A 57,023-nucleotide genomic window follows, 5' to 3' on the forward strand; every position below is an offset into this window, starting at 1 on the left:
ATCCTATAAAACGATTCTACTCTTGTAGACCGTGGTCACGCATCTCGGCGGCTCCTACCGCAGCCGCTTCTCCAGGATCGCGAACTCCAGATCGTCGCGTTTGGGGATCCCGAAGCGCTCGTCCCCGTAGGGAAACGGCTCAATCTCACCGGTATTGGCGTAGCCGCGGCGCTCGTAGTAGGCGATGAGCTCGGTGCGCTGTCGGATGACGCTCATCCGGATCCGGGCGGCATCCCAGTTCTCCTTGACCCACGCCTCGGCCCAGGCCATGAGCTTCGAACCGGTGCCGGTGCCCTGCGCGGCCGGAGCGACGGCGAACATGCCGAGGTAGGCACACGCGTCATCCCGCTCAACGAGCTGCACGGTCGCCAGCGGCGTCCCATCAGGTGAGCGCACGAGGAACACGACAGTGCGGGGTTCGGCCAGCGTCTCGGCAGCCAGCTGCGGATCGAGGCGCTGCCCGTCGAGCAGATCGGCCTCGGTCGTCCAGCCCGCCCGCGAGGCGTTCCCGCGGTAGGCGGATTCGATGAGGGCGACCCAGTCGGGAATGTCAGCCTCACCCACCTGCGCGGGTGCGAAGGCCTCCCCTGCCGGTGTCGTCACCGTTCGAGCGCCTCGTACACGGCTGAGGCGATCGCCAGATCCTCCCACGACATGCCGGAGGTCTTGAACACCACCGGCTTGTCCGGGTCGAGAATCTCGGTGCCCTTGCACACGACGTCGCGGAAGGTCACGACGTCGTCGATCGTCAGCTCGTTCTCCGCGATCGCCAGCACGAGGTCGCCGCATTCGGCCTCGGCGGTGTGCTTCGCTTCGACGATGACGGTGCCGCGGCCGAGCAGCTCAGCCGGCAGCTCACGGCAGTCCGGGGAATGGGAGCCGATCGCCACGACGATCGCGTCCTTGCGGATGCTCGCGGCATTGAACAGCGGCTCGGAGGCCGAGGTCGCGGTGATGATGAGATCGCAGTCGTGCAGCGCCTGCTCGGCGCCTTCGCTGCCGGAGAGGATCGGCGAGCCGCTCAGCCCGCGGTCCTCAAGCCCGGCGAGCACCTCATCGGCACGCTCGAGGCTTTTGACGCCGACCTTGACGTCGTGGATCTTCGTCACCGCCGCAGTCGCATCAATGTGCGGTAGGGCCTGCGGACCTACGCCGTAGAGGGCCAGGCGCACCCCGTCGGGGAACCGCCGTTCGATGACGTCCTTGACGCCGGCCAGCGAGACGGCCGGGGTGCGGATGTTCGTGATCGCGATCCCGTCGAGGTAGGCCAGCGTCGTGTGGTTGTAGGAGTCGAGCAGCAGGTAGCTGCCCTGGATGCGCGGATGCCCGTCATCAGGGTTGTCCGGGGTGACGGTCAGGGCCTTGAACCCGCAGTAGCGGCCGAGCTCGGCGGGCATGAAGAGGAACTCACCGCGGCTGAGCTCAGCGGAGACACGAGCGGAGTCATCAGCAGGGTCGAAGTCACCGGTGAGCGCATTGCGCAGCGCCTCGATCGCCTTTCCGTAATCCATGTGGGCAAGAATCGTGTCACCGTCGATGATCTTCATGGGTCCTCCCGGGTTGGGCCTGCGGCGGTTTCCCACCAGCCTAGCGGGCGGATCGCCGCGCGTCCGGGCCGCTCGCATGACGGGAGTAGAGTCGGTCGTGAGGACGCTGCCGTTCCCGAGGTGGTCGAGACTCCCAGCCGGCCGCCGGCAGGTCGATGAAAGGACGCACATGGACATCACCGTCGACTCCCAGACCTTCTCCTTGGCCCACGACGCCGAGGCCAGCCGCTACACCATCAGCCATGACGGCGAGCAGATCGGGTTCGCCGACTACCACCAGTCCGGCGAGGCCGGTGCCGGTGGCATCCGCGACTTCGACCACACCGTCGTCTCCCCTGAATGGGGCGGCCGCGGGCTGGCCGGCGCGCTCGTCGACTATGCGCTGACCGACACCGTCGATGCCGGCTTCCGGATCAGCCCGACCTGCTCCTACGTCGAGCACTACGTCGGCAAGCACCCGCAGTGGCAGGACCACCTCGCCTGATTCCCCGCCCCAGCTGACCGGCTTCTGTGCTGGTCAGCACTGCGGAGTCTCATGTGCGCTCGGCTCGGCTTCACAATGTGCGGCCGCGGTCTAGACTGGCAGCGGAACCCCGCAGTTTCAGACGAACTCTCGTTTCTCAAGGAGGCGAACATGGACATCCAGCCCATTCTGGACAAGGTCAACACCGGTCTCTTCATCAACGGCGAATGGCGCGAGGCCGAAGGCGGCAAGACCATCGACGTGGAGAACCCGGCCACCGGTGAGGTCATCGCGACTGTCGCCGACGGTTCGGCAGCCGATGCCGAGGAGGCGATCCGCGTCGCCGGTGAGAAGCAGGCCGAATGGGCTGCCGTGCCCCCGCGTGAGCGCGGCGAGATCCTGCGCAGGGCCTATGAGCTGCTCATCGAGCGCCAGGAGGACATCGCCACGGTGATGACCGCCGAGATGGGCAAGGGCATCGCCGAGTCCCGCGGCGAGGTCGCCTACGGTGCTGAGTTCTTCCGCTGGTTCGCCGAGGAGGCCGTGCGCGTCTCCGGCAACTTCATGCAGTCCACTGATGGCAAGAACCGCATTATGGTCTCCCGTGAGCCGGTCGGCCCGTCGGTGCTCGTGACCCCGTGGAACTTCCCGCTGGCGATGGGCACCCGCAAGATCGGCCCGGCGATCGCGGCCGGCTGCACGATGGTGTTCAAGCCTGCGAAGCTCACCCCGCTGACCTCGCTCATGCTCGTCGACGTGCTCAATGACGCCGGCCTGCCCGCCGGTGTGCTCAATGTCGTCACCTCGAACTCCGCTCGCCGGGTTGTGACCCCGTGGATGGAGTCGAACATCGCCCGCAAGGTCACCTTCACCGGTTCGACCGAGGTCGGTGTCGGACTGCTGGAGCAGGCCGCGCAGAACGTCATGAAGTCCTCGATGGAGCTCGGCGGCAACGCCCCGTTCGTCGTGTGCGAGGACGCTGACCTCGACAAGGCCGTCGAAGGTGCGCTGCTGGCCAAGATGCGCAACATCGGCGAGGCCTGCACGGCTGCCAACCGCTTCTTCGTCCACTCCTCGCTGGCCGATGAGTTCGCGCAGCGCATGGCCGATGAGATGGGCAAGATGACCGTCGGCAACGGCCTGGATGAGAACAACAAGATCGGCCCGCTCGTCGAGGAGAAGGCTCGCGACAAGGTCGCCAGCCTCGTCGACGACGCTGTCGAGAAGGGCGCGAAGGTCCTCACCGGCGGCAAGAAGGTCGACGGACCTGGCTACTTCTACGAGCCGACCGTGCTGACGAACGTCTCGGAGGACTCCGAGATCCGCAAGGAGGAGATCTTCGGGCCCGTCGCTGCGATCTTCACCTTCGACACCGATGAAGAGGCCGTCGAGATGGCCAACGAGACCGACTTCGGTCTCTCCGGCTACCTCTTCACCGAGAACCTCGCTCGCGGCATGAAGCTCTCCGAGCAGCTCGAATGCGGCATGATCGGCCTCAACACCGGTCTCGTGTCGAACCCGGGCGCGCCGTTCGGCGGAGTCAAGCACTCCGGTCTCGGCCGTGAGGGCGGACAGGTCGGCATCGACGAGTTCCTCGAGGTCAAGTACGTCACGACCCCGCGCAGCTGATGTGAACTCCGGCTGAGCTCAGCCGGCACATCGCCGCGAAGGCCCCGAACCGATCGGTTCGGGGCCTTCAGCGTTGGCGGGTGGTTCAGGCGCGGCGGCGGGCGAGCACGTCGTCGATGCTCGCGACCCCGGCGCCGGAATCTGTGCCGGTGGCCTTGAAGCGGATCGCGGTGCGGCCGTGGGACAGTGGGCCGGACTCGGCGTCCTCGTCACGTGCTGCGTCCTGAAGCTCGGGGCGGTAGCCGAGCTCGGCGGCGAACATCTCGGCCAGCGATTCCTTCGACTGCGGTTCGAGGGTGAACGAGGTGGCATCGGCGACGACCGGCTCAGGCTGATCGCGTTCGACGACTGGGGCGTCGACGTAGGTCGGCTTCGGCAGCGGGCTGGGCTTCCAGCCGGTGGCCTGCAGACGCTGAGCGAAGGGATCCGTGCCCACGGTCTCTGCCCGCTCGTCCTTGTCCTCAGCATCAGCCTCGGTCTCCGCATCAGCCTCGGCGGTCTCTGCAGTGTCCTTCGCTGGCTTCGGGCCGAAGCTCAGCGACAGGGCGGCCTCAGTGGTGCGGGAGACGATGACGGTCGTGTCGTTCTCCGCGTTCGAGTCCGCATCGTCCTCAGCAGCGTCAGTGACCTGGTCCTCGACCGACTCGTCAGCCGGGGACTCGGCGTCGGCGGCCTCGACCTGTGCCGGTGTTGGAGCCGGCTCTGCGGGCGCCTCGGCGGCGGTGTCGTCTGCGGTCGTCTTCTCGGCAGCCGGGGTCTCGTCGATGTCGAGGATGTGGCGCGGGAAGCGGCGGGCCTGCGAGCTGGCCGGCACCTCAGCCGGCTGGCGGGGTTCAGAGCTGTCGAGCACCTCGGCGGCATGGGCGCGGCGGGCGGAGACGACCTCAGCGGTGCGGCGCTGCTGGGCAGGATGCTCAGCCGGGCGCTGCTGACCGCGTGCAGGTTCGTAGCTGCGTGCCGTGCGTGCGGCCGGTGCGGTCGCCTCGCGGCGCAGGGTGCGCACGCGCTTGTTGAGTGAGCCGACGAGGACGACGGAGCCGGCGGCGATGACTGCCGTCAGCAGGGGCACCGCCCAGGGCACGACGCTGAAGGCGGCGAGCACGGCGGTGACGAGGGTGGCCGCGAGCATGCCGAGGAACACGACGGAGACCATCGGGATGATCGAGCGGATGCCAGCGATCTTCTCTGCGGTCTGCCCGTCGATCTCCGGAGCCGGCCGGCGGGCCGAGTGGGCGCTGCCTGCTTGCGGTGCACCGCCTCGGGCGCGGTGGCTGCCGGTTCCCGCGCCGGGGGCAGCGGGACGGCGGGGGCCGGTCGCTGCCTGCGTGCGGGCAGTGTCGAGGTGACGACGCAGGTGAGCCGGCATGGCAGCCGGGCGGCTGCGGTGCGTCGGGGAAGGTCCGGCATCGGGTGTGTTCGTCATCATCGCATCCAGGTGGTTGTCGGGGCGGCGGTCGCGCAGCGTCGCCGTCTGCGCGGCGGTGTGCAGCTGGGTCAGAGTGTGGGTCTCACCGGCGGCCAGCGGCAGCTCGATGTACTCGGCCTCCGCAGTGTCGGCTTCGGCTTCTGCGGCGGTGTCCTCGGCTCCGCCGTCGATGACGGACAGGGCCGGGGCGGGGCGGCGCAGGCTCAGCTGCGCAGGTTCGGTCACGACCTCGACACCGGGTGGCGGGGCGTAGCGGGAGGCGGGGGTGGAGGCGGCGAAGAGCTCCGGGCGGGCAGGCTCCTCAGCACACGGCTCGGCAGCCGCCGGGCGCTGGCAGATCTCCGCGGTTTCGGGCACCTCGCTGAGCTCGCGCTGTGCCACTGCGCGGTCCGTTCGCCGCAGGATTGCCGGCAACGTGAACGCGAAGAGCACGACGAGTGCGATGAGAACCGTGATGCTTGCCTCCACACCACAACTGTATGGCCGCAGCGACTGTCACGATCGGATCACGGAGGGTGTGTCGAGAAACTGCTCTTCAGGTGCCCGGCTGGTGGTCGGAGCGGTTGCGCTGCCAGTAGTCGAGCAGGCCGAAGGGGACGTCCTCGCGCAGCAGCGCGAAGCTCAGATGGTCAGCCCAGGCGCCGTCGATGTGCATATAGCGTTCGCGGCGTCCTTCATAGCGGAAGCCGAGCTTTTCGACCACGCGCAGGCTGGCGGTGTTCTCCGGGCGGATGTTGATCTCCATCCGGTGCAGCCCAAGCGCGGTGAAGCAGTAATCGGTGGCCAGCGCCACGGCGGTCGGGGTGTGGCCGCGGCCTGCGAGCTGCTCGTCGATCCAGTAGCCGAGCTGGGCGGTCATGAGCGAGCTCCACTGGAACCCGGAGACGGTGAGCTGGCCGTGCAGCCGGCCGCCGATGTCGATGACGAAGGGCAGCAACCGGCCGGTCTTCGCCTGCCGATTCAGCAGCCGGCGCAGGTGGTGGAAGTCGGCAGGTTCGCCGCCGCGCGGGTCGGTGGCCTCCCATGGGGTCAGCCAGGCGCGGTTGCGGGCGCGCACCTCGGCGTAGTCCTTGGCATCGCGGCGAGTGAGGGGGCGCAGCAGCACCTCGCCCTCGCGCAGTTCAACCGGCCAGTAGGAGCTCACGGACGCTGCGGATCGCTGTCAGGGGTGCGGTTGAGCGGGACGACCTTCGGGCGCAGGTCATGGACGACGGCTCCGGTGCCGGTGTCATCGCCGCCTGCTTCCTCGTCGTCGTCGCTCAGTTCGTCGAGCACATCGAGGATGATCGCCCCGACCTCCTGGATGGCCGCCTGCACGCCGGTGACGTCATCGGGCAGGGTGAGCACGAGGGTGTCGCCGATCCAGCCGCAGGCCGGGGACTCGAAAACCGACCGGGAGTACCCGGCATCGAGCTGGGCGCGGCGGATCGACTGGGCCAGTCCCGGCACCGAGTGGTCGAGCGCCTCACCGACATCGGTGGCGAGGTCCTCACCGAGGCCGACACCGAGCCGGCCGACGATGACGACGAGCCGGGCCCGGGCATCAGGACCGCCGAGGCCGGCGAGCCGCTCGTGCAGCGCCTCGCCCACCTCGGCGGCGCTGGTCTTGACGTCGAAACCGTACTCATCGAGCATCGTCTCCGCCGCCTCGGCAGCGGCTGTCACCTTCCGGCCCGCCAAGGGGCGGGACCGGCCGGCAGCGATGACGAGCGCGCCGTAGGTCTCGGCGGCCTGGGACCCGCCGGCAGCGCTGCCGAACAGTCCGGTCATCAGATCGCTCAGCTGTCGAGGCCGGCGACGTATTCGCGCAGCCAGCCGTTGAGTTCGTCTCCGAGGTCGTCGCGGCGCCCGGCGAGCGTGATGACGGCCTTGAGGTAGCTGATCTTGTCGCCGGTGTCGTAGCGGTCGCCGGAGAACACGACGCCGTAGACGCCGTTGGAGTCCGGGTCGGCGGCCAGGGTCTGCAGCGCGTCGGTCAGCTGGATCTCGTTGCCGCGTCCCGGCGGGGTGTTGCGCAGGACGGGGAAGATCTCCGGGGCCAGCACGTAGCGGCCGATGATCGCCAGGTTGCTCGGCGCCTCGGACGGGTCGGGCTTCTCGACCAGGCCGGTGATGCGCACCGCGCCGTCGATGTCGACCTCCTCGACGGCCGCGCAGCCGTAGAGGCCGACGTCTTCGTGCGGGACCTCCATGAGAGCGACGACGCTGCCGCCGGTGGCCTGCTGGACCGCGATCATCGATTCGAGGATCGGGTTCGATTCGTCGATGAGGTCATCGCCGAGGAGCACGGCGAAGGGCTCGTTGCCGACGTGCAGTTCGCTCTTGAGCACCGCGTGGCCGAGGCCGAGCGGATCGCCCTGGCGGACGTAGTGGATGTCGGCCAGTTCCGAGGAGTGCTGGACGGCGGCGAGCTTCTTTGTATCGCCCTTCTTCTCCAGGGCGCGCTCGAGTCCGTCGACGCGGTCGAAGTGATCCTCCAGCGGGCGCTTGTTGCGCCCGGTGATCATGAGAATGTCGTTGAGGCCGGCATGCACGGCCTCCTCGACGACGTACTGGATGGCCGGCTTGTCGACAACCGGCAGCATCTCCTTCGGGGTGGCCTTCGTCGCCGGCAGGAAGCGGGTGCCCAGCCCGGCCACGGGGATGACGGCCTTGGTCACAGCGGCGTTGCTATTCTCAGTCATATCCTCAGTGTACGCATAGGAGTGAGGGCAGTGACCGAGACCTCGAACGCGGCCGCCAAAGCCGAGCTGCGCAGCCGCATCCGCGCTGGTCGCCGCACCCGTGACGGGGCCGCTGCTGCCTTCGCCGAGGTGCTCGCCGGCTGCGTGCCGGATGAGGGTGCAGTCCTTGCCTATGCGGCCCTGCCGGGGGAGCCGAACCTCGATCTGCTCCTCGACGACCTGCATGCCCGTGGCCGGACGGTCTATCTGCCGGTCACCACCCCGGGTGAGCCGCTGCGCTTCGGCCGGCTGGAGACCGCGATGGAAAGCCTGCCCCGGGTCGGCACGTGGCAGATCCGCGAACCCCAACCGGTGCTCACCGCGCCCGAGGCGGTGGCCGGCACCGCTGATCACCCGCCGGTGGGTGTGGTGTTCGTGCCGGGTTTGGCCTACGGCCCCGCTGGTGCCCGGCTGGGCAACGGGGCCGGGTTCTACGATCGGACCTTCGGCCCGCAGGGACAGGCGCCCACTACCTCGGCGACGGTCGACTTCATCGGCGTCTGCTACTCCGACGAAGTGCTGGGTGAAATCGGCCGCGAGGAGTGGGATCTTGCGGTCACGGCAATGGCGACCGAGACCGGTCTGCAGGCGGTGTCCGGAGGCGCCGGCGCGGGCGCATGCGAGTAGGGCTATACTTCTTGACGGATTTCCGCCCGCAAGAGAGGTCTGCTGTGCCCACCTACGCCTACCGCTGCACCGAGTGCTCCAACGCCTTCGACATCCATCAGGCGTTCACCGATGATGCGCTCACCGAATGCCCGCAGTGCCACGGACGGCTGCGGAAGGTCTTCGGCTCGATCGGGGTGAGCTTCAAGGGCTCGGGCTTCTACCGCAACGACCACGGCGCGACTGCCGGCAGCGGGTCGGCCAGCAACGGCTCCGCCAACGGATCTGCGAGCGCGTCGGGTGGCGATTCCGGATCTTCATCGGCCTCGTCTTCTGACGCCTCAGCCTCCTCGTCGAGCAACTCGGACAGTGCCTCCTCTGCCAGCTCGTCGAGCAGCACTACCTCGTCGAAGACGGCAGCGACCTCCGCGTCATGACAGAAGGCCGGCGCACCGGTCCCGCTGGCATCTGGACTGGTCAGCCCCGCTGACACCCCCTGCTGCGGTTGTGGATGACAGGCACAACGCTGTCCACAGCTTCCGCTGAGCTACCCGTCTGAATGTGCCTGCCCGTCAGACTCAGCCCATGGTCCTCTCGCTTCTCACACGTCCCACCCGACAGCCAGCCGGCACCCGCGAACCGCAGGCGAGCACCGCCTCGGCAGCGGTGCACACCCGCACGGCTCTGAGGCGCCGCCGGATCCTCGGGGCGGCCGCACTCGCGGTGGCGACGATGCTGGCGGTGTGGCTGCTCATCCCGCGCACCGGCGGGACGCACGTGCTCGTGGCCAGCAGCCAGATCAGCGCCGGCAGCGAACTCTCGGCAGCCGATGTGTCCCTCGTGCGCTTCCCACCGAACCTCGTGCCCGCCGGTGCGCTGACCGAGACCGCCGCCGTCGTCGGGGCGACGGCGACATCTGAGGTGGCGGCCGGAGCTGTGCTGACCGAGCACGCACTCCTGACTCCGCGCGCTGAACCACTGCCCGAGGGCATGGTCGCCCTGCCGGTGGAGGTCGGCGACGGCGCAGCGGCGCAGGTGCTGCGCCCCGGGCACCATGTGCGCGTCTTCGCTGCCGGCATCGGCAGCGACCCAGCCGGGGACGACGAGGACCCGCTGACCGGGCTGCAGCGCGGCCCAGCGGTCGTCGAGGACGCGGTCGTCGAGTCGATCCAGCAGGCAGACGCCGGCAGCTCCCCGCTTGACCGTTCAACCGTCGTGGTGCTGCGGGTGCACTCTGATGAGGCGGCCGCGCTGGCCGATATCGCCGGCAGCTCACTGAGCTTCGCTGTGCTCAACTGACCCGACCGTGCTCACTTGGCCCGGCCGTGCTCACCCGACCCGCTGGTCACGACTCTGCTCTGATGACGGGCCTGCAACCCGCAGCTCATATGAGCTCACCGGCTATGATCGGAACGTACACAGGGCAGCCGGTGATCGCGTGCGTGCGCGCAGGCTGCCAGGTCTGGAAAGGACATGACTATGCTCAAAGGCTTCAGAGACTTCATTCTGCGCGGAAACGTCATCGAACTGGCGACCGCAGTCATCATCGGCGGTGCCTTCACTGCCATCGTCACCGCGATCTCCGACAAGATCATCAACCCGCTCATCGCCGCCATCGGTTCGCCGGAGTCCCCGGCCCTGTCGTTCTACCTGCGTGACGGCGTGGAGGCGACGAAGGTCGACATCGGAGCGGTCATCACCGCCTGCATCAACTTCCTCATCGTCGCTGCTGTGGTGTACTTCGTCATCATCATGCCGATGAACAAGATCAACGAGCTGCGCAAGCGCGGCGCCCCGGAAGACGAAGTTCCGCCGTCGAGCGAGGAGCTGCTCGCCGAGATCCGCGACCTCATCGCCCAGGGACGGCAGAACGCCGTGCCGGACCAGCGCTTCGCCGAAGGCGCCTCCGGCACCCCCGGCGTGCCCGGCGGAGCCCAGGACATGCCGAACTCCGCAGGCGACGGAAACCCGCGCCACTGACATGCCACTGAGCACACGCCTCGGCGTGTGACCGACCGAAGGGCCGGGAGGATCACCGCAATCCTCCCGGCCCTTTCGCATGTCGCCACCAGCCGCTGCCATGCTCGGCTGTCATCGTCGGGTGCGCCCGACTACTCTTGACGCCATGACCGACGAGCAGCACCGGCTCCCCCACCACCGCCGTGCACCCGAGACCGAGGCACCGGCTGCGGACCCGCAGAACCGCGCTGAGGCACCCCCAGCCCAGCCGCAGTCATTCAAGGACCTCGCCCCGTGGGAAGGCGAGGCCACGATCGTCGACAAGCTCCTGCTCGTTGCCGTGTTCGGTGTGCCGCTGTTCTACCTCGCACTGCTGCCCTTCCGCCCGCAGCTCATCGCCAACCACCCGGTGCTGCTGGAATTCCTCACCGGCGCGAAATCCGCGATCGTCGGCGCCGGCGCCTACGCCGGGATCGGCGAGTTGTCCCTGACCCTCGTGTTCATTGCCGGCCTGATCGGCATGGCCAAGTTCGACTGGATGTTCTGGCTGGCCGGCCGCCGCTGGGGTGACGGCGCGGTTAACCTCTTCGCCCAGTCCGAACGCCAGCGCAAGCGGTTCAGCAAGCTGAAGAACCTGCCGGCCTGGCTGCTGTTCATCTTCGTCTTCATCTCCCGGGTGCCCGGCATCCCCGGCACCATCGTGTGGCTGGTCGCTGGGTACTCCCGGATGTCGCTGCCGCTGTTCCTCACCGCCCAGATCTCCGGCGCAGCAGCCATGACCGCGGTCTGGACTGCCCTGGGCTACAACCTCGGGCAGGCCGCCGTCGACATCATCCAGGTCATCGACCGCTACGCGATGTGGATCTCGCTGGCGATCATCGTCGGCATCGTCGTGTGGTCGACAGCCAAGAGCGTGCACACCGAATCCAAGCGCGCCAAAGCAGCCGGTGACACGGAGGACTCCACAGCTGAGAATCAGCGCTGAGTCCGGCCGATCTCCTTTCGCCGGTGAGCCCCCGGCAGTAACCTGAACGGGCGTGGCGGGCCACGCCCGGTTCGGCCAGGTGCTCGCCGGCCGGATGGACGCCCCCGTCGGCCGGCCGCCACTAGACTGGCCGGCATGTCGATCGTTCCCACGCGTGACGAGATCACCGCCGCGCATTCGCTCATCAGCAGCCATATCCGCCGCACCCCGCTGCTCGACATCACCCTGCCCGACGGCACGCCGGTGACGCTCAAGCTCGAGCTCTTCCAGCACACCGGCAGCTTCAAACCCCGCGGCGCCTTCACCGGTGCGCTCACCGCCGCCGAGGCGCCGAAGAGCCTCGTAGCCGCCTCCGGTGGCAATCACGGCCTGGCCGTCGCACATGTCGCCTCCGTACTCGGCATCCCGGCCCGCATCTTCGTCCCCTCAACCGCCCCAGAGGCGAAGGTCTCCCGACTTCGAGCAATGGGTGCTGAGGTCACCGTCACCGGTGAGGTCTATGCCGATGCGTTCGCCGCCAGCCAGGAGGCCGCCGCCCAGCCCGGCGCGCGGGCCCTGCACGCCTACGACTCCCCTGCCACCGTCACCGGCCAGGGCACCCTCGGGCTGGAACTCGACGCACAGCTGCGCAGCCGCACCAAGGACCAGACAGGCACCGCAGAACGGACCGGCCCCGGCGCCGAGGCGGAGGTCCCGACGGTCCTTGTGGCCACCGGCGGTGGTGGCCTCGTCGGCGGGATCGCCGCCTGGTTCGGATCCGATGCCAACGTCGTGCCGGTCGAACCGGAGACGTGTGCGGCCCTGCACACCGCGCTGGAGAACGGCGAGCGCACACCGATCAGCCCCAGCGGCGTGGCAGCCGATTCGCTTGGGGCCAGCACGATCGGCGAGATCTGCTTCGCTGTCGCCTGCCAGAACGCATTGGCACCGGTGCTCGTCACCGACGCAGCGATCGGGGAGGCGCGCACGTGGCTGTGGCGCCAGACCCGCATCGCCGCCGAACCCGGCGGGGCGACAGCTCTGGCTGCGCTGCTCTCGGGTGCCTACCGGCCGACCCCCGGCGAGCAGGTCACCGTGGTCGTCTGCGGCGCGAACGCTGACCCGTCTGATCTGCCCCTAGACTGAGGCAGTGGCTCTCAAGGATCTACTGGCCGATACCCGGCCGCTGCGCACGCCGACGTTCCGGCGGCTGTGGTCGGCGAACATCGTCACCGTCATCGGTGCACAGGTCACGATCGTCGCCATCCCCGCCCAGCTGTATGCCCTGACCGGGCAGTCGAGCTATGTCGGCTTGGCTGGACTGTTCGGGCTCGTCCCGCTGGTGATCTTCGGTCTCTACGGCGGTGCGCTGGCTGATGTCATGGACCGGCGCATCCTCATGCTCGGCTCCGGCTGCGGCCTCGTCGCAGCCAGCTTCGGGCTCTTCCTGCTCTCGGCTCTCGGGTCGACGAATGTGTGGCTGCTGCTGAGCGTCTATGCGATCCAGCAGATGTTCTTCGCACTCAACCAGCCGGCCCGCAGCGCGATCCTGCCGGCGATCCTGCCCGGTGGCCAGCTGCCGGCAGCCAATGCGCTGAATATGACGCTCATGACCTTCGGCGCAGTCGTCGGCCCGCTGGTCGGCGGGATGCTCATCCCGGTCATCGGCTTCTCCTTCCTCTACCTCTTCGACGCACTGGCGCTGCTCGTGTCCGTGTGGGCGATCTGGCGGCTGCCGTCCCTGCCGCCGCAGCGCGCAGGCGAGGCGGCAGGCCCGGGCAGGCGCCGTGCGGGCGTGCGCAGCGTCGTCGACGGCTTCGCCTATCTCATCACCGCCCCGGTGCTGCTCATGAGCTTTGTCGTCGACATCATCGCGATGGTCTTCGGCATGCCCCGGGCGCTGTTCCCGCAGATCGCTCACGAGACGTTCGGCGGCCCCGGCTCCGGCGGGTTCGTCTTCGCTCTGCTCTCCGCCGCGATCCCCTTCGGTGCGCTGCTCGGCGGGATCTTCTCCGGTTGGGTCTCACGGGTCAACCGGCAGGGCCGGGCGGTCGTCATCTGCATCCTCGTATGGGGTGCGGCGATGACCGGGCTCGGATTGGTCCTGCCAGCGGCCGGAAACTGGTGGATGTTCGCCCTCATCGGCGCCGTCTTATTCCTGGCCATCGGCGGCGTCGCCGATGTCGTCTCAGCCGCCTTCCGCATGACGATCCTCCAGCAGGCCGCCGACGATGCGGTCCGCGGACGACTGCAAGGCGTCTTCATCGTCGTGGTCGCCGGTGGCCCGCGCATCGCTGATGTGCTGCACGGCTATGTCGCCACCGGTATCGGCACCACCTGGGCGACTGCTGGTGGTGGTGTGCTCGTCATCATTGGTGTGCTCATCGCTGCGGCAGCCGCCCCGAGCTTCATGCGCTACCGCGTCCGCTAGGCCTGCTGGGCGGCGGCGAAGGGCAGCACGGCAGCTGCGCCTGCCTGCAGCAGTTGGCGGGCGAGGACCGTCATCGTCCAGCGGGAGACGATGAGCGCATCGACGAGCAGCACCGTCTTCCCGTTCACGGCAGCGGCCTGCTCGTCTGTCAGCCGGAACGCACCGGCGAGGTTCCTGACCCGGAACGCAGAGTTGACGTCAGGGGAGCCGGGATCGCGCAGCAGCTCGAACTCACCGATGTCCTGCATCTGCCCGACCGAAGCGAGGCCGGCTGCCAGTGACCGGGTGAAGACCGGCCGCAGCGTGTTCGGCACCGAGATCACCACCTCGGGCCGGGACTGCCAGTCCCAGTCGGCGAGCACCTTCACGGCAGCCTGACCGATCGCCTCGGGCACCGGAGCGTCTGTCTGCCCGGTGCTGAAGGTCTCGGCCAGGCGCTGGCCGATTCCCAAATCGGTGAGCCGGGCGATGACCCGGCCCTCGGCGCACCTCTCAGCCGAGGCGATCTTGCCGCGCAACTCGATACCGAGGCGGTCGAGACCGGTCGGCCATTGGGCGCGCGGGGCGACCGGCAGTCCGACGCCTGCCAGCTGGCTACCGGCAGTCTGCAGACCGGAGTCGCTGACCTCGGTGGAGAACCACGGGCCGACGCAGTTGTCGCACCGGCCGCAGTCACCGGTCGTGTCGTCATCGAGCTGGCCGGTGAGATAGCGCATCCGGCACATCTGCGTGCGCTCGTACTCCCGCATCGCATCGGCCTCACGGGCTCGTGTGGCCGCGACCGCGGCGTAGCGCTGGGCGTCGTAGGTCCAGCCGGCCCCGGTGGTGACGAATCCGCCGCGCACCCGATCGACGGCCCCATCGACCTGCAGGATCTTGAGCAGCAGCTCGAGCCTCGCCCGCTTCTCCCCCACGACGGTCTCGAGCGCCGGAATCGACATCGGCTCCTCGGCGCTGAGGCTGGCCAGCACCGCGGCGGCGGTCTCCTCATCGGGCATCGATGCGGTGGCGAAGTACTCCCAGATCCGCTCGTCCTCCGGCCCGGGCATGAGCAGCACATCAGCTGACTCGGTTGCGCGCCCGGCACGGCCGACCTGCTGGTAGTACGCCACTGGTGAGGACGGGGCGCCGAAGTGGATGACGAATCCCAGATCCGGTTTGTCGAAGCCCATCCCGAGTGCCGAGGTCGCCACGAGCGCCTTGACCTCATTGGCCTTGAGCGCAGCCTCCATCGCCGCCCGCTCATCAGCATCCGAAGCACCGGTGTAGGCGGCGACATTCCACCCAGCCTGCGTGAGCGCCCGCGCAGCATCCTGGGCGGCGGCGACGGTGAGGGTGTAGATGATGCCCGAGCCAGTGAAGTCGCCGAGGTGCTCGCACAGCCAGGCGAGCCGGCGGGCCGGTTCGGACTTGGCCATCACACCTAGGCGCAGGGAGTCGCGGGCGAGCTGCCCGCGGATGACGAGCGCATCGTGGCCGAGCTGCTCGGCGACATCGTCGACGACCCGGGAGTTGGCCGTCGCGGTCGTCGCCAGCACCGGGATCGATCCGGGCAGCTCTGCCAGGATCGAGCCGATGCGCCTGTAGTCGGGCCGGAAGTCGTGGCCCCAGTCGGAGATGCAGTGGGCCTCGTCGATGACGATCATCCCGAGATCGGCCATGAGCCCAGGCAGCACCTCGGAGCGGAAGGACGGGTTGGCCAGCCGTTCGGGCGAGATGAGCAGCACGTCGACGGCACCGGCGGCCAGGTCGGCACGCACCTGGTCCCATGCCTCGGCGTTGGACGAATTCATCGTCACCGCGCGCACGCCGGCGCGTTCGGCGGCTGCGACCTGGTCGCGCATGAGCGCCAGCAGCGGGGAGATGATGAGTGAGGGCCCGCAGCCGGCCCGGCGCAGCAGGGTCGCTGCGACGAAGTAGACAGCTGATTTGCCCCAGCCGGTGCGCTGGACGACGAGTGCACGCCGGTGCTGGGCGACCAGCGCTGCGATCGCCTCGAACTGGCCGGGATGGAACTGCGCGTCAGCTCGGCCGGTGAGCTCGCGCAGCACCTCCAGGGCGGCCGCGTGCAGCTGCGGGTCGGAGGCCGCCGCCGAGGCGGTGGCTGGCTGGGGTGCAGATGCGTCGGTGCTCATGTGGCCGAGTCTAGGCACACCCACGGACGTCGCCATTACCTCACCGTGTGACCAGGAACGATGTCCCGCCTCTCGGCCGGGAGGGGCGGTGTCCGTACCACTCCGTATGATGGTCTGCGATACCGATCCCGTCCCCTGCCAGGAGGCTGTCGTGGCTGCGCATCCGCATGGTCATCCCGGTGCCTCAAGCGCACCGGAGGCTCCGCTGCATGAGCGGCTGCGCCAGGCTGTGCCCGGCTGGGTGCTGGCCGTCTCGACCGCTGCTGCGTGGGCGCAGGCTGCGGCGACGGCGTTCCTGTTCTTCAGCCTCGGATCGGCTCTCGATGTGCTCAGCTTCGGTAAGCGCCTGCTGCCAACGGAGATCCTCACGCTCATCCTCATCGCCGCCGCAGCTGCGATCTGGGCCGCTGCCGGTGCCGGGTTCTCCGCCTGGGCTGCCTCGGATGCCGAGAAGCAGCTGCGCGCGGCCGCGCTTGGCAGCCTCTACCGCCTCGGTGCTGTCGATGTGCAGTCGCGGGCCGGTTCCCTGCTGTCGCTGCTCACCGATGGGGTGCAGCGGACCGCGAACTACCGGGCGGCGTTCATCGGCCCGATGATCGGTGCGCTGACCACCCCGCTGCTCGTGCTGGCGATCATGGCGCTGACCGTGAGCGGGCGGATCGCCGGGTTCCTCGCCCTGCTGCTGCTCATCGTCCCGGTCGTCATCGCCGGGTTCCGGCGGGCGGTGCGCCCGATCGGCCGGTCGTACCGGATGACACAGGGCCGTCTGACCGCTGCCTTCCTCGAGGCGATCCAGGCGCTTGACACCCTCGTCTACGCGCGCGCTGCCGGGCGCACCGCTGCTGAGCTGGCCCGACGCGGGGAGGAGCACCGGTCGAGCATCATGCGGATGCTGGCCGGCAACCAGCTGCTCATCTTCGTCGTCGACGCCGCCTTCTCCCTCACCGTCGTCGTCGCCGCCACCGCCCTGGCGCTGCAGGGCCTGGCCGCCGGCACGCTGAGCCTCGGCGGGGCGCTGGCGGTCCTGCTCATGACCACGCTTGTCATCGGTCCGGTCGACATCATCGGCCGGTTCTTCTACATCGGCATCAGCGGCCGGGCAGCCCAGCGCAGTCTCAGTGAGCACCTGCATTCCGGCACCGCGCCCGAGGTGGCAGCCGGCGCGGGTGCTGTACGTCCCCGCGGGGACGTCGAGACCGCCGGGGCTGCGCTCAGCCTCAGCGAGGTCACCGCGGGCTGGCCGGGTGGGCCACCGGTGTTCACCAGGCTCAGCCTCGACATCGCACCCGGTGAGCATGTCGCGCTCATCGGTCCTTCGGGTGCCGGGAAGTCGACGATCGCCGCCCTCCTGCAGGCCCACCTGCTGCCGCGTTCCGGCGAGGTGAGCGTCGCCGGGCTCGACACCGGGGAAGCGGATCGTGCAGCGGTGCGCGAGCAGCTGGCCGTCGTTGAGCAGCAGACGTTCCTGTTCCTCGGCACGATCGAGGACAACCTGCGCATCGCCGCTCCCGAGGCCGATGACGACCAGCTGTGGGAGGCACTGGAGACTGCCGGGCTGGCTGCCGATGTGCGGAATATGCCGGCAGGTCTGGCGACACCGGTCGGTGAGCACGGTCGGCTGCTCTCCGGCGGGCAGGCGCAGCGGCTGGCGATCGCCCGGGCTGCGCTGCGTGATGCCCCGATCCTCATCCTCGACGAGCCGACCAGCCAGGTCGATCTGGCCGGTGAGGCGGCGATCCTTGAGGCCCTGCGCCGGCTGGCTGCCGGCCGCACGGTGCTCACGATCGCCCACCGTCCGTTGGCGGTGCTCTCGGCTGACCGGGTCATCGACCTGCGTCAGCTGATGGCGGAGGCGCCGTCATGACGCATGCGACTGCCCGCCGCCGGGAGCTCACCGGCTGGCTCATCAGTCAGACCCGCGGGCTTCTCGCCCCGCTCGGCCTGGCGGTCATCGCCCGGGTGCTCGGCCAGCTGCTCGGGGTCGCACTCTTCGTCGTCGCCGCGTCGCTGCTCATCCGTGCTGCGGGCCCGCAGCTGTCAGGCCAGTCCGTCGGCACCGGGGTTGCTGTCGCCGTGCTGGCCGGCCTGGCGATCGTCAAGGCGCTGCTGCGCTACGCCGAACACTATGCCGGTCACTATGTCGCCTTCACCTCGCTGCAGCGGCTGCGCGATGCCTTCTTCGCCCGGCTGATCCCCCAGGCGCCTGCTGCGACGCAGGGCCGTGCGGGAGCCGAGCTGGCGAGCCGGGCCACCTCGGACATCGACCGGATCGAGGTGTTCTTCGCCCACACCCTGCCGCCGGCTGTCTCCGCAGTCGCCGTCCCGGTGATCGCACTCCTCTGGCTCGGCATCGCTGTGGATCCGTGGCTGGCGCTGATACTGGCGATTGCCGTCCTGGCGCTGCTGGCCCTGCCACTGCTGACCCGGCGCGGGGCCGTCGACTCCGCCAACGCGGTGGCACGCGTGCGCGGCCAGATCGCCGAGCGCCTCGGCGACGATGTGCAGGGCATGCGCGAGATCCTCGGATTCGGTATCACCGACCAGCGACTCGACGGCCTCGAACGCGTTGACGACGAACGCACGACAGCTGCCGCGCAGGTCGGGACGAGTCAGGCGATCCGGGCGGGCCTGTCGGTGCTGCTGCAGGGCGGGGGTCTCATCGCCGTCCTCCTCGTCGGTGCCGGCACCGGAGCCTCACCGGCTGCGATCATGACAGCGCTGGCCGTCGGCATCGGGCTCATCGGCCCTGCCCGCGGGTTCGAGGACTACATCACCGGTCTCGACAACGCCTTCGCCGCCACCTCCCGCATCCGCGAGATCATGGACGCTGTTCCTGCCGTCAGCGACTCCGCCAGCCGCACAGCCCCCGCAGCTTTCGCTGCCACCGGTGACGCACGCGAATCTGAGGCTGGCTCCGGTCCGGCAGCGACCGCCTCACGCAGTGGTGCGGCTGCGAGTGTCGAATTCGACGACGTCACCTTCAGCTATGACCCGAACGCCGGGCCGCAAGCACTTGAGTGCGTGACACTGCACGCTGAGGCGGGGACGTGGACGCATATCGTCGGGGTCTCCGGCAGCGGCAAATCCACGCTGGCTGGGCTGCTGCTGCGCGGCTGGGACCCCGAATCCGGTGTAGTGCGCCTGGCCGGCACCGATGTGCGCGAGCTGCCGCTTGCCGAGCTGCGTTCACGCATCTCACTGGCCCCGCAGCGACCGACAACACTGCGCGGAACCCTGCGGGAGAACGTCACGCTGGCCGCCCCTGATGCCACCGATGAGCAGATCGCTGAGGCACTGACGCTCGCCGGCCTGCCCGACTGGACTGAGCGGCTGGCAGAGCCGGTCGGCGCGCGCGGTCAGAGCCTCTCCGGTGGGCAGCTGCAGCGGCTGTCCCTGGCCCGCGCACTGCTGCCGAACCCGCAGGTGCTCATCATCGATGAGGGCCTCAGCCAACTCGATGCCGACACCGCAGCCGAGGTCCGGCAGCGTCTGCAGTCGATCGAGAACCTCACGATCATCGAGATCACCCACCGGGCCGACCTCATCGACGATACGGCTGCTGTGTGGGTGCTCGACCTCGGCACGGTCGTCGAATGGGGCACCGCTGGCCAGCTGCGTTCACGCAACGGCCCGTTCCAGCGGCTTGAGGCGCGCATGGCCTACGATGCCTGAGTGATTCTCCACCTGCTCACCGGCGCGCTGACGGGCTGGTCGCTCATCATCGCCGTCGGCCCACAGAACGCTCTGGTGCTCCGGCAGGGCATCCGCCGCGAACACCTCGGCGTCGTGCTGGCCATCTGCATCATCGCCGATGTTGCGCTCATCGGCCTGGGCACCATCGGCATCGGCGGTCTCATTCTGCTGGTGCCCTGGTTGCTGACAGCCCTCAAGTGGCTGGGTGCTGCCTATCTTGTGTGGTTCGCTCTCATCACGCTGCGCTCCGCCTGGCACACCACCGGTCTGAGCGCCGATGCACAGCCGCGCACCCGCAGGCAGATCGTGCGCACGACTCTGGCGCTGACCTTCCTCAACCCCGGCGTCTACCTCGACACCGTCGTCATGGTCGGCAATCTGGCCAATCAGCAGGGTGCAGACGGGCGGTGGTGGTTCATGCTCGGGGCGATGGCCGCCTCGGTCAGCTGGTTCCTTGTCATCGGCTTCGGTTCCCGAGCGCTGGCGCCCGTCCTGGCCAAACCGCGCCTCTGGCAGGCAATCGACGTCGCGATCGCCGTTGTCATCGTCGTTTTAGCGGTCCGTCTCGTGCTCTCCTGAGCCGGTATCAGCGGACGCCTCGCCTACGTCACCGGCAGTTGCTTCACTGCCGGTCTCAGGCACATCTTCGGCTGGGCGTGTGGCGGAGTCGACTCGGCGTGGATTCGGCCGTGATGCCCATGCCGGGACCGGGTGGGATCTCGTCGCCCAATGCGGTGGCCGGTCTGCCAGCAGCCGCTCGTCGCCGTTGGCCTCCGAAGCCGGAGTGGACCCCCCGGATTCGTTGCGCAGAGTGCGCCGATAGGCCTCGATCGCAGCCTGCACCCGCGGATCCTTCGTCACGGTCTCAGCACTTCCGGTTGTCAGCCCCGGCAGCATTTCCGGCGGGCTCGTCGGCATCCGCTGCTGCTGGGGATGCGGCGTCCTCCACAGTGGAGGCATCGGCGGACTTCCGTTCGGCTCCCGTGCTGCCGCTGGATGAGTCGGCTGCCTCAGCCTCGTCCTCATCTGCCGTGGTGCTCGCAGTCGGTGTGGGGTTCTTACCTGCCGTGGTAGTCGCTCGTACAAAGCTCTCGCCTGCAGCAGTGCTCTCGCCTGCAGCAGTGCTGTTGTCCTTGCTGTCATCCGGCGCCGCGGAGCTGTCCGCTTCGTCACTGTCGACCAGCCCGGCGTCAAGCAGCTCCTGTTCGCGCAGCTTGCCGGTGTCGTACTGCGGCATGACAGCGGTCTGGTCCGGTCTGGCATCAGCGGCCGGGACGAAGACGTCTTCTTCTCGCTGACTCGTGCCCGCATGGGTGGACTTGCGTTCGTTGGCGCGGCGGCGGAATCGCTGCACGGCTTCAGTGAGCACACTGTCGACGCGGTGGGCGCGGCTCTTGACAGCCAGCGCGGAGCGCAGCTGGTCCTTCAGCCCGGCGTCGGTGCGCGAAACACCATCAGATTGGATCCAGTTGAGCATCGCATCGAAGTCCTCAGCCGAGTAGGTGTAGACCGGCAGGCCCGGGGTCACGCGCGGGCGGTTGCCCTGCCGGCCAACGACGACGGCTGCCGCGCGGGCGGCGTTGAGCACTGCCTGCGGGGAGAGCTCCTCGACGGTGTCCTTCCAGACGTCGAAGATCCGCTCGGCCTCGCGCTGCGGATCGACGAACGCATCGGTCGTCCACACCCGCAGGCTCCGCCAGCCGTGGCGGGCCAAGTTCTCAGGCCGCAGACGTTCGCGTTCGCGGATGCTCTTCCGGCTGACATAGGAGGCCCCGTCGGATTCGACGGCGACAGCCATGCCCTCATCCCCTGCAGCGGAGACGGCCACAGCCAGGTCGATGCCGGCGTATCCGGCGTGGGGTTCGACACCCATGCGGATAAGGCGCTCGGCCAGGTCATCGATGACAGGGGCGACGTCGTTGTAGATCGCCAGCTCGACACCGGCATCCTCAACGGGTGCCGCCTCGGCACCGCCAGCCCCGGCGTCGGTGGTTCCGGACTCCGCCTCCGAGGTATCGTCGTCCGACTCGACGATACGGCTTGCAGCCGTCGAGCCGTTGTCGATTCGCTGCGCCGGCGTGTGGGCTGCACCGTCGGTCTCGTCGTCACCGGCCGTCTCGGCAGCCTCACCGGCGGCAGAGGAGGTGCCCTCCGCCTCGGGTGCGGTGTCTGCCTGCGGGCTCAGCCCGCCGGCGGCCACGGCTGCCAGCAGGTCCGGCAGCACGGCGGCACCGTGGCGCAGCCGAGCGGGATCGAAGTCGTCGGCCTCGAAGCAGGAGACGAGCGTGAGCTTGCGGCGGGCGCGGGTGACGGCAGCGGCCAGCAGCTTCTCACCGTCAGGTTCGGACAAGGCGCCGAAGTTGTAGATGACCCGGCCCTGGCGGGTGCGGCCGTAGCCGAGGGAGAAGATGACGGCGTCGCGGGCCATGCCCTGGATCTGCTTGCAGTCGGTGACGACGAAGGGCTCCTTCGACCCGTCCGAGAAGAAGGAGGCGACATACGGGTATTGGCGGATTGCCTGCTGAATGCCGGCGGCCACGCGCTTGGCGTGCCACGGGGTGAGGGTGATGACGGCCAGCGACTGGCGGGCGTTGGTGCGGGCGTGTTTGAGCACGAGGTCCACGACCCGCTGCACTTCGGCATCAAGGCTCTCGACCTGGCCGGTGGCGGTGTCCGGGGAGCCGAAGGCGTCGGGCACATACGCGAACTCCAGGCCGGTGCCCTCGTTCGTGTGGGCGCTCGGCAGGCCGGTGATGGTGCCGTCGTAGAACTGCTCGTTCACGAGCCCGAGCAGGCCTGCTGGGGAGAGCCTGTAGCTGGTGTGCAGGCTGCGCACGGGCAGGAACTCGCGCAGCTCAGCGAGCACGCTCGGGGTGCCGAAGCCGTTGGGCACGGTGCGCCGGTCGACGGCGACACTGAAGTCGCGCGGCCCGAGCAGCCGGTCGTCGCCCATTGCGATGATCTGCTTGCCGCGGGCGATCGCCGGCAGCACCTCGGGTACGGACATCCGGCCGGCGTCGGCGAGGATGACGGTGTCGAACATCGGCAGGTCGGCGAAGTGCTGCGGCACGTCGAACGGGCTCATGAGCCAGACCGGGGCGAGCGCGCCGAGCACATCGGGAGCGGTGAGGCTCAGCGGTTCGACGCGGAACTGGCGCGACCGCAGGGCTGCACGCAGCGCCTGGGCCTGCTGGCCGTGTTCGCCGATCGCGTGCTTCCACCCCTGGGCGTGCGACCACTGCAGGCGCTGAGCGCCGGCAGCGACGTACTGGCGGTCGCAGATGCGGAAGTCGGCGGCGGTGCGGTGCATCGCCTCGGAGTCGTGCTGGCCGATCTGCGGGTCCTCGGCGGCCAGGCGCTGCAGCACGGTCGCCCAGTAGGCGAGGTCGAACTCCTCGCCGACGAGTTCGTGGGCGGCGCGGCGCGAGCGCAGGTCGTCGATGAGCTCGCCGAGCCCGGCTCGGCGCAGCTCGGCATCGAGGTGGGTGCGCGCCGGCAGATCAGACAGGGCCTCCTTGTCCTCCCCCATCGCCTGCAGGCGGGCGTGGAGCTCCTCGACGAGCATCTCGTCAAGGTCGCCGCCGTCCGGGGTGTCGGCCATGACCGGTGAGAGCTTGTCGAGGTCGGCTTGGACCTCCTGGTACTTCTCCTCGGCGTCGAGCAGCCCGCGGGGCACCTTGAGCCGGGTGCCTCCGCCGGCGAGATCCTTGAGGGCGGCACGCTCGTCGCGGGCGGCGATGAGGGCTGAGTGCAGGTCATCGACATGCGCCCCGGGCCGCAGGAATTCGCGGGCGGCCTTCTTCAGGCGGCGGCGCTCCATCATGCCCATCGGGTTGTCGTGCTCGGCGCGGTACTCGTTGGAGCCGGTCGCGGCGATGAGCTCGCTGAGGTTGTGCTCGTAAACATCGGGCGAGAACCTGTCGAGGGTGCGGCGCACGCCCAGCAGCACCTTGAGCGCCTGCCCCCAGCCGGCGACGGTGCGTTCGGGGTTGAGGCTGGCGTCGCGCAGCACCGGTTCGCACAGCTGAGTCAGCTGCGGGATCTTCGCAGCGACCCGTTCGGCCACGGTGCGGGCGGCCTCGGCGTCGGCATCGGAGTTGAAGCGGGCGCCGAACCACACGGTGTCCTCGACTTCAAGGGTGAAGGCACCGAGTGCTGAGAGCTTCAGCAGCTTCTCGCGCAGCCGGGAGCGGTGACCGGGTTCTGCGGTCATGATGTCGTCGCCGAAGCGCACCCCGGTCGTCGGGCCGGGCTGCTGGGCGGTCAGTCTGGCGAGGTGCTGCATCGTCTGGTAGACCGAGACTCCCCACGGCTGGCGGATCCGGTGGAGGGACTCGGCGTGCTGGGACAGGGTGTCGCGCTGTTCGTTCAGCCGCTGCAGCAGGGTGCCCAGATCGGGGCGCTCGGCCTTCTCGGCCTGGGCGATGAGGCGGATGAGCTGACGGTGGATGTCGCGGGCGGAGTCGCGGCCGTCGATTGCCAGATCCGGCAGGCCAGCGGCCCCCATCCGGGTGGCGAAGTCATCGAGCGCATCGGAGTTCTGCGCGACGTAGAGCACGCTGCGCCCGGTGTGGGCCAGGGTCGTGGCGATCGCGGTCGCCAGCTGGGTGGCCCCAGTCCCCGGCGGGGTGTCGACGACGAGTGACTGGCCGGCCACAGCGGCATCGACGACGGCCTGCTGGTCACCGTCGACGTCGATGGCGAGGAACTCCTCCTGCGGTCTGCGGTCCGGCAGCGGCACCGGGCCAGAGGCGGTTCCCGCCTCGGCGCCGGCTGCCGCCTGAGCGGTGGGTTCGGGCAGCGCATCGGTCTGGCCGGCGAGCGCCCTGAGGATCGGGTGCGCCTCGGGCAGCTCCTCGCCAGTGTAGGGGGAGACGATGTTGGCGAATGTGGAGACGATGAGCCGCTGGTTGACGAGAAGGCCGGGCACACTGCGGGCGACCTCGCGCAGCCGCTCGAAGACCGGGTTGGGGTCGAATCCGTGGCTGTAGCCGGTAGAGGCGACCCATTCATCGACGTCGATGGCGATGTCGTGTTCGCGGTGCAGGAAGTCGATGAGTGCGGGGTTGATGGTGATGCTCTCGTCGAGGACGATCTCGTAGTCCTCGACCCGGGAGCCGCGCGGAACGAGGCGCACGTGACGCAGCATCACCGGTGCGGCGTAGTCGAGACGGGCGCCGGAGTCGCTGTCCTCACTCCAGGTGGCGAAGCCAATGGCCAGATGGGCGGTGTTGATGCCGCGTTCGCTGGCGAGCTGGTCGGCCTTCTGGCGGATCGAACGGGCCCGGCGGCGGGCATCGGAGAGCTGGTCATGATCCCGGATGAGGCTCGAGAGCCGGGTCGGTCTGCCGGCCAGCAGCTGTGCCAGGCCAGAGGGGTGGGCGCCGGTCAGTTCGATGGAGCCGTCGCGGGAGTCCCGATACTGCAGCATGGTGTCGCGTCCGCCGATCTTGGCAGCGCGAGCCTTCCACGCGGCAAAGGCCTCGCCGACTGTGGACTTCGTTGCATGTTCGGTTGATGACACACTTCGAGCCTAACCATTAGCCAGCGGATTCGCGCGCTGGCGCACCGGGGAGCAGGAATTTTCCACGCCGCTGGTACACTGGGCTGGTTGCTCAGCAGTTGCCTGCATGCAGGTCGGCGACCGGGCGCTATGCCCCCGTAGCTCAGGGGATAGAGCACCGCTCTCCTAAAGCGGGTGTCGCAGGTTCGAATCCTGCCGGGGGCGCCACTCACGCGTGCAGCAGCCCGAACCGTCGCGCGTGCGACCTGGCTCGTTCCAGATGGCCCGACCGGGCTGCTCCCTCCTGTTTCGGATGAGCCGACCGGCACGCTTCTCCGTGCCCCGAACGGGTAAGGGTGACGCCGAGGCCCTGGAAGCGCCGGAGATGCCACTGCCCCTCATGCTCTAGATATGCACATGTGGTGCATAACGTATGCGATCCGCCGCCAGCTGCCCTGGCCGGCCCATCCATGGCGCCGCGCGTGACCCCGCGTTCGCGTGCCGATCAGCATGAAGGAGCTCAGCCCGTGCCCAGAGGCATAGACACGACGCAGCCCCGCATCACGAGGCGACTAGTGTGGCTCGGCCTGGCCCTGCTGACAGTCGATGCTCTCTTCCTGCTGGCCGACATGCTCCACCGTCTCCACATCACGCGGGGAATGTTCCCGGCCTTCGCCCACCGTCTGTGGGAGGGCGATCCCGACGGCAGCCTGCTGGAGATCTGGGGTTACGTGAAAGCCGTCGCCGGTGGCATCGCACTCGTCTGGCTCTGGCGTCGGCTGCTCGCAGCACCAGTGCTGTTGGTCGCCGGCTGCATCCTCTTCTTCATCGCTGCCGACGATTCCCTGCGCCTTCATGAGCAGATCGGCAGGGCGATCGCCTGGAACCTGGGCTTTTCGGCGATGTGGAACCTGGGCGGACAGGACTTCGGCGAGCTGCTGTTCTGGGCGATCACCGGCTCGGGACTGCTCGCCTGGTTCATGATCGCCTTCCGCCGGTCTGCCCCGCAGCCGCGGCGCATCGTCTGGTTCCTCGTCCCGCCCCTGGCCTCTCTCGCCTTCTGCGCCGCGATCTTCGACGGCATCGGCCCGGCTTCTCGCCAGTGGGGCTGGTCGACGCGTGCCCGTTACCTGGCCACCTGGGCGGAAGGCGCCGGTGAGCAGCTGTCGATCACCGCGGTGGTCTTAGTGATCGCCTACTTCGTGTTCCTGCACGTGCGCAGCCGCGGCCTCCGCACCACCAGGACGCAGGGCCTCACTGACTGACAGTGCCCGGCCCCTCAGCAGCCGTGCGGTTGAAGGCGACGGAGCTCTTCGCCCGTGTATCGACGCGGAGGCTGAAGACATCGGGCCGGGAGTAGTGGCCGACGGGATCGAAGTCGAGGTGCGAGCGGTGCTTGGCTGCAAGATCGACATCGGCGTACAGGATCGTCTCCTCATCGAACACCGGGCCGGCGAGCACGGCCCCGGTCGGGTCGATGATGACGCTGCCGCCGCGAATGATCGACTCGGGGTTCGGCGGGTCGAAGTCGAACGGGTGATCGTCGGGCAGCGCGGAGGCCGGCAGGTATTGGCAGGCCGAGAGCACGAATACCCGGCCCTCGATGGCGATATGCGTCATCGACGACTGCCACACATCGCGGTCGTCGACGGTGGGGGCGCAGTACACCTCGACGCCCTGGGCGTACATCGCCTGCCGCATGAGCGGCATGTAGTTCTCCCAGCAGATGACCGAGCCGACCCTGCCGGCCGCGGTGTCCATCGTGTCGAGGGTCGATCCGTCGCCGAATCCCCACACGAGCCGTTCGATGCCGGTGGGCATGAGCTTGCGGTGCGCACCGGTGAGCCCATCGTCGGGTGAGATGAGCAGGGCCGTGCAGTACAGAGTATTGCCCAGCCGTTCGATGACGCCGATGACGAGGGCTGTGCGGTGCTCAGCCGCGGCCTGGACGAGCTGGTCGACCTCCGGCCCGTCGAGCGTGATCGCCCCGGCCCGGTAGCGGGCGAACTCATCGCGGCCGCGCTCGGTGCGAAATCCCAGCGCTGCACCGAATGCAGTGCCCTTGGGGTAGCCGCCGATGAACGCCTCAGGGAACACGATGAGCTCAGCGCCCCTGCCGGCCGCCTCGCTGATCGCCGCACACGCCTTGTCCGTCGAGGCCTGCGCGTCGAAGAGCACCGCGCCGCTCTGCACCACTGCCGCTGTCGTCATGACCGTCTCCTCACATCGTGTGACCAGGTTCACTGCGCACCCTATCGAGCACCGGCCGGTGACGACAGGCGCAACCGGCCACCGCCTCGGGCGCGTGGCGTTCGGTAACGACCCGGTGAACAGTGGGGATCGCCCAGCCGCTCTTGGCCGGCGGCTGGACTACAGTGAGAGCGACAGCTCTCCGTCCTGCACGTGAAGGAACCCCCGATGTCAGCATTCCAGGCCCCTCCGGGCATGCAATCCCCGATCTACGGCGCCGACTTCTCCGTCGCGATCGTCCGCCTCGTCCGCAAGGCCCTCGTTTTCGTCGGCCGCTCCAGCCGCAGCGAATACTGGTGGGGCCTCCTCGGCCTCGTCCTCGCCAATATCGCCATCAGCATCCTCCAGTCGATCATCCTCGGCCCGGCCGAACTGCTCTCCGGGGCGTTCAACACCGGTGTCTTCTCCGGTTTCGGCAACCTGGCGACCATGCCGCTGTCGCTGCTGTCGCTCGCGCTCATGGTCCCGCAGCTCGCGCTGAGCTTCCGCCGCTTGCACGACGCCAACTACTCCGGCTGGTTCGGTCTGCTCATCCTCCTCCCGGGCCTCGGCTGGATCGCCTCGATCGCCCTCGGGTTCCTGCCGACTGTGCAGAACACCCGCTACGAGACCACGGTGTGACACGGCTCAGCCACGCTTGAGCACACAGCAGCAGCGGCCGCATCGATCGATGCGGCCGCTGTCGTCTGCTCGGGCCGGGCCCGAGGTGTGGGTTCAGTCGTCGACGGCGTCGCGACCGCGGCGGACGATCTTCGGGTCAGCGGCGTAGACGACCGAGGAGTCCTTGCCGGCGTAGTCGAACTGGTTGAGATAGAAGCGCATGGCGTTGAGGCGGGCGCGCTTCTTGTCGTTGGATTTGATGGTGATCCACGGCGCGTGGTCGGTGTCGGTGCGCCGGAAGGTCTCCTCCTTCGCCTTCGTGTAGTCCTCCCAGCGGTCGAGGGACTCCAGATCCATCGGTGAGAGCTTCCACTGCCGGACCGGGTCGATCTGGCGGATGGCGAAGCGGGTGCGCTGCTCGGACTGGGTGACGGAGAACCAGAACTTCGTGATGTGGATGCCGGAGTCGATGAGCATCTTCTCGAACATCGGCGCCTGCACCATGAACTCCTCGTACTGCTCATCGGTGCAGAAGCCCATAACGCGCTCGACGTTGCCGCGGTTGTACCAGGAGCGGTCGAACATCACGATCTCGCCGTGGGTGGGCAGGTGCTGAACGTAGCGCTGGAAGTACCACTGGCCCTGCTCGCGGTCGGAGGGCTTGTTCAGTGCGACGACGCGGGCGGCGCGGGGATTCAGGTGCTCGGTGAAGCGCTTGATGGTCCCGCCCTTGCCGGCGGCATCGCGGCCTTCGAAGACGATGACGTGGCGCAGGTCGTGGTCCTGGCTCCAGTACTGGAACTTCAGCAGCTCGACCTGGAGGCGGTACTTCTCCAGTTCGTACTCCTCGCGGCTCATCCGTTCGTCATACGGGTAGCCTTCGCGCCAGGTTTCGACCGCTTTGCCCATCGGGTCGATGAGGTCGGGGTCGGGGTTGTGGCCATCAGCGACGGTGTAGCCTTCGGTGTTGAGTCGATCGATGTATTCTCGCAGATTCTCGCGCTGTGACAGATCCACTGGTCCACTTTCTGTTCGGCAGCTGGTATTCGGCTGGAGTTCCGGTGCCGCTGGCCCCACTGATGCGGGGCCAGCGGCGGAGCTGGTGCGATGGCGGTGCCGGCCGGCACCGCCGGTGATCAGCGGGAGACCCGCACGACCATCGTCGGGCACTTGGCGTAGGGCAGCACCGATTGCGAGGTCGAGCCCAACAGCAAGCCGGCGAATCCGCCGCGGCCGCGGGAGCCGATGACGAGGACATCAGCGGTGTCGGAGGCGCGCACAAGCACCTCGGCCGGCTGCCCGTCGAACAGCGTCCAGCGCACTGTGAGGTCCGGGTGCTTCTCCTTGAGCGCGTCCCGGGCGTCGATGAGGGCCCCGGAGCTCTCGTCGATGAAGCGGCGCATGTCGCCGGTGCTCGGAAGCCATTCCGGGCCGACGACAGCCGTGATCGTCACGCCGACGACGTGCAGCGGTGTGCCGCGTTGGGCTGCCAGGGAGGCGGCTTCCCACAGGGCCGGTGAGTCCTTGCCGAGGGAGTCGACGCCGACGACGACGGAGCTGGAGAAGTCCATCCCGGGCACCGTTTCCATCTCCGAGTCGGTGTCGATGACGCCGTGCTCGTAGTGGCGAATCGGCCGTGAGGCGGTCTGCTTGGGCACGCGTTCCCCGTCCGGGGTCCAGCCCACGGGGATGACGACGGTCGGGCAGGCGGAGTGGGCTGGCAGCGCCGAGGAGACGGTGCCGAGCAGCCGGCCTGCGAACCCGCCGCGTCCGCGGGAGCCGACGACAGCCAGCGAGGCGGCCTTCGACTCCTCAACGAGGACACCGGCGGCATCCCCGATCTCGATGACGGCCTCGACGGGGATGTCGGCGGCCTTGACCTCGGCGGCGGCTTCCTTGAGAGTCGCCGTCACTGAGGCACGGATTGCGGTGTCGTCGATCGGGACATAGGAGACGTCGATCGTGGCAGCGGTGACACTTGGGATCGTGTAAGCGCCGACGAGGCGGATCGAGCGGCCCAGTGCCTTCGCTTCGCCGATCGCCCAGCGCAACGCGTTGCGGCTGGCCTTCGAGCCGTCGATGCCGACGAGAATCGCTTCCGGGTCGGCGACATCGGGGGCGGGCGTGTTCTGGGTGTTCGCGTCTTCGGTCACGGTAACTCCTTAGAGAGGATTGTGATCTCCACAATACCGCCTCAGCCGGGCCGACGGCCGCCCCAGCACACTGTCCGATCCGCCCATTCTCGCGATATGGTCACGCAGGATCCGACACACCAGGCATACGGCGACATTCTCAACTTCACGCACATGCCGTGCTACGCCGCTGCGCCTGCCGGAATGCGCGGACAATAGGCATATTGATACCGATACACCGGTCGCAACCCTGTTTGGGTGCGCACGTGCGCTCAACCGCTCAGCGATGCATCTGATAACAACCATAGGGGTTCCGCGTCTATCAGCCCCCATAATCAAGGGAACTTGATACGATCGACGAGTGAGTGCAGAATCCAGCGTCGGCCGGTCCCCGGCCGAGTCGCAGATTCCGCGAATCGAAAGGAGCAACAATGGGCTTCCTAGCATTTCTTCTTCTCGGTCTCATCGCAGGTGCCATCGCCAAGGCGATCCTCCCGGGTCGTCAGGGTGGCGGCTGGCTCGGCGCGCTCGTCTGCGGTGTCATCGGCGCCCTGCTCGGCGGCTGGCTCGGCAGCGTTCTGTTCGGTAAGGGTGTCGACGCGTTCTTCGACATCGGATCCTGGCTGCTGGCCATCGGCGGCTCACTGATCGTGCTCATCGTCTGGGGATTCATCTCCGGACGCACCCGTCGCGACTGATCTCAGCGCTTTAGTCTGAGACGCAGCGGACAGGCGGTCTGACCTTCGGGGCAGGCCGCCTGTCGGCATTCATGGGCGGCTTCCTGCTTTCGCGTGAGGCCCGCACCAGGCCGCTGGCCGCCGCAGGCACACCGAATGTGCGTTGAGTACCACATCGAGAGGCCTGAATGTTGCAGTCAACGACGTCGAAACGGCCAGAACATCGACGTTGAGTGCCACATCGAGTTCACTCGATGTGGCACTCGACGCTGACAACACCTATCAGCGTCCTCAGGCAGCAGTGGCGTAGGACAGGAACGGCCGCCACTGTTCGGCGGGATTATCGAGCTCACGCAGCCAGAACCGGCCGGTGCGCGGCGGGCCGGGGGTGAACGGCAGGGACCAGCCCATCTCCTCTGGGGTCCGGTCGCCCTTCTCGTTGTTGCATGACCGGCAGCAGGCAACGAGATTCTGCCAAGTGTTGCCGCCGCCTCGGGAGCGGGGCAGCACATGATCGACCGTATTGGCGTGACCGCGGCAGTACGCGCACGTGGCGTCGTCGCGGCGGAGCACTCCCCTGCGCGAAAGCGTCACCGAGGCGCCGCTCGGCGGACGCACGTAGCGTGTCAGCAGGATGACCGAGGGCTGTTCGAGCGACAGTGTCTCACTGCGCACCTGCACGCAGGAGTCTGCGGCAAGCACGGTCGCCTTTCCGGCCAGGACGAGGATGATGGCGCGTCTGAACGACACGATGGACATCGGCTCGTAACCGGCATTGAGCACCAGGGTCTTCACAGGTTCGCTCCTCTGCTGAGAACACACAAGGCGCTGCACATTCGTGCAACGCCTTGGAACTGGGAGATCTGCCGTGCAGGCACGGCGGGTATCGAGTCGACTATGGACTCGGCTATGGAATCGACGATGTCGAAGACAGCCACGGCGTCGGTGCGCTCGGGAAGCAGGCTCGGCGCCGGCGCGGTCTGCGCAGTCGTCATAGCCCGTCTCCCTTCTGTGCTCGCCTGCCGTGCCCGGCGGCAGGCCGCCGGGGTAGTCGCGTGGTCCATATCACTGCGCACCAGACTAGCGCAGCGCAGACGTTTTCGCCTCCCACGCGCACACAGTGGGCGCAGAGTTGCCGAATAGACGGCAACTGTTCACCGGGATTCACCAGCGGTTCGCCGCCCGCGCAAAGATCCGAGCGCGCCGGCAACGGGGGGCGGGAGCCTGGGGCCGGCGGGCCGAGAAGCGATCCGGGGGCGGGAGCCTGAGGCCGGCGGGCCGAGAGGCGATCCGGGCGCGCCGCTTCGGCATGCACAGACACCGCACGCCCGCGGACTGCCAGGACCATGGCAGTCCGCGGGCGTGCGGTGTGAGAGCCGACTCGTCAGCGCAAGGCGCTGGACTCGGCTCAAGGATCAGAGAACGCGGACGAAGACGGCACCCTTCTTCATCATCCAATCGGCGGAGTGGTAACCGGTGGTCTTGCCGCTGCTCGGAGCGTCGTACATCATGCCGTTGCCGGCGTAGATGCCGACGTGGCCGGGAGCCCAGATGAGGTCGCCGGGCTTGGCTTCGGACTTCGACACGACCGTGCCTGCACCCTTTTGCGCACTCGAGGTGCGAGGCAGGTTGACGCCGACCTTGCCGTAGATGAACGAGGTGAATCCCGAGCAGTCGAATCCGGCAGTGGTCGTGCCGCCCCACTTGTAGGGGATGCCGCTGTACTGCTTGGCCAGGCCGATGACCTGCTCGGCCTTCGAGCCGTTGGGCATCTTGACGTCGTCAGAGCTCTTCGAGGAGCGATCAGAATCACGCGATGCGGCACCCGAATCACGCGATGCGGAACCCGAGTCAGGCGACGCGGAACCCGAGTCACGCGGTTCGGAGCTCGAGTCGCGGGTCTGCGTCGGCGTGCTGGTCTGGGTGGGCTCTGGGCTCGGAGCAGCCTTAGCTGATCCGGTCTCGACACTGGCGGTCGAGGTCTTCAGAGCGTCGCTGCTGTCCTCGGCATCGGGAGCGGTGACGCTGGCCTGGTTGACGAATTCTGGGGTCTGATCGACCTCGGAGTCCTGTGCGACGACCTTGCCATCGGCTTCAGCTGCCGAGTTGGCGGTCGGGAGTGCGACTGCCGCCATGAGGCCGCCAGCGGCGGCGACGACGGCCGCGCGCCGTCCGACTGCGCCGGAGTTGGCGGCGAGGGCGTCGGTGAGTTCAGTGAGTGGAGTCTTGGCCGGACCATTTGCCCGACGGCGACCACGCGTCTTTACTGCCACGAAAGTTCTCCTCCATTACCTACGGGGTGAGCTGTCGGGCTCGAGCTGGAGTTGCCCGGTTCCGGCTTGGAACTTAGCCCCGAGCTTCGCGGCCTGTCGGCCGGTGAAGCGAAGGTGGTTCCCCCGCTGCCGCAACGGTCCTTTTGGGTTTGTCTTCTGCGCTGAGTGCGGCACTCGGATTCTCATTGCAGAAGCGGGTTGTCTCAACCCGCGATAGCTACAGTAACCGACATCGCGGCCGAATGTCACATTATTGTCACAAGGATGTGAACAGCGCCGTGACCTTGCAGATATCTGCCCTGGTCAGAGGCCATAAAAATTCTTCAAGAAAATGTTACGGAAGCGCCGCAATCGCGGCGCTTCCGTGATCTCATCCCTTGCGGCGCTCGTTCGGTAGGCGTCTGTCACTCCTGGGTGACGAAGATGTGCGCGGCGGTCTCGATCGGCAGGTCGAGGACATCCTCGACACCGGGAGCGCGCAGCGTGAGGTAGTCGCCGGTCGGCTCGCAGGCGACGGTGACCCCGGGCAGGATGCCGGTCTGCTTGAGCTGGCCGAGCAGCATGTGATCGGTCTGCAGCGGCTCGGCAATCCATGCGATCGTCACCGTGCATTGCCGGTCACCGGGACAGACCTCAGACAGGGCGACGATGTCGGCGCTGGGTTTGGGCGCCTCGCCGAGGGATTCGCGACTGGGCACCGGGTTGCCGTAGGGGCTGGTGGTGTGGTTCTCCAGCAGGCCGACGAGCTTCTCCTCGACCTGGTCGCTCATGACGTGCTCCCAGCGGCAGGCCTCGTCGTGGACGAGCTCCCAGTCCAGGCCGATGACATCGGCAAGGAGCCGCTCGGCCAGCCGGTGCTTACGCATGACCGAGGTGGCCAGGTCGCGGCCTTCGGGAGTGAGGATGAGGTGACGGTCGGAGCCGACGACGAGCAGGCCATCGCGCTCCATCCGGGCTACGGTCTGCGACACGGTGGGACCGGAGTGGTCGAGGCGCTCGGCGATGCGAGCGCGCAGCGGCACCACGCCCTGTTCCTCAAGTTCGACGATGGCCTTGAGGTACATCTCGGTGGTATCGATGAGATCATTCACGAGCTTGGTCCATTTCCTTTCCGGCTGCCACCAGTCTATCCCGAGGCAGGAGACCCCGGCGATTTTTATCTGGAACTGTTCCAGTTTACGCCGTGTGGGGTGAAAAATCATCCCGAGCGCATCGGTTGCGGCCCCTGCTCCAGCGCGCACGCTGGTGGGCGTGTGCTGGAGCGTCAGCAGGCGCCTCGGGACCGGGCCCGAGGCGCCTGCTGGGTCACAGCCGTCAGGTCGCGTTCAGGGGTTGACGTAGATGGTCTTGTGCAGGGTGAAGAACTCCCGTGCCGCCCGGCCCTGTTCGCGCGGGCCGTAGCTGGAGCCCTTCCGTCCGCCGAAGGACGTGTGGTAGTCGACGCCGGCGGTCGGGGCGTTGACCATCACCATGCCGGCCTGGGAGTGGCGCTTGAAGTGCTCGGCGTGTGTGAGGGAGCCGGTGTAGATGCCCGACGACAGGCCGAAGGTCGTGCGGTTGGCCACCGCGAGGGCCTCGTCGTAGTCAGCGACCTTGATGACGCTGGCGACGGGTCCGAAGACCTCCTCCTTGTTGATCGTCATCTCCTCGGTCGTCTCGGTCACCAGCGCCGGGGCGAGGAAGTAGCCTTCGGTGTCGGCTTCGACCCGCTCGCCGCCGTGGACGGTGCCGCCTTCATCAGCGGCCAGGCGGATGTACTCCTCGTCCTGCTTGAGCTGGTCTGCCGACACGACCGGGCCGATGACCGTCGACTCTGCACGCGCGTCACCGACGGTCAGTCCGGTCATCCGCTCCTTGAGCTTGGCGACGAACTCATCGTGGACATCGGCGGTGACGATGAGGCGGCTGGAGGCGGTGCAGCGCTGGCCGGTGGAGAAGAAGGCACCGTTGATCGCGGCATCGGCAGCGGCGTCGAGGTCGGCGTCGCCGAGCACGATGAGCGGGTTCTTCCCGCCCATCTCGCACTGCACCTTCGACCCGGCGGCCGAGGCGTTGGCGATGACGCCGGCACCCACGCCGACCGATCCGGTGAACGTGACCGCATCGACGTCGCGGCTGGTGGAGATGGTGTCACCGACCACGCGGCCGGGACCCATGACGAGGTTGAGCACGCCGTCGGGCAGGCCGGCTTCGCGCAGGATGCACACGAGCGCATGCGCGCTGGCCGGGACGATCTCGGCGGGCTTGAACACGATCGTGTTGCCGTAGGCGAGTGCTGGGGCGATCTTCCAGGCCGGGATGGCGATCGGGAAGTTCCACGGGGTGATGATGCCGACCACACCGACCGGCTCGTGGATCATCTCCACCCGCAGACCCGGGCGGACGGAGTCGACGACCTCGCCGGTGTTGCGCAGCGTCTCACCGGCGAAGAACTTGAACAGCTGGGAGGCGCGCAGCACCTCGGCGGTGGCCTCCTTGAGCTGCTTGCCCTCTTCACGGGCGAGCAGCTCGCCGAGCTGGTCGGCGCGCTCCTTGATGAGCGTGCCTGTGGTGTCGAGGATGTCGAAGCGCTGCTGGATGGGGCTGTGCGCCCAGGTCTCGGCGGATTCCCTGGCTGCGGCGATGGCGCGTTCGACGGTGGCGGCGTCGGCGCGGGCGAACTGGCCGAGGACATCTGAGGTGTCCGAGGGGTTGATGTTGCGGCTGCGGTCCTCCGATGGGACCCACTGACCGGCGATGAGGTTGTCGAACAGCTCGTCGGGCCCGTAGGCGGCCGGCTGGTTCTGTGTCATGGCAGCATCCTCTCTGATTCGCTCACGTGGCCGCGGACGCTGCGGCCGTCGCGCTCATCCTATCCCCCGCGTGAGCGGCGTCACGCACCGGTTCGCCCAGCGGCCCACCTTGGTCTGCGGCCGGCGCCGAGGCGGTGGCCGGCTCAGGGGTTGAGGCGGGTGATCGACCAGTCGGCTGCGGTGGCGAGGTCTGCGGGCTGTCCGTCGGTGCTCATGTAGACGAAGCGGTCGTGGAAGCGGTTCGCCCGGCCCTGCCAGAACTCGATCTCGAAGGCGCGCACGCGGTAGCCGCCCCAGTTCTCAGGCCGGGCCACCTCGGTGCCGTCGTAGCGGGCGGCGGCGTCATCATAGGCCTGCTGCATCGCCTCGCGGCTGGCCACCGGTGCCGACTGCCGGCTGGCGACCGCCCCGATCTGCGCCCCGCGCGGGCGCACGGCGAAGTAGGCATCGGAGTCGGCTGCCGGGATCGGCTCGGCGATCCCGCGCACGCGCACCTGCCGCTGGAGCTCGAGCCACGGGAAGGTGAGCGCGACGATCGGCTGGGCGGCGATCTGACGGCCCTTGGCCGAGTCGTAGTTGGTGAAGAAGGTGAACCCGCTGGCATCGAAGCCCTTGAGCAGCACGATGCGGGCGGCCGGGCCGGAGGCGTCGGCGGTGGCCAGCAGCATCGCGTTCGGTTCGGTCACGGCGTCTTCGGCTTCAGCGAACCAGGTGCGGAACTGGGTGTGCGGGTCGGCTGCGACCTCGTCGAGATGGTCGCTGCCGTATTCGACGCGCTGGCGGGCCAGGTCGGCGATCGCCTCGCGCCCGGCGGCCTGCGTCTCGGGGGTCTCGGAAGTCATGGCCCAAGCCTACTCCGCGACCCCGTCCCCGGCTTCTCACGCGCGGGTCGTAGAATCGGTGGGGTGAGTGATGCACCGAATTCCGTGAAGATCCCATCCGAACTCCTGCCCGCCGACGGCCGCTTCGGCTCCGGGCCTGCCCGTGTGCGCGATGCGCAGCTGACAGCACTGGCCGCTGCCGGGCGCGAGGTGATCGGCACCTCCCACCGCAAGGCCCCGGTCAAGAAGCTCGTCAGCCGCATCCGCACCGGCCTGGCCGAGCTGTTCGACCTGCCCGCCGGCTACGAGGTGGTGCTCGGCAACGGCGGATCGACCGTGTTCTGGGATGTCGCTACCTTCGGGCTCGTGCGCGAGAAGGCCGCCCACGCCCAGTTCGGCGAGTTCGGCGCGAAGTTCGCCAAGGCCACGAACACAGCCCCGTTCCTCGCGGAGTCCGCGATCCTCGACGCAGAGCCGGGCACCGGTGCCGTTCCCGAGGCGGTGGCTGGCGCTGATGTCTACGCCTGGCCGCACAATGAGACCTCCACCGGTGTCGCCACCGAGATCCGGCGGCCGGCTGGCATCGCTGATGATGCGCTCGTCGTCATCGACGCGACCTCGGGCGCCGGCGGCCTGCCGGTCGACATCCGCGAAACGGACGTCTACTACTTCGCCCCGCAGAAGAACATGGGCTCCGATGGCGGTCTGTGGATTGCGATCATGTCCCCACGCGCGATCGAACGGGCCTATGAGATCAAGGACTCCGGCCGCTGGATCCCAGCCTCCCTCGACCTCGTCACCGCGATCGAGAACTCACGCAAGGACCAGACCTACAACACCCCGGCAGTCGCGACTCTCCTGCTGCTGGCTGAGCAAATCGAGTGGATCAACGGCAACGGCGGACTCGCCTGGGCGACCGAACGGACCCGGACGTCATCGGAGCTCGTCTACCGGTGGGCGGAGAACTCCGATGTCGCCACCTGCTTCGTCACCGACCCTGCGGATCGGTCGGCTGTCGTGTGCACGATCGACTTCGACGACTCCATCGATGCGGCAGTTGTCGCCGACATGCTGCGCGCCAACGGCGTCGTCGACGTCGAGCCCTACCGCAAGCTCGGCCGCAACCAGCTGCGCATCGCCACCTTCGCCTCGGTCGAACCCGAGGACGTCAAGGCGCTTCTGTCCTGCATCGACTTCGTCCTCACCGCCGTCACGAAATGAGCGCCTGAGCCAGCAGACCTACTCCAGCAGATCTGAGAACGGCCGGTCACCCCGCGGGGTGGCCGGCCGTTTCGGCTGTCCCAGCTCAGGCGTTGACGAAATAGATGGCGTTGGCGACGACAAAGGCCGTCAGTGCGGCTGCCGCACAGCAGAACTCGACGATGATGCCGATGCCCAGCGCCTTGATCGCCGTCCAGCTCGACTGCCACGATTCCTTCGGATCCTTCAGCCGCCGGAATTCGGCGAGGTAGAGACCGGCGATGAAGCCGACGAACAGCCCGACGACCGGGATGACGAAGAAACCGATGAACGCGCAGATCGCGGCCAGCACCAGCGAGGAGTTCGGGATCTGCCGGGCCTTGAGCCGCTTGCCGGTCAGCACCCACGAGGCGGTCATGCCGATGCCGACGAGCACCAGGATGACGGCCAGCGTCACCCAGCCGGTGGCCGTGCCGATGACGACGGCCCATACGATCGCGGCGATGGCGATGAGAATGGAACCGGGCAGCACCGGGACGATGATGCCGATGCAACCGATGAGCATGGCCAGTCCGACGAGGACGGTCGTGATGATCTCTGCGTTCACTGCCAGGTGGCCTCACGTTTCGGGAACAGGGTGCGCCCTCAGTGTACGAGCACTTCCCGGCACTGACCTGGGCAGGCGCGCCGTACCGGCTGATGACCGGCCGCCCCACACCTCGGGTGCGGTTGATCTCAGGGTTTGCCGTCGTAGCTGAGGTGGATGAGGCGGCGGCGCCGGCGGGGACGGTGGACGCGCAGGTGCTTGGCGAAGATCATCCAGCCCAGCCCCACGGACAGACCGATGACACCCGAGAGCCCGCCGACGACGAGCGAAGCGCGGGGCCCGAGGAGGTCGGCGACGATGCCGGCGACCGGTGCGCCGATCGGGGTGCCGCCCATGACGACGGCGGCGTAGATCGCCATGACCCTACCGCGGTAGCCGGCCGGCGTCGTCGTCTGCACATAGGCGTTCGCTGAGGTCATCATTGTGATCGCGGAGAAGCCGACGCCGGTGAGCACGATCGCGAACGCCCAGTAGCTCGGGGCCATCGCCGCGAGCAGGCAGGCGAGCCCGAACCCACCGGCGGCACCGAAGACCATCCGCAGCCGCGGCTTCTCCCGCTTGGCGGCCGTCAGCGCCCCGGCGACCGAGCCGATCGCCATGACCGAGGACAGCAGCCCGAACCCGCCGGCGTCCTGGTGGAACTCGATCTTGGCCATCGTGGCGGTGTAGACGCTGAAGTTGAACCCGAAGGTCGAGACGATCCCGAGGATCGTGAGCACGACGATGATGTCAGGCCGGGTGCGGATGTAGGTGAACCCGCCGAGGATCCCGCGCTTGCCCATCTTCCGGGCACTCGTCGAGTGCAGCTTCGACCGGTCGAGCGTAACGAGCACCCCGATGGTGGCGGCGAAGCCGAGCCCAGAGACGAGGAACACCGGTTCGGCGCCGATGAGTGCGGTCAGCCCGCCGGCGATCGCCGGGCCGAACATGCGCGCACCGTTGAAGGAGGCAGAGTTGAGCGAGACGGCGTTGGGCAGCAGCTTCTCGCCGACGAGCTCGGAGACGAAGGCCTGCCGGGCGGGGTTGTCGATCGTGGCGACCATGCCGAGGGCGAAGGCGAGCACGTAGACGTGCCAGAGCACGAGCAGGTGGGTGATGGCGAGCGCGAAGAGCAGCAGCCCGCAGGCACCGAGGAGGGCCTGGGTGAGGATGAGCAGCTTGCGTTTGGGGAACTTATCGGCGATCGCCCCGGCGACGGGGAACATGATGAGCTGCGGCCCCAGCTGCAGAGCCATGCAGATGCCGAGCGCGGTCGCGTCGTTGTCGGTCAGCTGGGTAAGGACGATCCAGTCCTGCGCCGTGCGCTGCATCCACGTTCCGGTGTTCGACACCAGCGCACCCGAGAACCACCGGCGGTAGTTGGGCTCGCTCAGCGACCGGAACATCGAGCTCATCGGCTGGCGTGTGCCTCCTCGCGTTCGGGTTCGGCGGCGGTGTTGGCCTCTGCCGCTCCCGAGGCGGTGGCCGGCTGTGCCGTGTCCGCACCGCTGGTCTCGCTGGTGCCGGGCTGTTCACTGCTGTCGGACTGCTCAGTGCTGCCGGAGTCGTCGTCGCTGGTGGTGGCGACCATGTCGAAGTCCTCGTCCAAGTCGTCGATGACCGGGTCGGGGATCGGTTCGGGCTTGCGCCGCTCGTCGGTCTCCGAGTGCGCGCCGCATCCGTTGTCGAGGGCGACGACGCGGCCGTCGAAGGGCGACCATTCGTTGGCGCACACGCCGAACTGCGTGCGCAGGGAGCCGGTCATCGGCATGAGGTAACCGCAGGTCGAGCAGTGGGCAGAGGCGCGGCGGGCGAAGTCGCCCTCGGGGCCTGCGTCGGAGTTCTCCCAGCGGGTCGCGGCGTTGGCGATGCCCTCACGGGAGAGCACGCGGCGACGCCCGAGTCCCCATTCGAAGTTGGGGATCTGGTCGATCTCGTCATCGGGGCCGAGTCCGGTGTCCTCACCGCCGACCTGTTCGAAGCCCTGCTCGAGGTTCGGGTCGTCAAGCACCTTCGGCAGCACATCGCGGGCGCTCATGTCACCGGGCTGCAGGCGCTCAGACCACGGCACCCAGCGCGGTGCCACGAGCGCGTCTTCACCGGGCAGCAGCGCGGTCTCACACACGGTGACCTTCTTCGACCGCGGCGCCCGGGCGAGCACGGCTACCCAGTGCCAGCCGCGGTAGCCGGGCATCGTGCAGGCGAACGCGTGGGTGGCCAGGCGCTGGCCCTCCATGACAGCGGACAAGTGCCCGCCGATGTGCTCGGCTTCGGCCGCCTCGGCGATGGCCTCGCGGGCGATGTCGACGGCGGCGAGCAGCAGTGCGTCGTCGGCGATCTTCGCGGACCTGCGGGAGGTGCGCGGCGCCTCGGCGGCGGTCTCAGCCGACTGCGGATCCGCAGCTGCGGCAGCTTCCGGTTCCCCCGCCTCGGGCGCGGCGGCGGCAGCCGGCTCGCCGGAGTCAGCGGGGCTGGCGCCTGTGCGGCTGCGGCTGGCGCGCATGTCCTCTAGCCAGGCATCGAACAGGTGCGACATCAACCCTCCAGGTCATCGGCGATCGCGCGGAGCACTTCTGCCACCTTATGCGAATGTGCCGAATCGGGGTACCGGCCGCGGCGCAGGCCGGCGGCGGTGTCGTCGAGGAGGCGGATGACGTCTTCGACCATGACGACCATCTTCTCCGGGTCGCGGCGGACCTTGCGCGGGGCGTCGAGCACGCGGGCCTTGAGCACCTGCTTGCCCTTGCGGCCGTCGACGATGTCGAAGTCCAGGCGGGTGCCGGTGCGCACCTGCGCTCCGGCGGGCAGGGCGGAGCCGTGGAGGAAGATCTGTTCGCCGTCATCGGCGGTGACGAAGCCGAATCCCTTGCCTTCGTCGAACCATTTCACGCGTCCGGTGGGCATAGCGTCCTTTCACATACGTGGCTTCTGGCGGCAGGTGTGCCGCAGCAGAAGCGGATTGTTCTGAGTTGGTGGGGTGGTGCGGCCGGTGGGCCGGTGGTGCGGTGTGTGCCGCGGGTGCCGGGTGGCTGTCGTGTGCTGGCGGGCCGGCCGTTGGGCTCCGGCGGGCCGGTTCAGCTGCTGCGGCGGCGCAGTGTGGCGCGGATGAGCACGGCCAGCATTCCTGCAAACCCGATCGGCAGGCAGATCATTCCCGTGTAGGTCATGAGCGCCGAGGGTCTGGCCTGCATGGCGGCCTGGATGAGCACGACCGCGATCGCAAGCACCCCGATGAGCGAGAAGATCACCGCAGCTGCTGTGAGCGCGGCATCGGCGCGCGAACTCGCACGCCTGTGCGGCGGTGCCGTCTGCGTCTGTGCGTTCTGTGCGTGTGCGCTCACCGTGGCCACCTCCTTCTGCTGCGTTCGGGCCTGTTGCGGCTGGCCAGACCATTGTAGCCGAGGCCCGGGCCGGGTGCGGCGGCGGTACTAGACTGGGTTCGATGGCTACGCTGACCTCCTTCGCCGCCTGGCTGCGCGAGCTTCCCGATGCGGACTTCGCTGCGTTCTCCCGCGCCCGCCGGGACCTCATGCGCACCGACCTGCCCCGGCTGCGCGATGTCGCCGCGGCCGCCGGGTCGCGCACCGCGGTGGCCACCGGTCTCGAATCCCTCGACACGGCCGCCCTGCAGGCGGTGCACCGGGCGGCGTGTGCGACCCGTGTCGATCCTGCCGTGCCGGCATCCACGCTGGCGGCCGCGCCCGAGGTGGTGGAGACGCTCAAGACCCGCGGGCTGTTGTGGCCGGTCGGGGATCGTGCATATCGCACGCATGCGGAGACGATGAGCCTGCTGCCGACCTCGGCGGCGGAGCTGCGCTCTCCCCCGGACTGGGTGGCAGCCACCGCCCCGGCCGATCCGGCCGAGTACACCCGGCCGGTCTCCGAAGCGCTCGCTGCCAATGCCGAGGCAGCGGCCGCCTCGGCGACGGTGTCCGGGGTGCTCTCGGCTGTCGACTCTTTCACCTCTCATGAGGTCTCCCAGCTCACCAGCGGCGGGGCCGGCAAACGCGATATGCAGGCCATCGCCCGCGCACTCGGGGCGAGCTTTCCTGATGCGGTGATGCTGACCGAACTGGCCGCAGCCGCCGGGCTGCTGGGCATCGGCGGGACTGATCTCGATCCGCGCTGGCTGCCGACTGCGGCCTTCGACACAGTGCTCGCCGCCGAGCGCAGCGAGGTCTACGCGATGCTGCTGCAGACCTGGCTCACCGGTGCCGTCGATACGACCCATGTGCTGGCCGGGAGCACCGAGCGCGGGGACCGGCTGCAGTCGCTGGCCGCCTCGGCCGGGCTGCACCGCAAGGCCGCCTATGCCGGGTTCCCGCAGTCCCAGCCGCCGCTGCCGCACGCCCGGTACGCGCTGCTGCACACGCTGGCTGAACTGACAGACGACTCAGCTGGCGGCGGCAGCGCTGGAGACGATGGCACCCATCTGGCGGTGCCCGATGATCTGCTCATCGCCCACATCCAATGGCGCCACCCGCTGCTGGCCGCCGCCAGCACCGCCACGCTCACCCGGCTCATCGACGAAGCCGCGCTGCTCGGGCTGCTGTGCACCCCGCTGGCTGATGGCCACGCCCACGCCCTCACCCGACTCGGGAAGGTACTCACCACGCACCTCGCAGAGGCGATGGACACCGCCCGTGCCGTCACCGGCTTTGACATCACTGCGGTCTCGGTGCCCGAATCGATTCCCGCCCGGGTCGACGGGATCCTGCCCGAGCTGCAGACCCGCGTCGTCGTGCAGTCCGACCTCACCGCGATCGCCACCGGCCCGCTGGCGCCGCAGATCCATGCTGCGCTCACCGAGCTCGCCGAGGTCGACACCCGCGGGCAGGGCACTGTGTACCGGTTCACGGAGACGACGATCTCCGATGCCCTGAAGTCCGGGCTGCGCGCCGATGACATCACCGCCCGGCTGCGCGAGGTCACCGGACAGGACACGCTGCCCCAGCCGCTCGAGTTCCTCATCACCGAAACCGCCGGGCGGCTCGGCCGCATCCAGATCGCTGCCGCCCGCAGCGTCATTGTCGTCGACGACGAAGCCGAACTCGCCGCGATGCTCGCCGACTCCGCTCTCGTCCCCGCCGGGCTCACCCGCTTGAGCGCGACGGTCGCGGTCTCAAACGTCTCGCGCGAACGGCTGGCGATGCTGCTCGAAGCCGCCGAATACCAGACGATGGCCGCCGCCCCAGAGAACCCCGCTCCCCCGCGCGCAGCCAGCCTCGCCCGCCGGCCGGCCACCACCCGGCGCACCACCCGAGTGCCTGACTCGCGCTTGTCCTCCTATATCTCCTCTCTGCGCTCCGGCAGCGAGGAACCGGAGACCGAATCACCGTCGACGATCGCCGATGTGCTGCGCGAAGCCGCAGCCACCGGCACCGAGGTCGACCTCACCGTCGTCGGCCGCGAGGGTTCCCAGCGCCAGGTCCGCATCGCCCCGATCCAGGTGGCAGGCGGGCGGGTGCGCACCCGCACCGGCCCGGCCCGCGACACCGAACTGACCTTCGGGCTCGCCCGCATCATCTCCGCCGCTCCCGCCGGCACAGGTGACGGCGGCACCACACCCACCTTCGCCTCGGACACCCCCGCCTCGGACAACCCCGCCTCAGGAACCCCCACCTCGGGCACGGGCAGCGAGGACACGGACAACAAGGACAGCCTGTGAACGGTCCCCTCATCGTCCAGGCCGATCGCACCGTGCTGCTCGAATCGACCCACCCGGAGGCCGCCGAGGCGGCGATCGCAATCGCCCCGTTCGCGCAGCTGGCCAAGACGCCCGAGCTCATCCACACGTACACGATCACCCCGCTGGGCCTGTGGAACGCCCGGGCCAGCGGCCACGATCCCGAATCCGTCATCGACGCACTGCTCGAATACACCAAGCACCCGGTCCCGCACGCGCTGCTGCTCGACATCGTCGAAACAATGGAGCGCTTCGGGGTCCTCACCCTCGAGCAGTCCCCCATCCACGGGCTCGTCCTGCACAGCCAGGACGCGGAACTGCTGAGTGAGCTCATCACGCATCCGGAGATCGTCTCACTGGTGGGCACCCGCATCGATGAGCACACGGTGCGCGTGCACCCCTCGGAGCGCGGCGAGCTCAAGCACCGGCTGCTGCGGCTTGACCACCCGGTCTCCGACCACGCCGGCTACGTCGATGGTGAGAAGCATGAGATCGAGCTGTCGGCCACCACCGGGGACACCGGCACCGAGGCGACGGGCACCTCGGGTGCGGAGGGCAGCGGTGCCTCCGGAGCAGAGGGCAGCGGTGTCGTGGGCAGCCGTCAGCCGTGGCATCTGCGCGAGTACCAGCAGCGGGCCGTCGATGCGTTCACCCACGGTGAGTCCGGGGTCGTGGTGCTGCCGTGCGGGGCGGGCAAGACGATCGTCGGGGCGGCGACGATGGCCGCCGTCGGCACGACGACGCTCATCCTCGTGACGAATTCGGTGGCGGCCAAGCAGTGGAAGGCCGAGCTGCTCAGGCGCACCAGCCTGACCGCCGACGAGATCGGCGAGTACTCCGGATCGGTCAAGGAGATCCGCCCGATCACGATCGCGACCTACCAAGTTCTCACCACCCGCCGGAAGGGCTCCTACCTCCACCTGGAGCTGCTCGATGCTCGCGATTGGGGCCTGGTGATCTACGACGAAGTGCATCTGCTGCCGGCCCCGGTGTTCCGGCTCACCGCAGGGCTGCAGGCCCGCCGCAGGCTCGGCCTGACCGCCACGCTCGTGCGCGAGGACGGGCGAGAGGAGGAGGTGTTCTCGCTCATCGGACCCAAGCAGTTCGAGGCGCCGTGGAAGGAGATCGAAGCCGCCGGTTACATCGCCGAGGCCCACTGCTACGAGGTGCGCGTGCGCCTAGATACCGGCACCCGGCGCGCCTACGCACACGCAGATGGGGAGGACCGCTACCGGCTGGCGGCGGCTTCAGATGCGAAGATTCCGGTGGTCAGAAAGATCGCCGCCCACCACGCCGGCCAGCAGGTGCTCGTCATCGGCCAGTACCTCGACCAGCTCGAAGAGCTCGGCGAGGCCCTCGGCGCACCTGTGCTGACAGGCAGGACACCGGTGAAGGAGCGCACGGAGCTGTTCTCGCAGTTCCGCGCCGGGGACATCTCGGTGCTCGTCGTCTCGAAGGTCGCGAACTTCTCGGTCGACCTGCCCGAGGCCTCGGTCGCCATCCAGGTCTCCGGCTCCTTCGGCTCCCGGCAGGAGGAGGCCCAGCGCCTCGGGAGGATCCTCAGGCCCAAGCCGCATGCTGAAGCTGCGACCTTCTATACGGTCGTGGCGGCCTCGACCGTCGACGAGCACTTCGGCGCACACCGGCGCCGGTTCCTCACCGAGCAGGGATATAGTTACACGATCCTCAACGCCGAGCAGCTCGGACGGTGAGGATGGCCGGTGAGCCGGGGACGTCGGCTGGCATGTATCGTAAGCGAAAGACCACCGAAGACGATGGAGTCGTGATGCGATAGAACCGCTCACCCTGGACTGACGTCTGGGGAAATCCCCACCTGCTTCCCATCGCCCTGGCGACTGTTGCCAGCGGCCTGGGCTTCTACGTCCCGGTCAGTGCGCTGTTCCTTTTGAGCCGGGGCCAGTCTCTCTCAGACGTCTTCATCTTCGAGACGATCCTCGGTGCCAGCATCCTCGTCGCGGAGGTGCCCAGCGGCATCACAGCACGGCGGGCGACCGTGCTCAACATCGCCAGCTCGTTCGGCAGCCTCGTCGGGATCGCCGTCAACCCGATCATCGGCGCAGCAGCCGACGTCAGCGCGCCGCTGGCGTCTGCAGGGATCGTAGCGGTTCTGCTCGGCGTTGCCGTGTCCTGGATCCCGGTGGTCAACCGGTATCTCGATGACCGGAGGCCACCTGCCGAACGCGACGACGATGCCGACTGAACCGGCCGGAGGTCAGGCGCCAACTGCCTCGGCGGCGGCACTGCGGGTGCGCACCGCCTCGGGTACCGCGACATGCTCGATGACCGGCAGCGAGGCGACCGGCACATCGGAGACGACGACCTCGCGGGCGGCAGTGCGGCTCTCGCCGATCTTGATGAACACGACGCCGGCGAGCAGGAGCAGACCGCCGACGGCCTGCGCGTAGACCGGAAGCTCAGCGAGAACGGCCCAGGCGATGACGACGGAGAACGGCACCTCGATGAGGTTGACGAAGCTGGCGACCGTCGCGCCGATCATGCGGATGCCGAAGGCGGCGGTGACGTAGGCGCCGGCGGTGACGAGCACGATGAGGGCGATCGCCTGCCACCAGGTGACCGGCACTGAGCCCAGCGACATGGGCGCGGTGGTCAGCTGCTGGGCACGCGGACCGGCGAAGGCGTAGACGCCCACGGCGGCAGCGCCGACGAACATTCCGAATCCCACGAGTGCGATCGGCGGAACCGGCATCTCAGCCTTGGCCGAGTCGAGGAAGTAGCAGGCCAGGCAGACCGCTGCGCCGAGGGCCAGCAGCACCGAGCCGAGGTGGAGCTGTGCGCCGCGCGGGTCGAGGATGAAGGCCAGGCCGAACATCGCCAGGCCCATGCCGACGAAGGTGAGCGAGCTGGGGCGGATGCGGCTGCGCAACCACACCCAGACGACGATCATGAGCGGGGCCGTCATCTCCAGCAGCAGTGCGATGGCGACATCGAGGTGCTCGACCGACATGAAGAACAGCAGCTGCACTCCGGCGACGGACACGATGCCGAAGGTGATGACATCACGCCAGGTCTGCCAGCGGGCGAACGCGTGCCAGCGGCCGTGCATGGCGATGAGCGTGGGGATGAGGAGGACGAGGCCGGTGCCGAGGACGCGGAGGAACACGACGACCTCCGGGGTCCAGCCGCCGGCGTACATGACCTTGCCGATCGGTGCGGCTGCGGCATAGCAGAAGGCGGACAGCAGGATGAGCAGAAGGCCTGAGACAGCCTGACGGTTCACGGTTTCCCTCCCCACGACGAACGGAGTGGCGTGTCATGAGTGTTACCATTTTGACTCATGACGCACTGACACTCATTCTAGTGAACAGCAGGCAGAGCTCACGAGTCAACGCGACGATGGTCATGACGAGACAGATTTCGCGTGAGCTTGACCACAGGCTGTATTCGCTACACTGTGGCCAGCATGTCTCTCACCGATGAAAACCGCTCCGTCCTGGTCATGCTCGTCGACCTCATCAACTCCGGGCGCAACGACCAGGAGCTGCTGGCCGATGCCGGAGCCATCGAGGAGTTCGCGCGTCGGCACGACTTCTCGGCCCCGATCGCGGCGACGAGCTCCGACGTCGACCTGACCCACGCGGTGCGGGAGGACTTCGAGACCGTCTTCGACTCCGATGCGATCGAGGATGTGGTCGCGGCGGTGAACTCGACACTGCTGCGCTGCAACGCACTCCCCCAGCTCGTGCGCCATGACGGCTGGGACTGGCACCTGCACGGCACCGCCCAGACCGCGCCGCTGCCGGACCGCTTCGCCATCGACATCGCGTTTGCGCTCATCGACCTCATCCGCGAGCACGAGCTCTCCCGCCTGCAGGTATGCGCGGCCGAGGACTGCAACGCCGTGTTCGTCGACTTCTCACGCAACCGATCGAAGCGCTTCTGCGACACGGGCAACTGCGCCAACCGCACCCACGTGGCCGCTTACCGCAAGCGACAGGAGGAGCAACCGGCCTGAGCTGTGCGCCGACAGCGCGAAAAGCAGGGCACGTTCCTCCCTCAGGCAGCTCGGCTTTGGTCGTAGGCTAATGAATATGATCGCGATCGGTATCTTCATCGGCATACTCTTCGTCATGGCGGTCGGTGCGGCAATGGCGCTGGCACTGAGCGCGTGGTGGTGGATCCTCGTCTTAGCCGCAGCCATCCTGCTGCTCGTGGCCGTCTACGACGTGGTGCAGCACCGATACGCGGTGCTGCGCAACTTCCCGGTCATCGGCCACGGCCGGTACATGATGGAGACCATCCGCCCGATGGTCCAGCAGTACTTCGTCGAGCGCAACTATGACGGCAAGCCGTTCGACCGCGATGTCCGCGACCTCATCTATGAGCGTGCCAACGGCACGCATTCGGTCAAGTCCTTCGGCACCGAGCTCGAGGTGCGTGCACCGGGCTACGAGTATCTCATCCATGCTGCACAGCCCGGCCCGATCCCGGAGGGCGAGCACCGGGTGCGCATTGGTGGACCGCAGTGCAGCCAGCCGTACGACTCCTCACTGTTCAACATCTCTTCGATGAGCTTCGGCTCCCTGTCGAAGAACGCCGTGATGGCGATGAGTCAGGGAGCAGCCCGCGGCGGGTTCGCCCAGGAGACCGGAGAGGGCGGGCTGACGAAGTACCACCTCGAAAGCGGCGCCGATCTGATCTGGGAATTCGGGTCCGGCTACTTCGGCTGCCGTGATTCCGAGGGCAACTTCAATCCCGAACAGTTCGAGGAGAAAGCCCGCCACCCGCATGTCAAGGCGATCTCGATCAAGCTCTCCCAAGGCGCGAAACCCGGTCTGGGCGGCGTGCTGCCGGCGAAGAAGATCACCCCGGAGATCGCTGAGGCCCGCGGCGTCCCGCTCGATGAGGACTGCATCTCCCCGCCTGCCCATTCGGCATTCCAGACCCCTCGCGAGCTCATGGAATTCATTTCCCAGCTGCGCGAACTCTCCGGGGGCAAACCGATCGGTTTCAAACTGTGCGTCGGTATGCGCCGTGACGTGCTCGGCATGTGCAAGGCGATGCTCGAGACCGGCATCCTGCCCGATTTCATCGTCATCGACGGCGCCGAGGGCGGCACCGGCGCCGCGCCCTTGGAATACGAAGACCACATGGGCACCCCGCTGACCGAGGGCCTGCATGTCGTGCACAACGCCCTCGTGGGCGTCGGACTGCGCAAGCACATCAAGCTCGGAGTCGCCGGCAAGATCGCCTCGGGCAACGACATCGTCCGCCGGCTCATCCAGGGCGCGGACTTCTGCCTGGCCGCCCGGCCGATGATGATGGCCGTCGGCTGCATCCAAGCACAGCGCTGCCACACCAACCACTGCCCCACCGGTGTGGCCACGCAGGACCCCAAGCTCGCCCGCTCGCTGCATGTGCCCTCGAAGTCGGTGGCGGTGCACAACTACCACAAGGCCACCGTCGATGAGGCCAAGCAGATGCTCTCGACTCTCGGCGTCGCCCGACCGGACCAGCTCTCGCCGAAGATGCTGCGCAAGCGCGTCTCCCAGACCGAGGTGATGTCCTACGCGCACGTCTTCAACTGGATGGAGGAAGGCGAGCTGCTCAAAGCTCCGCCGCGCGGGTGGCTGGAGGACTGGAACGAGGCCACTGCTGACTTCTTCGGACCCAGCTGGGTCCATCAGGAGGAAGGCGAGGGCGAGACCGTCCACCCCGATGTCGACACCGATGACAAACCGGTCGGTTGACATGTGATGCACAACACATTTGCATCCAGCTAGAGTCCAGAAAACTTCCAGACTCATGTGCCAGGATGGGGCCATGACTTCAGGACATCTCGAACACGAAGACATTGAGGCCACCCTGTTGGTCGTCGATGATGAGCCCAATATCCGCGAACTCCTCTCCACCAGCCTGCGCTTCGCCGGCTTCGACGTCATCTCCGCTGGCAACGGCGCTGAGGCCCTGCGCCTGGCCGAGCAGAGCGAACCCGACCTGCTCGTCCTCGACGTCATGCTCCCGGACATGGACGGCTTCACCGTCACCCGCCGGCTGCGCCAGACCGGCCGGCACATCCCGGTCGTCTTCCTCACCGCCCGTGACGACACCTCCGACAAGATCACCGGCCTGACCGTCGGTGGCGATGACTACGTCACCAAGCCCTTCAGCCTCGAAGAAGTCGTCGCCCGCATCCGCGCGGTGCTGCGCCGCACCCACAGCCTCGAAGAGGACGAGGGTGCAGTCGTGCAGGTCGGCGACCTCGAACTCGACGACGACACCCATGAAGTGCGCCGCGGCGGGATCCTCGTCGACCTCTCGCCCACCGAGTTCAAACTGTTGCGCTACCTCATGCTCAACGCCAACCGCGTGCTGTCGAAGTCGCAGATCCTCGACCACGTGTGGGAGTACGACTTCGGCGGCGACACCGGCATCGTCGAGTCCTACATCTCCTACCTGCGCCGCAAGATCGACACCGCCCCGGAAACCGATGAAGCCGGCAACCCGGTGCAGGCCGAATGGCGCCCGATGATCCAGACGAAGCGCGGCGTGGGCTACATGCTGCGCACACCCGAGACCAAGTGAGTATCTGACACCTGACCCCCTATCGAGCTGAGAATCGTCACGCCTGTGAATCGTCACCGCAAGAGCAAGCAGACCGTCATCTGGGAAGAATGGTCGCTGACCACCAAGCTGCTGACGATCATGATGACGCTCATGCTGCTCGTGCTCACCGGCACGAGCGCATGGGTGCTCGAGAACCTCCGCGCCAGCCTCATCGAGCGCACCGATGAGCGGCTCATCAGCGCCTCGGATGCCCTGGCGATTCAGGCCGCTGAGCAGGTGTTCCTGCCCGCACCCCTGCAGGGCGGGGATCAGGTGCAGTCGAATCCGCAGGAGGAGTCGCTGCGCAATCTGCTGCCCGGCTCCTATTACGTGCAGTTCTACTCGAACGACGGCAATACCGCCTTCGAGCCGGTCGCTCCGGACCCGACGAATGTGCCGTACCTGCCCGATATCAATCAGTCACTCGTCAGCGAGCGCGCCGGCCACCCCTTCACCGTCGAGGGCACCTCCTCGCATTGGCGGGCGCTCGCGCTCCAAGTCGAAGGAACCCCGTGGCTCGTCGCCGTCGCCGTGCCCTTTGACAAGGACGTCGACGGCATCAGCGAACGAGCCCGCAACACCATGGTCGGCATCGGCCTGCTCGCCCTGGCACTGGTGGCAGGCGTCGGCTACTTCGCGATCACCAACACCTTCCGGCCGCTGAAGAACATCGAGGAGACCGCCTCGCGAATCGCCGCCGGCGACCTCTCTCAGCGTGTGTCGAAGTATCCCCGCAACACTGAGCTCGGCCGACTCTCAGCAGCGCTCAACACCATGCTCGGCCGCATCGAGGACTCCTTCGACGGCCAGACGCGTTCAGAGAAGCGCATCCGCCAGTTCGTGTCGGATGCCTCCCATGAGCTGCGCACCCCGCTTGTGACGATCCGCGGTTATGCCGAGCTCTACCGGCAGGGCGCACTCAAGGACCCTGAGCACATCGGCCAGGCGATGGACCGCATCGAAGCCGAAGCCAAGCGGATGGGCGTGCTCGTCGAAGACCTCGTCGTCCTCGCCCGCCTCGATGAGCGCCGTGAGGCAGAGCTCGGCCCGGTCAACATCTGCGCGATCGTCCGCGACGCCGCCGCCGACGCCGCCGCCCAGGACCCGGATCGCGACATCAGCTTCATCGGCCTCGACGGCGGCGACGCTGATGAGAACATCCCGGTCATCTACGGCTCAGAGGCCAAGCTGCGCCAGGTCATCGTCAACCTCGCCGGCAATGCCGTGCGCCACACCCCACCGCAGACGGCGATCGAGTTCGCCGTCGGCGTCGTCGGCGTGCCGGCCGAGCCTCCCGCTCCCGAGGCGGTGGATCCGAAGCCCAAGGCGCCTGGTTTCGTCACCGGCCCGGTGCGGATCTTCAAACGCGACAAGACCGACAGGACCGACCCCAAGACCAGACCGGCCACCGGCAGCGCCGCTGCCTCCGAGACCGGAACCGCCGCCTCGGGCACGGCGCAGACAATCGTCCCCGACGTCTCCGCAGCCGGGGGTGTGAGCGTGAGCGAGAAGCTCGCCGGGTTCCCCGCCGGCCGGGTGCGCTTCGAGGTCCGCGACCACGGCGACGGCATCGACGCGGAGGACGTCCCGCGCATCTTCGAGCGGTTCTACCGCCTCGATGCCTCTCGCAACCGTGACACCGGAGGTTCCGGCCTGGGCTTGTCGATCGTCAAGGCGATCGTCGAATCCCACCAAGGCCGGATCACCGTCCACCCCACTCCCGGCGGCGGCGCGACCTTCCGCGTCGACCTGCCGATCCCACTCGAGACCCCCGCTGCGTCAGAAGCGCAAGGAAAGGACACTGATGAGTCACACGCCTGAGCACCCTGCTGACGGCTATGAGCGCCCCACCGGGCCGGCACAGCCTGGCCGCCACTCCCAGCAGACCCGGCGCACCTTCCCCACCAGCGACGACCCTCTGCGTCCCGCCTCACCAACGGCCTCCTACGGCTCCCAGCCCAGCCAGCTGCCCGGTTCCGGATACGGTTCTGGTCCTGTCTCCGGTCAGGGTTCCGGCGCGGGCACCCCGGCCGGTCGGCCCTTCCCGCCCGCAGCCGAGCCGCGGCCCAGCCAGCCCCCGCGCACGTTCCCGCAGGCCCCGGCGAGAGCACCGCAGGCACACCAGCCTGGCACTCGTCCCGGTACTCATCCCAGCGGGCCGGTCGGTTCGGGGCCCGGCAGTGACGGACCCGGCCACGGTGCTGGAACCGGAGCAGCGGCTGAAGCCGGAACCGGGTTCGGCGCTGGGACCGGCCTCGGTGGTGGGCTGGGTGCGAACGCAGCCAGCGGACCGACAGCGACTGGCAGTGCAACCGGCACCGGCTCGCCGAGCTATGGCTTCGGCGGCGGACAGACACCGCCTCCTGGCGGGCCCATCGACGGGGGCCCGCATTCCGCCCCGGCACGCCGTGAGCGACGCGGTCCCGGCTGGGGTGCGCTGACCCTGTTCACGCTGCTGGCCGTACTGCTCGGTGGCGCGCTGGGTGCCGGCACCATGTACGGCATGCAGGCTTTCGGCGGGCAGGAGCAAGAATCCCAGACCGATCCGCAGAACACCCCGCAGCGCACGCAGGAGGCCCCGGACTGGGCAGCGATCGCCGACACCGCCTCGAAGTCGGTCGCTGCGATCCGGGTCGGCGTCAACGGTGAGGTGCACGGACTGGGCTCGGGCTTCGTGTACGACGGTGCTGGCCACATCGTGACGAACAACCACGTCATCGCCGCAGCCGATACCCCCGGCGGCCAGGTCAACGTCGTCTTCAACAACGGCGACACGGTCGAGGCCGATATCGCCGGACGCGACCCCGAGACCGACATCGCCGTCCTCAAGTTGCGCCAGAGACCCGAGGGCCTGACTCCGCTGCCGCTCGGTGATGACAGCCAGCTGCGCGTCGGTGACCCGGTCATGGCGCTGGGCAACCCGCTCGGCCTGGCCGACACCGTCACCACCGGCATCGTCTCCGCGCTCAACCGGCCTGTGACCACCGAGAACATCGGTGAGGACGCCGAGGACCCGCAGGGGGCGCTGACAATCACCAACGCCATCCAGACCGATGCAGCGATCAACCCGGGCAACTCTGGTGGCCCGCTCGTCGACGGCAACGGCAAGCTCATCGGCGTCAACTCCTCGGCAGCAACGCTGCGCGATGCCCAGCAGAGCGGCCAGGCCGGTTCGATCGGCATCGGATTCGCCATCCCGGTCGCTCAGGCCAAGAACATCGCCGACCAGCTCATCCAGAACGGCCAGGCCGAGCACGCCGCACTCGGCGTGGCGGTGCAGGACTCCCAGGTCGATCACAACGGCATCGCCCGCGGTGCTGCGAAGGTCACCGAGGTGCAGGGCGGCTCGGCTGCCGAGCAGGCCGGGATCCAGGCCGATGACGAGATCACCGCTGTCAACGGCACCCAGGTGAACAACGCAGTCGCACTGCAGGCGCTCATCCGCTCCCATGCGGTCGGCCAGACAGTCAAGATCACCCTGGTGCGCGGTGGCCAGGAGCAGGAGATCGACACGACGCTGCTGGCGAAGTGACCGGCAGCCTGCCGTGAACAGCAGCTGACACGATCGCGCGGCCGGGTGTGGACACGAGACGCTGTCCACACCCGGCCGTTGTCGTGTGGTGACCCGTGGTGCTCTCCCGTGGAATGGAGGACAGCAATTCTCACCACAGGAAAGGAGCCGGGGATGGCTGTCATTCAGGTCGATGCCCAGGAGATCGAAGCCACTGTCACGCGCACGCGGGAATCATGCACGGTCCTGCACAATGAGGCGGCCAGCCTCATGGGCCACCTGCGCAGTCTGGAGAACTCATGGCGCGGCGGTGCCGCTGAGAGCTTCCAGCAGCTGGCTGGCGAATGGGAGGTCGTGCAGCGGCAGGTGCAGGAGAGCATCGAGAGCATCCGCGACGCCCTCTCGGCTGCCGGCGTGCAGTACTCGGAGGTGGAGGAGGCCAACCGCAAGCGCTTCTCCCGCTGATGGTGCGCGCCGCCGGTGCGCCGGAAAGCAGCCGGATGAGGCCGGGATGATCCGGCAGATGAATCCGGCTGCAGCGTGCCGGTGGCGCCGCGTCATTCAACTCCACAGAACCCACCCGGGGCCTGGCATTCAGGCCGATCCGACTCAAGCTTTTTCCAATTTCACGCAGTAGAGTGAGGGAGAACGCAGAACTGAGCTTGAGCTCGAAGGAGACTCCCCGGGATGAGCATTTTCAAACGCATCAAGATGATCTTCGGCGCCAAGGCCAACTCGGCCCTGGACAAGGCCGAGAATCCCAACGAGACGCTGGACTACTCGTACCAGAAGCAGCTCGAGCTGCTGCAGAAGGTGCGCCGCGGCGTCGCCGATGTGGCCACGAGCCGCAAGCGTCTTGAGCTGCAGATCGGTCAGCTGGAGAAGCAGCAGGACAAGCTGCAGTCCCAGGCGCAGAAGGCCCTGGAAGTCGGTCGCGAGGATCTCGCCCGTGAGGCGCTGACCCGCAAGTCAGGCCTGCAGCAGCAGATCGGCGACCTGCAGACCCAGCACCAGAACCTGCAGGCCGAGGAGCAGAAGCTCACGACGGCCTCGCAGCGCCTGCAGGCCAAGGTCGACTCCTTCCGCACCCGCAAGGAGACCCTCAAGGCCAACTACAACGCCGCAGAAGCCCAGACCAAGATCAGCGAGGCATACTCGGGAATCTCCGAGGAGTTCGGCGATGTCGGTCTGGCGATCCAGCGCGCCGAGGACAAGACCGCGCAGCTGCAGGCTCGCGCCGGTGCGATGGACGAGCTGCTGGCCTCCGGTGCGCTCGACGATCCGACCGGTGCCCCGCATGACGACATCGACGCCCAGCTCAACGCGCTCTCCAGCGACAGCGATGTCGAGATGGAGCTCGCCCGACTGCGCGACGGTCTGCCCAGCGGCCAGTCGAACCGCCCGGAGATCACCCGCGAGGCCCCCGTCGACGCAGAGACCGCCGACTCGCAGGCCTCGGCTGAGAACCCCCGGCAGGAGGGCTGATCATGATCGTGCGCATCATGGGCGAAGGCCAGTTCGACGTCGCCGACGTCGAACAGGACGCCCTCCAGGCCTATGACGACAAGGTCGAGCAGGCCGTGCAGTCCGGAGATGAGGAGCAGACGAGTGCCGCGCTTCACGACCTGCGCTCCTACATCCTCTCCCACGGCACGCCCGTGGCAGATGACTTCCTCGGCACCTCCGACATCGTCGTCCCGTTCGCTGATGCGAGCATCGACGACATCCGACAGCTGGTCGACGGCTCTGGCCTGATCCCTGACCTGGACTCCCCCGGCCCTCAGGGCTGAGCAGAACCAGCCGTTGGCACAGCAGCAAGGCAGAAGGACTATGAAGAACCGTTTCGTCAAAGACCACGGGCTGACATTCCGGATGAGCACGGCCATGTTCCTCAATGGCCTCATCTTCGTGCTGCTCATGGTGGCGATCTGGTACATCCTGGGCCGCAGCCCAGGCGGAGTCGTCATCGCGGTGATCGTCAGCGCAGGCGCCTTCTTCTTCCAGTGGTACTTCTCCGATTCGATCGCGTTGAAGGCGATGGGCGCCCGGATTGTCACACCCGAACAGGCGCCCGAACTGCATGTCATCGTCGACCGGCTGTGCCAGCTGTCCGACACCGTCAAACCGCGGGTGGCGTACTCCGATTCGCCGGTGCCCAACGCCTTTGCCACCGGCCGGTCGCCGAAGCACTCGGTCGTCTGCGTCACCCGCGGTCTCCTCGACACCCTGGAACCCAAGGAAGTCGAGCTCGTCCTGGCCCACGAGCTCTCCCACGTCGCCCACCGCGACGTCACCGTCATGACGGTTGCCGGTGTCACCGGCGTCGTCGCCTCGCTCATGGTGCGCGCAGGCTTCTACACCGGCGGACGCAGCCGCAACAACAACGGCCTGCCGGTGATGCTGGCGATGATGATCGTCGGTGCTGTTGTCTACGCACTCAGCTTCGTGCTCATCCGCGTGCTCTCCCGCTACCGGGAGCTGGCCGCTGACCGTGCTGCCGCGATCCTCACCGGCCAGCCATCGACACTCGCCTCGGCACTGGTGAAGATCAGCGGCCAGATGACTCAGATCCCCTCGCAGGACCTGCGCAAAACCGCCAGCGCCAACCACCTCGCCCTCGTCCCGGCCATCAACGGCCGCGACGTCCGCCAGTGGTTCTCCACCCACCCGAGCCTGGAGAAGCGCCTGGAGCAGCTGAACAAGATCTCCGGCCAACTCTCCCGCCCGTCATGACCTCACCGCTGGTTCCACACCTCGGCACCGGACTCGTAGACTGAGCGCATGGGATTTCTCGACGCGATTCTGGGCCGCAGCAAGCCGAAGCGAGCCAA

At 68.0% G+C, this 57,023-nt stretch carries 52 protein-coding genes, 1 tRNA gene and 1 riboswitch (1 of these 54 cut by a window edge); of the genes, 30 read left to right on the plus strand and 23 right to left on the minus strand.

From position 1 onward, the window contains the following. Nucleotides 1-54: 54 nt before the first annotated feature. A complete protein-coding gene (locus HLA91_RS08975; RefSeq protein ID WP_170274406.1) occupies nt 55-603 on the minus strand; it encodes a GNAT family N-acetyltransferase in 549 nt (182 codons plus the stop codon). Continuing rightward, on the minus strand, nt 600-1,547 hold the full coding sequence (locus HLA91_RS08980) for an ornithine cyclodeaminase family protein (RefSeq protein WP_170274407.1): 948 nt from the start codon (nt 1,545-1,547) through the stop codon (nt 600-602). Before HLA91_RS08980 ends, HLA91_RS08975 begins: the two co-directional genes overlap by 4 nt. 169 nt (nt 1,548-1,716) lie before the next feature. Between HLA91_RS08980 and HLA91_RS08985 the strand changes: the two genes are divergently transcribed. Both HLA91_RS08985 and HLA91_RS08990 read left to right on the plus strand, forming a co-directional pair. Then, nucleotides 1,717-2,031: a GNAT family N-acetyltransferase gene (locus tag HLA91_RS08985; protein WP_102161910.1), complete on the plus strand. Its 315-nt coding sequence runs from the start codon at nt 1,717-1,719 to the stop codon at nt 2,029-2,031. Between the two features lie 150 nt (nt 2,032-2,181). Continuing rightward, on the plus strand, nt 2,182-3,639 hold the full coding sequence (locus tag HLA91_RS08990) for an NAD-dependent succinate-semialdehyde dehydrogenase (protein ID WP_170274408.1): 1,458 nt from the start codon (nt 2,182-2,184) through the stop codon (nt 3,637-3,639). A gap of 85 nt (nt 3,640-3,724) precedes the next feature. Here the strand turns inward: HLA91_RS08990 and HLA91_RS08995 are convergent, their stop codons facing one another. From HLA91_RS08995 to galU, 4 genes are all read right to left on the minus strand, one after another. Next, a complete protein-coding gene (locus tag HLA91_RS08995; protein ID WP_170274409.1) occupies nt 3,725-5,533 on the minus strand; it encodes a hypothetical protein in 1,809 nt (602 codons plus the stop codon). A 67-nt stretch (nt 5,534-5,600) separates the two neighbouring features. Then, nucleotides 5,601-6,209: a GNAT family N-acetyltransferase gene (locus HLA91_RS09000; RefSeq protein WP_170274410.1), complete on the minus strand. Its 609-nt coding sequence runs from the start codon at nt 6,207-6,209 to the stop codon at nt 5,601-5,603. Beyond that, entirely contained in the window at nt 6,206-6,835 is a 630-nt protein-coding gene (locus tag HLA91_RS09005) for a hypothetical protein (RefSeq protein ID WP_170274411.1), read from the minus strand. Before HLA91_RS09005 ends, HLA91_RS09000 begins: the two co-directional genes overlap by 4 nt. Before the next feature lie 8 nt (nt 6,836-6,843). Beyond that, nucleotides 6,844-7,749, minus strand: a complete 906-nt coding sequence (gene galU / locus HLA91_RS09010; RefSeq protein ID WP_102161915.1) for a UTP--glucose-1-phosphate uridylyltransferase GalU — start codon at nt 7,747-7,749, stop codon at nt 6,844-6,846. A gap of 30 nt (nt 7,750-7,779) precedes the next feature. Here galU and HLA91_RS09015 point away from each other — a divergent pair, with 30 nt between their 5' ends. From HLA91_RS09015 to HLA91_RS09045, 7 genes are all read left to right on the plus strand, one after another. Further along, nucleotides 7,780-8,415, plus strand: a complete 636-nt coding sequence (locus HLA91_RS09015) for a 5-formyltetrahydrofolate cyclo-ligase (RefSeq protein ID WP_170274412.1) — start codon at nt 7,780-7,782, stop codon at nt 8,413-8,415. Between the two features lie 44 nt (nt 8,416-8,459). Further along, a complete protein-coding gene (locus tag HLA91_RS09020) occupies nt 8,460-8,831 on the plus strand; it encodes an FmdB family zinc ribbon protein (RefSeq protein ID WP_102161917.1) in 372 nt (123 codons plus the stop codon). Between the two features lie 148 nt (nt 8,832-8,979). Continuing rightward, a complete protein-coding gene (locus HLA91_RS09025) occupies nt 8,980-9,693 on the plus strand; it encodes an SAF domain-containing protein (RefSeq protein WP_102161918.1) in 714 nt (237 codons plus the stop codon). 180 nt (nt 9,694-9,873) lie between these two features. Further along, on the plus strand, nt 9,874-10,374 hold the full coding sequence (gene mscL / locus HLA91_RS09030; RefSeq protein ID WP_170274534.1) for a large conductance mechanosensitive channel protein MscL: 501 nt from the start codon (nt 9,874-9,876) through the stop codon (nt 10,372-10,374). 145 nt (nt 10,375-10,519) lie between these two features. Beyond that, nucleotides 10,520-11,338 (plus strand): DedA family protein, encoded by an 819-nt coding sequence (locus tag HLA91_RS09035; protein WP_170274413.1) that lies wholly within the window; start codon nt 10,520-10,522, stop codon nt 11,336-11,338. 135 nt (nt 11,339-11,473) lie between these two features. Next, nucleotides 11,474-12,463: a threonine/serine dehydratase gene (locus HLA91_RS09040; protein ID WP_170274414.1), complete on the plus strand. Its 990-nt coding sequence runs from the start codon at nt 11,474-11,476 to the stop codon at nt 12,461-12,463. Nucleotides 12,464-12,467: 4 nt separating this feature from the next. Continuing rightward, nucleotides 12,468-13,748 carry an MFS transporter gene (locus tag HLA91_RS09045; protein WP_170274415.1) on the plus strand — a complete coding sequence of 427 codons (1,281 nt, stop codon included), beginning with the start codon at nt 12,468-12,470 and terminating at the stop codon, nt 13,746-13,748. Here the strand turns inward: HLA91_RS09045 and HLA91_RS09050 are convergent. Next, nucleotides 13,745-15,883, minus strand: a complete 2,139-nt coding sequence (locus HLA91_RS09050; protein WP_170274416.1) for a RecQ family ATP-dependent DNA helicase — start codon at nt 15,881-15,883, stop codon at nt 13,745-13,747. The genes HLA91_RS09045 and HLA91_RS09050 overlap by 4 nt on opposite strands. Before the next feature lie 151 nt (nt 15,884-16,034). Between HLA91_RS09050 and HLA91_RS09055 the strand changes: the two genes are divergently transcribed. Genes HLA91_RS09055 through HLA91_RS09065 form a run of 3 tightly spaced genes read left to right on the plus strand, consistent with a single transcriptional unit; the run spans nt 16,035 to nt 20,155 of the window. Continuing rightward, nucleotides 16,035-17,747 carry an ATP-binding cassette domain-containing protein gene (locus HLA91_RS09055; RefSeq protein WP_170274417.1) on the plus strand — a complete coding sequence of 571 codons (1,713 nt, stop codon included), beginning with the start codon at nt 16,035-16,037 and terminating at the stop codon, nt 17,745-17,747. Then, nucleotides 17,744-19,555, plus strand: coding sequence for an ABC transporter ATP-binding protein (locus HLA91_RS09060; RefSeq protein ID WP_170274418.1), 1,812 nt, complete (start codon nt 17,744-17,746; stop codon nt 19,553-19,555). Before HLA91_RS09055 ends, HLA91_RS09060 begins: the two co-directional genes overlap by 4 nt. After that, nucleotides 19,556-20,155, plus strand: a complete 600-nt coding sequence (locus HLA91_RS09065) for a LysE family transporter (RefSeq protein WP_170274419.1) — start codon at nt 19,556-19,558, stop codon at nt 20,153-20,155. It begins immediately after the preceding gene. A 286-nt stretch (nt 20,156-20,441) separates the two neighbouring features. On the opposite strand, the gene HLA91_RS09070 is transcribed toward HLA91_RS09065, so the two are convergent. Continuing rightward, complete coding sequence (locus tag HLA91_RS09070; protein ID WP_170274420.1) at nt 20,442-25,100, minus strand: DUF4011 domain-containing protein; 4,659 nt, start codon at nt 25,098-25,100, stop codon at nt 20,442-20,444. A gap of 131 nt (nt 25,101-25,231) precedes the next feature. Here HLA91_RS09070 and HLA91_RS09075 point away from each other — a divergent pair. After that, a tRNA-Arg gene (locus HLA91_RS09075) sits at nt 25,232-25,307 on the plus strand. Between the two features lie 299 nt (nt 25,308-25,606). Further along, nucleotides 25,607-26,344, plus strand: coding sequence for a hypothetical protein (locus HLA91_RS09080; protein WP_170274421.1), 738 nt, complete (start codon nt 25,607-25,609; stop codon nt 26,342-26,344). Here HLA91_RS09080 and HLA91_RS09085 read toward each other — a convergent pair. Next, nucleotides 26,334-27,290: a carbon-nitrogen hydrolase family protein gene (locus tag HLA91_RS09085; protein ID WP_170274422.1), complete on the minus strand. Its 957-nt coding sequence runs from the start codon at nt 27,288-27,290 to the stop codon at nt 26,334-26,336. The genes HLA91_RS09080 and HLA91_RS09085 overlap by 11 nt on opposite strands. Nucleotides 27,291-27,497: 207 nt before the next feature. Between HLA91_RS09085 and HLA91_RS09090 the strand changes: the two genes are divergently transcribed. Then, nucleotides 27,498-27,950, plus strand: coding sequence for a DUF805 domain-containing protein (locus HLA91_RS09090; RefSeq protein WP_170274423.1), 453 nt, complete (start codon nt 27,498-27,500; stop codon nt 27,948-27,950). A gap of 93 nt (nt 27,951-28,043) precedes the next feature. Here the strand turns inward: HLA91_RS09090 and ppk2 are convergent, their stop codons facing one another. Beyond that, a complete protein-coding gene (ppk2, locus tag HLA91_RS09095) occupies nt 28,044-28,946 on the minus strand; it encodes a polyphosphate kinase 2 (RefSeq protein ID WP_170274424.1) in 903 nt (300 codons plus the stop codon). Between the two features lie 119 nt (nt 28,947-29,065). Further along, entirely contained in the window at nt 29,066-30,082 is a 1,017-nt protein-coding gene (locus tag HLA91_RS09100) for a universal stress protein (RefSeq protein WP_170274425.1), read from the minus strand. A gap of 410 nt (nt 30,083-30,492) precedes the next feature. On the opposite strand from HLA91_RS09100, the gene HLA91_RS09105 reads away from it, so the two are divergent. After that, nucleotides 30,493-30,759 (plus strand): GlsB/YeaQ/YmgE family stress response membrane protein, encoded by a 267-nt coding sequence (locus HLA91_RS09105; RefSeq protein WP_102161932.1) that lies wholly within the window; start codon nt 30,493-30,495, stop codon nt 30,757-30,759. Between the two features lie 270 nt (nt 30,760-31,029). On the opposite strand, the gene HLA91_RS09110 is transcribed toward HLA91_RS09105, so the two are convergent. The 6 genes from HLA91_RS09110 to pdxH form a co-directional block, all read right to left on the minus strand. Continuing rightward, nucleotides 31,030-31,533 (minus strand): HNH endonuclease, encoded by a 504-nt coding sequence (locus HLA91_RS09110; RefSeq protein WP_170274426.1) that lies wholly within the window; start codon nt 31,531-31,533, stop codon nt 31,030-31,032. Further along, a complete protein-coding gene (locus tag HLA91_RS09115; protein ID WP_170274427.1) occupies nt 31,530-31,733 on the minus strand; it encodes a hypothetical protein in 204 nt (67 codons plus the stop codon). The genes HLA91_RS09110 and HLA91_RS09115 overlap by 4 nt, the downstream gene beginning before the upstream one ends. Before the next feature lie 420 nt (nt 31,734-32,153). Then, complete coding sequence (locus HLA91_RS14200; protein WP_102161935.1) at nt 32,154-33,011, minus strand: C40 family peptidase; 858 nt, start codon at nt 33,009-33,011, stop codon at nt 32,154-32,156. 1 nt (nt 33,012) lies between these two features. Next, nucleotides 33,013-33,161, minus strand: a riboswitch (cyclic di-AMP (ydaO/yuaA leader). Nucleotides 33,162-33,415: 254 nt separating this feature from the next. Then, nucleotides 33,416-34,102 carry an iron-dependent transcriptional repressor DtxR gene (locus HLA91_RS09125; RefSeq protein ID WP_102161936.1) on the minus strand — a complete coding sequence of 229 codons (687 nt, stop codon included), beginning with the start codon at nt 34,100-34,102 and terminating at the stop codon, nt 33,416-33,418. Nucleotides 34,103-34,336: 234 nt separating this feature from the next. Next, nucleotides 34,337-35,803 (minus strand): aldehyde dehydrogenase family protein, encoded by a 1,467-nt coding sequence (locus HLA91_RS09130; protein WP_170274428.1) that lies wholly within the window; start codon nt 35,801-35,803, stop codon nt 34,337-34,339. Nucleotides 35,804-35,946: 143 nt separating this feature from the next. Then, entirely contained in the window at nt 35,947-36,645 is a 699-nt protein-coding gene (gene pdxH / locus HLA91_RS09135) for a pyridoxamine 5'-phosphate oxidase (protein ID WP_170274429.1), read from the minus strand. A gap of 63 nt (nt 36,646-36,708) precedes the next feature. Between pdxH and serC the strand changes: the two genes are divergently transcribed. Continuing rightward, complete coding sequence (gene serC, locus HLA91_RS09140; RefSeq protein WP_420867894.1) at nt 36,709-37,845, plus strand: phosphoserine transaminase; 1,137 nt, start codon at nt 36,709-36,711, stop codon at nt 37,843-37,845. An 85-nt stretch (nt 37,846-37,930) separates the two neighbouring features. On the opposite strand, the gene HLA91_RS09145 is transcribed toward serC, so the two are convergent. The 5 genes from HLA91_RS09145 to HLA91_RS09165 form a co-directional block, all read right to left on the minus strand. Beyond that, complete coding sequence (locus HLA91_RS09145; RefSeq protein ID WP_102161938.1) at nt 37,931-38,431, minus strand: DUF456 domain-containing protein; 501 nt, start codon at nt 38,429-38,431, stop codon at nt 37,931-37,933. Between the two features lie 128 nt (nt 38,432-38,559). Further along, nucleotides 38,560-39,825 (minus strand): MFS transporter, encoded by a 1,266-nt coding sequence (locus tag HLA91_RS09150; protein WP_170274431.1) that lies wholly within the window; start codon nt 39,823-39,825, stop codon nt 38,560-38,562. Continuing rightward, complete coding sequence (locus HLA91_RS09155; RefSeq protein WP_170274432.1) at nt 39,822-40,946, minus strand: DUF3027 domain-containing protein; 1,125 nt, start codon at nt 40,944-40,946, stop codon at nt 39,822-39,824. Before HLA91_RS09155 ends, HLA91_RS09150 begins: the two co-directional genes overlap by 4 nt. Then, a complete protein-coding gene (locus HLA91_RS09160) occupies nt 40,946-41,314 on the minus strand; it encodes a cold-shock protein (protein ID WP_102161941.1) in 369 nt (122 codons plus the stop codon). The genes HLA91_RS09155 and HLA91_RS09160 overlap by 1 nt, the downstream gene beginning before the upstream one ends. A 170-nt stretch (nt 41,315-41,484) precedes the next feature. Beyond that, complete coding sequence (locus tag HLA91_RS09165) at nt 41,485-41,751, minus strand: hypothetical protein (protein ID WP_170274433.1); 267 nt, start codon at nt 41,749-41,751, stop codon at nt 41,485-41,487. 101 nt (nt 41,752-41,852) lie between these two features. Here HLA91_RS09165 and HLA91_RS14205 point away from each other — a divergent pair, with 101 nt between their 5' ends. The 3 genes from HLA91_RS14205 (at nt 41,853) to HLA91_RS09180 (ending at nt 46,317) form a co-directional block, all read left to right on the plus strand. Beyond that, nucleotides 41,853-44,078: a helicase-associated domain-containing protein gene (locus HLA91_RS14205; RefSeq protein WP_170274434.1), complete on the plus strand. Its 2,226-nt coding sequence runs from the start codon at nt 41,853-41,855 to the stop codon at nt 44,076-44,078. Next, nucleotides 44,075-45,808, plus strand: coding sequence for a DNA repair helicase XPB (locus HLA91_RS09175; protein ID WP_170274435.1), 1,734 nt, complete (start codon nt 44,075-44,077; stop codon nt 45,806-45,808). Before HLA91_RS14205 ends, HLA91_RS09175 begins: the two co-directional genes overlap by 4 nt. A gap of 194 nt (nt 45,809-46,002) precedes the next feature. Next, on the plus strand, nt 46,003-46,317 hold the full coding sequence (locus HLA91_RS09180; RefSeq protein WP_170274436.1) for a hypothetical protein: 315 nt from the start codon (nt 46,003-46,005) through the stop codon (nt 46,315-46,317). Between the two features lie 12 nt (nt 46,318-46,329). Here the strand turns inward: HLA91_RS09180 and HLA91_RS09185 are convergent, their stop codons facing one another. Next, complete coding sequence (locus HLA91_RS09185) at nt 46,330-47,355, minus strand: EamA family transporter (RefSeq protein WP_338076762.1); 1,026 nt, start codon at nt 47,353-47,355, stop codon at nt 46,330-46,332. A 183-nt stretch (nt 47,356-47,538) separates the two neighbouring features. Here HLA91_RS09185 and HLA91_RS09190 point away from each other — a divergent pair, with 183 nt between their 5' ends. The 10 genes from HLA91_RS09190 to pspAB form a co-directional block, all read left to right on the plus strand. Next, entirely contained in the window at nt 47,539-48,090 is a 552-nt protein-coding gene (locus HLA91_RS09190; protein WP_170274437.1) for a CGNR zinc finger domain-containing protein, read from the plus strand. Between the two features lie 76 nt (nt 48,091-48,166). Further along, nucleotides 48,167-49,825 (plus strand): FMN-binding glutamate synthase family protein, encoded by a 1,659-nt coding sequence (locus HLA91_RS09195; RefSeq protein WP_420867895.1) that lies wholly within the window; start codon nt 48,167-48,169, stop codon nt 49,823-49,825. Between the two features lie 73 nt (nt 49,826-49,898). Further along, nucleotides 49,899-50,660, plus strand: coding sequence for a response regulator transcription factor (locus tag HLA91_RS09200; RefSeq protein ID WP_165883612.1), 762 nt, complete (start codon nt 49,899-49,901; stop codon nt 50,658-50,660). Nucleotides 50,661-50,705: 45 nt separating this feature from the next. Further along, on the plus strand, nt 50,706-52,502 hold the full coding sequence (locus HLA91_RS14070; protein WP_420867896.1) for a sensor histidine kinase: 1,797 nt from the start codon (nt 50,706-50,708) through the stop codon (nt 52,500-52,502). Further along, on the plus strand, nt 52,486-54,213 hold the full coding sequence (locus HLA91_RS14075) for a trypsin-like peptidase domain-containing protein (RefSeq protein ID WP_170274439.1): 1,728 nt from the start codon (nt 52,486-52,488) through the stop codon (nt 54,211-54,213). The genes HLA91_RS14070 and HLA91_RS14075 overlap by 17 nt, the downstream gene beginning before the upstream one ends. A gap of 153 nt (nt 54,214-54,366) precedes the next feature. Further along, a complete protein-coding gene (locus HLA91_RS09215) occupies nt 54,367-54,657 on the plus strand; it encodes a WXG100 family type VII secretion target (RefSeq protein WP_170274440.1) in 291 nt (96 codons plus the stop codon). A 222-nt stretch (nt 54,658-54,879) separates the two neighbouring features. Beyond that, nucleotides 54,880-55,677, plus strand: coding sequence for a PspA/IM30 family protein (locus HLA91_RS09220; protein ID WP_102161951.1), 798 nt, complete (start codon nt 54,880-54,882; stop codon nt 55,675-55,677). A gap of 2 nt (nt 55,678-55,679) precedes the next feature. After that, nucleotides 55,680-55,982 carry a PspA-associated protein PspAA gene (gene pspAA / locus HLA91_RS09225; RefSeq protein WP_102161952.1) on the plus strand — a complete coding sequence of 101 codons (303 nt, stop codon included), beginning with the start codon at nt 55,680-55,682 and terminating at the stop codon, nt 55,980-55,982. Between the two features lie 40 nt (nt 55,983-56,022). After that, on the plus strand, nt 56,023-56,925 hold the full coding sequence (gene htpX, locus HLA91_RS09230) for a zinc metalloprotease HtpX (RefSeq protein ID WP_165883615.1): 903 nt from the start codon (nt 56,023-56,025) through the stop codon (nt 56,923-56,925). A 48-nt stretch (nt 56,926-56,973) separates the two neighbouring features. Next, on the plus strand, nt 56,974-57,023 hold the beginning of the coding sequence (gene pspAB / locus HLA91_RS09235) for a PspA-associated protein PspAB (RefSeq protein WP_102161954.1). 550 nt of this gene lie beyond the right edge of the window; the window shows 50 of its 600 coding nt (coding positions 1-50); the start codon lies at nt 56,974-56,976; its stop codon lies off the right edge, out of view.

This window comes from Brevibacterium luteolum (genome assembly GCF_013004595.1).
GTDB lineage: Bacteria > Actinomycetota > Actinomycetes > Actinomycetales > Brevibacteriaceae > Brevibacterium > Brevibacterium luteolum.

What these genes read in the sequence shown, in the direction of transcription:
- pdxH (WP_170274429.1), bottom strand. Translation starts at nt 36,645, where the DNA reads ATGACTTCCGAGACCCCCGAGACGCAGGCCGCCGGGCGCGAGGCGATC.
- HLA91_RS09215 (WP_170274440.1), top strand. Translation starts at nt 54,367, where the DNA reads ATGGCTGTCATTCAGGTCGATGCCCAGGAGATCGAAGCCACTGTCACG.
- HLA91_RS08980 (WP_170274407.1), bottom strand. Translation starts at nt 1,547, where the DNA reads ATGAAGATCATCGACGGTGACACGATTCTTGCCCACATGGATTACGGA.
- HLA91_RS09025 (WP_102161918.1), top strand. Translation starts at nt 8,980, where the DNA reads ATGGTCCTCTCGCTTCTCACACGTCCCACCCGACAGCCAGCCGGCACC.
- HLA91_RS09035 (WP_170274413.1), top strand. Translation starts at nt 10,520, where the DNA reads ATGACCGACGAGCAGCACCGGCTCCCCCACCACCGCCGTGCACCCGAG.
- HLA91_RS09160 (WP_102161941.1), bottom strand. Translation starts at nt 41,314, where the DNA reads ATGCCCACCGGACGCGTGAAATGGTTCGACGAAGGCAAGGGATTCGGC.
- galU (WP_102161915.1), bottom strand. Translation starts at nt 7,749, where the DNA reads ATGACTGAGAATAGCAACGCCGCTGTGACCAAGGCCGTCATCCCCGTG.
- htpX (WP_165883615.1), top strand. Translation starts at nt 56,023, where the DNA reads ATGAAGAACCGTTTCGTCAAAGACCACGGGCTGACATTCCGGATGAGC.
- HLA91_RS09200 (WP_165883612.1), top strand. Translation starts at nt 49,899, where the DNA reads ATGACTTCAGGACATCTCGAACACGAAGACATTGAGGCCACCCTGTTG.
- HLA91_RS09115 (WP_170274427.1), bottom strand. Translation starts at nt 31,733, where the DNA reads ATGACGACTGCGCAGACCGCGCCGGCGCCGAGCCTGCTTCCCGAGCGC.
- HLA91_RS09090 (WP_170274423.1), top strand. Translation starts at nt 27,498, where the DNA reads ATGTCAGCATTCCAGGCCCCTCCGGGCATGCAATCCCCGATCTACGGC.
- HLA91_RS09005 (WP_170274411.1), bottom strand. Translation starts at nt 6,835, where the DNA reads ATGACCGGACTGTTCGGCAGCGCTGCCGGCGGGTCCCAGGCCGCCGAG.
- pspAA (WP_102161952.1), top strand. Translation starts at nt 55,680, where the DNA reads ATGATCGTGCGCATCATGGGCGAAGGCCAGTTCGACGTCGCCGACGTC.
- mscL (WP_170274534.1), top strand. Translation starts at nt 9,874, where the DNA reads ATGCTCAAAGGCTTCAGAGACTTCATTCTGCGCGGAAACGTCATCGAA.
- HLA91_RS08990 (WP_170274408.1), top strand. Translation starts at nt 2,182, where the DNA reads ATGGACATCCAGCCCATTCTGGACAAGGTCAACACCGGTCTCTTCATC.
- HLA91_RS09195 (WP_420867895.1), top strand. Translation starts at nt 48,167, where the DNA reads ATGATCGCGATCGGTATCTTCATCGGCATACTCTTCGTCATGGCGGTC.
- HLA91_RS09220 (WP_102161951.1), top strand. Translation starts at nt 54,880, where the DNA reads ATGAGCATTTTCAAACGCATCAAGATGATCTTCGGCGCCAAGGCCAAC.
- HLA91_RS09105 (WP_102161932.1), top strand. Translation starts at nt 30,493, where the DNA reads ATGGGCTTCCTAGCATTTCTTCTTCTCGGTCTCATCGCAGGTGCCATC.
- HLA91_RS09050 (WP_170274416.1), bottom strand. Translation starts at nt 15,883, where the DNA reads ATGAGCACCGACGCATCTGCACCCCAGCCAGCCACCGCCTCGGCGGCG.
- HLA91_RS09150 (WP_170274431.1), bottom strand. Translation starts at nt 39,825, where the DNA reads ATGAGCTCGATGTTCCGGTCGCTGAGCGAGCCCAACTACCGCCGGTGG.
- HLA91_RS14075 (WP_170274439.1), top strand. Translation starts at nt 52,486, where the DNA reads ATGAGTCACACGCCTGAGCACCCTGCTGACGGCTATGAGCGCCCCACC.
- HLA91_RS09130 (WP_170274428.1), bottom strand. Translation starts at nt 35,803, where the DNA reads ATGACACAGAACCAGCCGGCCGCCTACGGGCCCGACGAGCTGTTCGAC.
- HLA91_RS08985 (WP_102161910.1), top strand. Translation starts at nt 1,717, where the DNA reads ATGGACATCACCGTCGACTCCCAGACCTTCTCCTTGGCCCACGACGCC.
- HLA91_RS09060 (WP_170274418.1), top strand. Translation starts at nt 17,744, where the DNA reads ATGACGCATGCGACTGCCCGCCGCCGGGAGCTCACCGGCTGGCTCATC.
- HLA91_RS14205 (WP_170274434.1), top strand. Translation starts at nt 41,853, where the DNA reads ATGGCTACGCTGACCTCCTTCGCCGCCTGGCTGCGCGAGCTTCCCGAT.
- HLA91_RS09190 (WP_170274437.1), top strand. Translation starts at nt 47,539, where the DNA reads ATGTCTCTCACCGATGAAAACCGCTCCGTCCTGGTCATGCTCGTCGAC.
- HLA91_RS09155 (WP_170274432.1), bottom strand. Translation starts at nt 40,946, where the DNA reads ATGTCGCACCTGTTCGATGCCTGGCTAGAGGACATGCGCGCCAGCCGC.
- HLA91_RS09040 (WP_170274414.1), top strand. Translation starts at nt 11,474, where the DNA reads ATGTCGATCGTTCCCACGCGTGACGAGATCACCGCCGCGCATTCGCTC.
- HLA91_RS09085 (WP_170274422.1), bottom strand. Translation starts at nt 27,290, where the DNA reads ATGACGACAGCGGCAGTGGTGCAGAGCGGCGCGGTGCTCTTCGACGCG.